Annotated in this window: 52 protein-coding genes and 1 pseudogene (2 of these 53 only partly in view); 22 read left to right on the top strand and 31 right to left on the bottom strand. The window is 67.3% G+C overall.

Going from position 1 to position 57,671, the window contains the following annotated elements; genetic code table 11:
• Window positions 1-439, top strand: the 3' end of a protein-coding gene (locus JVH1_RS37590; protein ID WP_009472499.1) for a wax ester/triacylglycerol synthase family O-acyltransferase. 1,064 nt of this gene lie to the left of the window's left edge; only the last 439 of its 1,503 coding nucleotides appear in the window; the start codon falls outside the window, past its left edge; it ends in the stop codon at window positions 437-439.
• A gap of 958 nt (window positions 440-1,397) precedes the next feature.
• Here the strand turns inward: JVH1_RS37590 and JVH1_RS37585 are convergent.
• A complete protein-coding gene (locus JVH1_RS37585) occupies window positions 1,398-1,817 on the bottom strand; it encodes a DUF1931 family protein (protein WP_009472502.1) in 420 nt (139 codons plus the stop codon).
• Window positions 1,818-2,157: 340 nt separating this feature from the next.
• Here JVH1_RS37585 and JVH1_RS37580 point away from each other — a divergent pair, with 340 nt between their 5' ends.
• Window positions 2,158-2,526, top strand: a complete 369-nt coding sequence (locus JVH1_RS37580) for a WhiB family transcriptional regulator (protein ID WP_009472503.1) — start codon at window positions 2,158-2,160, stop codon at window positions 2,524-2,526.
• A 670-nt stretch (window positions 2,527-3,196) separates the two neighbouring features.
• On the opposite strand, the gene JVH1_RS37575 is transcribed toward JVH1_RS37580, so the two are convergent.
• Complete coding sequence (locus JVH1_RS37575; protein WP_011593342.1) at window positions 3,197-3,424, bottom strand: hypothetical protein; 228 nt, start codon at window positions 3,422-3,424, stop codon at window positions 3,197-3,199.
• Between the two features lie 3,627 nt (window positions 3,425-7,051).
• On the opposite strand from JVH1_RS37575, the gene JVH1_RS37570 reads away from it, so the two are divergent.
• The 6 genes and pseudogenes from JVH1_RS37570 (at window position 7,052) to JVH1_RS37545 (ending at window position 11,157) form a co-directional block, all read left to right on the top strand.
• Window positions 7,052-7,267 carry a hypothetical protein gene (locus JVH1_RS37570; RefSeq protein ID WP_009472511.1) on the top strand — a complete coding sequence of 72 codons (216 nt, stop codon included), beginning with the start codon at window positions 7,052-7,054 and terminating at the stop codon, window positions 7,265-7,267.
• 4 nt (window positions 7,268-7,271) lie between these two features.
• Window positions 7,272-7,706 (top strand): annotated as a pseudogene (locus JVH1_RS37565) (TnsA-like heteromeric transposase endonuclease subunit); the annotation flags it as partial.
• 71 nt (window positions 7,707-7,777) lie between these two features.
• Window positions 7,778-8,044, top strand: a complete 267-nt coding sequence (locus tag JVH1_RS37560) for a hypothetical protein (protein WP_051033621.1) — start codon at window positions 7,778-7,780, stop codon at window positions 8,042-8,044.
• A 682-nt stretch (window positions 8,045-8,726) separates the two neighbouring features.
• Complete coding sequence (locus JVH1_RS37555; protein ID WP_371112925.1) at window positions 8,727-10,121, top strand: Mu transposase C-terminal domain-containing protein; 1,395 nt, start codon at window positions 8,727-8,729, stop codon at window positions 10,119-10,121.
• Window positions 10,115-11,020, top strand: a complete 906-nt coding sequence (locus tag JVH1_RS37550; protein ID WP_009472514.1) for an AAA family ATPase — start codon at window positions 10,115-10,117, stop codon at window positions 11,018-11,020. Before JVH1_RS37555 ends, JVH1_RS37550 begins: the two co-directional genes overlap by 7 nt.
• Window positions 11,017-11,157 carry a hypothetical protein gene (locus tag JVH1_RS37545; protein ID WP_009472515.1) on the top strand — a complete coding sequence of 47 codons (141 nt, stop codon included), beginning with the start codon at window positions 11,017-11,019 and terminating at the stop codon, window positions 11,155-11,157. The genes JVH1_RS37550 and JVH1_RS37545 overlap by 4 nt, the downstream gene beginning before the upstream one ends.
• 1,097 nt (window positions 11,158-12,254) lie before the next feature.
• Here JVH1_RS37545 and nrdH read toward each other — a convergent pair.
• The gene (gene nrdH, locus JVH1_RS37540) at window positions 12,255-12,482 is read right to left on the bottom strand and encodes a glutaredoxin-like protein NrdH (protein WP_009472518.1); all 228 of its coding nucleotides are present in this window, start codon (window positions 12,480-12,482) and stop codon (window positions 12,255-12,257) included.
• Window positions 12,483-13,594: 1,112 nt separating this feature from the next.
• Between nrdH and JVH1_RS37535 the strand changes: the two genes are divergently transcribed.
• A complete protein-coding gene (locus tag JVH1_RS37535; protein WP_371113080.1) occupies window positions 13,595-14,461 on the top strand; it encodes a magnesium transporter in 867 nt (288 codons plus the stop codon).
• A 47-nt stretch (window positions 14,462-14,508) separates the two neighbouring features.
• Here JVH1_RS37535 and JVH1_RS37530 read toward each other — a convergent pair whose 3' ends face one another.
• Window positions 14,509-14,691 carry a hypothetical protein gene (locus JVH1_RS37530; RefSeq protein WP_005257869.1) on the bottom strand — a complete coding sequence of 61 codons (183 nt, stop codon included), beginning with the start codon at window positions 14,689-14,691 and terminating at the stop codon, window positions 14,509-14,511.
• Between the two features lie 261 nt (window positions 14,692-14,952).
• Between JVH1_RS37530 and JVH1_RS37525 the strand changes: the two genes are divergently transcribed.
• Window positions 14,953-15,834 carry a universal stress protein gene (locus JVH1_RS37525; RefSeq protein WP_009472521.1) on the top strand — a complete coding sequence of 294 codons (882 nt, stop codon included), beginning with the start codon at window positions 14,953-14,955 and terminating at the stop codon, window positions 15,832-15,834.
• A gap of 23 nt (window positions 15,835-15,857) precedes the next feature.
• Window positions 15,858-16,454: a hypothetical protein gene (locus JVH1_RS37520; protein WP_009472522.1), complete on the top strand. Its 597-nt coding sequence runs from the start codon at window positions 15,858-15,860 to the stop codon at window positions 16,452-16,454.
• A 15-nt stretch (window positions 16,455-16,469) separates the two neighbouring features.
• Here the strand turns inward: JVH1_RS37520 and JVH1_RS37515 are convergent, their stop codons facing one another.
• The 8 genes from JVH1_RS37515 to JVH1_RS37480 all read right to left on the bottom strand — a co-directional run bounded on the left by JVH1_RS37515 (window position 16,470) and on the right by JVH1_RS37480 (window position 24,675).
• Window positions 16,470-17,780 (bottom strand): wax ester/triacylglycerol synthase domain-containing protein, encoded by a 1,311-nt coding sequence (locus JVH1_RS37515; RefSeq protein ID WP_043777295.1) that lies wholly within the window; start codon window positions 17,778-17,780, stop codon window positions 16,470-16,472.
• The gene (locus JVH1_RS37510; protein WP_009472524.1) at window positions 17,777-19,210 is read right to left on the bottom strand and encodes a wax ester/triacylglycerol synthase family O-acyltransferase; all 1,434 of its coding nucleotides are present in this window, start codon (window positions 19,208-19,210) and stop codon (window positions 17,777-17,779) included. Before JVH1_RS37510 ends, JVH1_RS37515 begins: the two co-directional genes overlap by 4 nt.
• Window positions 19,211-19,271: 61 nt before the next feature.
• Window positions 19,272-19,871 carry a hypothetical protein gene (locus JVH1_RS37505; protein WP_009472525.1) on the bottom strand — a complete coding sequence of 200 codons (600 nt, stop codon included), beginning with the start codon at window positions 19,869-19,871 and terminating at the stop codon, window positions 19,272-19,274.
• A gap of 65 nt (window positions 19,872-19,936) precedes the next feature.
• Window positions 19,937-20,791 carry a universal stress protein gene (locus tag JVH1_RS37500; protein WP_009472526.1) on the bottom strand — a complete coding sequence of 285 codons (855 nt, stop codon included), beginning with the start codon at window positions 20,789-20,791 and terminating at the stop codon, window positions 19,937-19,939.
• A gap of 49 nt (window positions 20,792-20,840) precedes the next feature.
• The gene (locus JVH1_RS37495; protein ID WP_043777297.1) at window positions 20,841-21,857 is read right to left on the bottom strand and encodes a nitroreductase family protein; all 1,017 of its coding nucleotides are present in this window, start codon (window positions 21,855-21,857) and stop codon (window positions 20,841-20,843) included.
• 175 nt (window positions 21,858-22,032) lie between these two features.
• Window positions 22,033-22,971 (bottom strand): universal stress protein, encoded by a 939-nt coding sequence (locus tag JVH1_RS37490; protein WP_009472529.1) that lies wholly within the window; start codon window positions 22,969-22,971, stop codon window positions 22,033-22,035.
• A gap of 2 nt (window positions 22,972-22,973) precedes the next feature.
• Entirely contained in the window at window positions 22,974-23,774 is an 801-nt protein-coding gene (locus tag JVH1_RS37485; RefSeq protein WP_009472530.1) for an ABC transporter permease subunit, read from the bottom strand.
• Window positions 23,764-24,675, bottom strand: coding sequence for an ABC transporter ATP-binding protein (locus JVH1_RS37480; RefSeq protein WP_009472531.1), 912 nt, complete (start codon window positions 24,673-24,675; stop codon window positions 23,764-23,766). Before JVH1_RS37480 ends, JVH1_RS37485 begins: the two co-directional genes overlap by 11 nt.
• A gap of 157 nt (window positions 24,676-24,832) precedes the next feature.
• On the opposite strand from JVH1_RS37480, the gene JVH1_RS37475 reads away from it, so the two are divergent.
• Window positions 24,833-25,846: a hypothetical protein gene (locus tag JVH1_RS37475; RefSeq protein ID WP_043777299.1), complete on the top strand. Its 1,014-nt coding sequence runs from the start codon at window positions 24,833-24,835 to the stop codon at window positions 25,844-25,846.
• Between the two features lie 24 nt (window positions 25,847-25,870).
• On the opposite strand, the gene JVH1_RS37470 is transcribed toward JVH1_RS37475, so the two are convergent.
• From JVH1_RS37470 to JVH1_RS37430, 9 genes are all read right to left on the bottom strand, one after another.
• Window positions 25,871-26,338 (bottom strand): hydrogenase maturation protease, encoded by a 468-nt coding sequence (locus JVH1_RS37470; RefSeq protein WP_009472533.1) that lies wholly within the window; start codon window positions 26,336-26,338, stop codon window positions 25,871-25,873.
• Window positions 26,335-27,627 (bottom strand): Ni/Fe hydrogenase subunit alpha, encoded by a 1,293-nt coding sequence (locus JVH1_RS37465; protein WP_009472534.1) that lies wholly within the window; start codon window positions 27,625-27,627, stop codon window positions 26,335-26,337. Before JVH1_RS37465 ends, JVH1_RS37470 begins: the two co-directional genes overlap by 4 nt.
• Window positions 27,611-28,396 carry an oxidoreductase gene (locus JVH1_RS37460; protein ID WP_009472535.1) on the bottom strand — a complete coding sequence of 262 codons (786 nt, stop codon included), beginning with the start codon at window positions 28,394-28,396 and terminating at the stop codon, window positions 27,611-27,613. The genes JVH1_RS37465 and JVH1_RS37460 overlap by 17 nt, the downstream gene beginning before the upstream one ends.
• Window positions 28,396-29,244 carry an FAD/NAD(P)-binding protein gene (locus JVH1_RS37455; protein WP_009472536.1) on the bottom strand — a complete coding sequence of 283 codons (849 nt, stop codon included), beginning with the start codon at window positions 29,242-29,244 and terminating at the stop codon, window positions 28,396-28,398. The genes JVH1_RS37460 and JVH1_RS37455 overlap by 1 nt, the downstream gene beginning before the upstream one ends.
• A complete protein-coding gene (locus JVH1_RS37450; RefSeq protein ID WP_009472537.1) occupies window positions 29,241-29,702 on the bottom strand; it encodes a cyclic nucleotide-binding domain-containing protein in 462 nt (153 codons plus the stop codon). The genes JVH1_RS37455 and JVH1_RS37450 overlap by 4 nt, the downstream gene beginning before the upstream one ends.
• Window positions 29,699-30,856: a 4Fe-4S dicluster domain-containing protein gene (locus tag JVH1_RS37445; RefSeq protein ID WP_009472538.1), complete on the bottom strand. Its 1,158-nt coding sequence runs from the start codon at window positions 30,854-30,856 to the stop codon at window positions 29,699-29,701. Before JVH1_RS37445 ends, JVH1_RS37450 begins: the two co-directional genes overlap by 4 nt.
• Window positions 30,857-30,888: 32 nt before the next feature.
• Complete coding sequence (locus JVH1_RS37440; RefSeq protein WP_016884286.1) at window positions 30,889-31,176, bottom strand: DUF1876 domain-containing protein; 288 nt, start codon at window positions 31,174-31,176, stop codon at window positions 30,889-30,891.
• A gap of 70 nt (window positions 31,177-31,246) precedes the next feature.
• Entirely contained in the window at window positions 31,247-32,668 is a 1,422-nt protein-coding gene (locus JVH1_RS37435; RefSeq protein ID WP_009472541.1) for a wax ester/triacylglycerol synthase domain-containing protein, read from the bottom strand.
• Between the two features lie 209 nt (window positions 32,669-32,877).
• The gene (locus JVH1_RS37430) at window positions 32,878-33,129 is read right to left on the bottom strand and encodes an SHOCT domain-containing protein (protein WP_011593374.1); all 252 of its coding nucleotides are present in this window, start codon (window positions 33,127-33,129) and stop codon (window positions 32,878-32,880) included.
• A gap of 206 nt (window positions 33,130-33,335) precedes the next feature.
• On the opposite strand from JVH1_RS37430, the gene JVH1_RS37425 reads away from it, so the two are divergent.
• Window positions 33,336-34,574, top strand: a complete 1,239-nt coding sequence (locus JVH1_RS37425; RefSeq protein WP_009472543.1) for a serine hydrolase domain-containing protein — start codon at window positions 33,336-33,338, stop codon at window positions 34,572-34,574.
• A 9-nt stretch (window positions 34,575-34,583) separates the two neighbouring features.
• Here the strand turns inward: JVH1_RS37425 and JVH1_RS37420 are convergent, their stop codons facing one another.
• The gene (locus JVH1_RS37420) at window positions 34,584-35,480 is read right to left on the bottom strand and encodes a universal stress protein (protein WP_009472544.1); all 897 of its coding nucleotides are present in this window, start codon (window positions 35,478-35,480) and stop codon (window positions 34,584-34,586) included.
• A 428-nt stretch (window positions 35,481-35,908) separates the two neighbouring features.
• On the opposite strand from JVH1_RS37420, the gene JVH1_RS37415 reads away from it, so the two are divergent.
• Both JVH1_RS37415 and otsB read left to right on the top strand, forming a co-directional pair.
• Window positions 35,909-36,442 carry a flavodoxin domain-containing protein gene (locus JVH1_RS37415; protein ID WP_009472546.1) on the top strand — a complete coding sequence of 178 codons (534 nt, stop codon included), beginning with the start codon at window positions 35,909-35,911 and terminating at the stop codon, window positions 36,440-36,442.
• A 156-nt stretch (window positions 36,443-36,598) separates the two neighbouring features.
• Window positions 36,599-40,177 carry a trehalose-phosphatase gene (gene otsB / locus JVH1_RS37410; RefSeq protein ID WP_371113106.1) on the top strand — a complete coding sequence of 1,193 codons (3,579 nt, stop codon included), beginning with the start codon at window positions 36,599-36,601 and terminating at the stop codon, window positions 40,175-40,177.
• A 42-nt stretch (window positions 40,178-40,219) separates the two neighbouring features.
• Here the strand turns inward: otsB and JVH1_RS37405 are convergent, their stop codons facing one another.
• Window positions 40,220-40,822, bottom strand: coding sequence for a hypothetical protein (locus JVH1_RS37405; RefSeq protein WP_009472548.1), 603 nt, complete (start codon window positions 40,820-40,822; stop codon window positions 40,220-40,222).
• A 270-nt stretch (window positions 40,823-41,092) separates the two neighbouring features.
• On the opposite strand from JVH1_RS37405, the gene JVH1_RS37400 reads away from it, so the two are divergent.
• The 4 genes from JVH1_RS37400 (at window position 41,093) to JVH1_RS37385 (ending at window position 44,931) form a co-directional block, all read left to right on the top strand.
• Window positions 41,093-41,380: a hypothetical protein gene (locus JVH1_RS37400; protein ID WP_009472549.1), complete on the top strand. Its 288-nt coding sequence runs from the start codon at window positions 41,093-41,095 to the stop codon at window positions 41,378-41,380.
• Window positions 41,381-41,478: 98 nt separating this feature from the next.
• Entirely contained in the window at window positions 41,479-42,126 is a 648-nt protein-coding gene (locus JVH1_RS37395; protein ID WP_009472550.1) for a response regulator transcription factor, read from the top strand.
• Between the two features lie 69 nt (window positions 42,127-42,195).
• Entirely contained in the window at window positions 42,196-43,926 is a 1,731-nt protein-coding gene (locus JVH1_RS37390) for a GAF domain-containing sensor histidine kinase (protein ID WP_009472551.1), read from the top strand.
• A gap of 120 nt (window positions 43,927-44,046) precedes the next feature.
• On the top strand, window positions 44,047-44,931 hold the full coding sequence (locus JVH1_RS37385; protein ID WP_043777301.1) for a universal stress protein: 885 nt from the start codon (window positions 44,047-44,049) through the stop codon (window positions 44,929-44,931).
• Window positions 44,932-44,943: 12 nt separating this feature from the next.
• Here JVH1_RS37385 and JVH1_RS37380 read toward each other — a convergent pair whose 3' ends face one another.
• Entirely contained in the window at window positions 44,944-47,274 is a 2,331-nt protein-coding gene (locus tag JVH1_RS37380; RefSeq protein WP_043777366.1) for a heavy metal translocating P-type ATPase, read from the bottom strand.
• Window positions 47,275-47,479: 205 nt separating this feature from the next.
• Between JVH1_RS37380 and JVH1_RS37375 the strand changes: the two genes are divergently transcribed.
• Window positions 47,480-50,230 (top strand): cation-transporting P-type ATPase, encoded by a 2,751-nt coding sequence (locus JVH1_RS37375; RefSeq protein WP_009472554.1) that lies wholly within the window; start codon window positions 47,480-47,482, stop codon window positions 50,228-50,230.
• 11 nt (window positions 50,231-50,241) lie between these two features.
• On the opposite strand, the gene JVH1_RS37370 is transcribed toward JVH1_RS37375, so the two are convergent.
• Genes JVH1_RS37370 through JVH1_RS37340 form a run of 7 tightly spaced genes read right to left on the bottom strand, consistent with a single transcriptional unit; the run spans window position 50,242 to window position 55,934 of the window.
• Entirely contained in the window at window positions 50,242-50,490 is a 249-nt protein-coding gene (locus JVH1_RS37370; protein ID WP_009472555.1) for an acyl carrier protein, read from the bottom strand.
• Between the two features lie 8 nt (window positions 50,491-50,498).
• Window positions 50,499-51,635 carry a dihydrolipoamide acetyltransferase family protein gene (locus JVH1_RS37365; protein ID WP_009472556.1) on the bottom strand — a complete coding sequence of 379 codons (1,137 nt, stop codon included), beginning with the start codon at window positions 51,633-51,635 and terminating at the stop codon, window positions 50,499-50,501.
• 15 nt (window positions 51,636-51,650) lie between these two features.
• Window positions 51,651-52,625 (bottom strand): alpha-ketoacid dehydrogenase subunit beta, encoded by a 975-nt coding sequence (locus JVH1_RS37360; protein ID WP_009472557.1) that lies wholly within the window; start codon window positions 52,623-52,625, stop codon window positions 51,651-51,653.
• Window positions 52,622-53,620, bottom strand: coding sequence for a pyruvate dehydrogenase (acetyl-transferring) E1 component subunit alpha (pdhA, locus tag JVH1_RS37355; protein WP_009472558.1), 999 nt, complete (start codon window positions 53,618-53,620; stop codon window positions 52,622-52,624). The genes JVH1_RS37360 and pdhA overlap by 4 nt, the downstream gene beginning before the upstream one ends.
• The gene (gene acsA / locus JVH1_RS37350; protein WP_009472559.1) at window positions 53,617-55,386 is read right to left on the bottom strand and encodes an acetate--CoA ligase; all 1,770 of its coding nucleotides are present in this window, start codon (window positions 55,384-55,386) and stop codon (window positions 53,617-53,619) included. Before acsA ends, pdhA begins: the two co-directional genes overlap by 4 nt.
• Before the next feature lie 9 nt (window positions 55,387-55,395).
• Complete coding sequence (locus JVH1_RS37345) at window positions 55,396-55,716, bottom strand: dsRBD fold-containing protein (protein WP_009472560.1); 321 nt, start codon at window positions 55,714-55,716, stop codon at window positions 55,396-55,398.
• Window positions 55,713-55,934, bottom strand: coding sequence for a hypothetical protein (locus JVH1_RS37340; RefSeq protein ID WP_009472561.1), 222 nt, complete (start codon window positions 55,932-55,934; stop codon window positions 55,713-55,715). The genes JVH1_RS37345 and JVH1_RS37340 overlap by 4 nt, the downstream gene beginning before the upstream one ends.
• 174 nt (window positions 55,935-56,108) lie before the next feature.
• Between JVH1_RS37340 and JVH1_RS37335 the strand changes: the two genes are divergently transcribed.
• Complete coding sequence (locus tag JVH1_RS37335; RefSeq protein WP_009472562.1) at window positions 56,109-56,666, top strand: GNAT family N-acetyltransferase; 558 nt, start codon at window positions 56,109-56,111, stop codon at window positions 56,664-56,666.
• Window positions 56,667-56,675: 9 nt separating this feature from the next.
• A protein-coding gene (locus JVH1_RS37330) for an AAA family ATPase (RefSeq protein ID WP_043777303.1) crosses the window boundary here: on the top strand, window positions 56,676-57,671 show its 5' portion. Its footprint extends 516 nt past the window's final position; 996 of the gene's 1,512 nt are visible here — the first part of the coding sequence; its start codon is at window positions 56,676-56,678; its stop codon lies off the right edge, out of view.

Below are 57,671 nucleotides of genomic sequence, written 5' to 3'. Positions count from 1 at the left end.
CTCGCTCACGGCGGCACCCCAACGTTTCCGCGCCGCCCCCGCCACCCTCGTCCGCGACGTCGGTGCCGCGCTGCCGCGAGCACTGCGCGGTCCGATCTCACGCACACCGCTGCGGGCACTGACCATGCCCACGCCACCGGTCAACCTGATCATCTCCCACGCCGCCGGCCCTGCTCGGCGGCTGTATGCCGCGGGCATCGAGGTAACCGGGAACTTCCCCGTCTCCGCCGTCAGCGACATGGCCGGCGGCATCACCATCGCCGCCATGTCCTACGGCCGGCACCTCGACGTCGGCATCATCACCTGCCGAAACCTCGTCCCCGATGTGTGGGACGTCACCGGCCAACTACACCAGGCCCTCTCCGAACTGACCGCGTGCACCCGCAACGTCCGATACCTGCGCCCCGCCCGTCCCCCGCACCGACCGATGTCGAGGTAACCGCGCTCTCGTCATCGGCACCACCATCTACCGACCCGAAAACGCAAATAGTCCCGGCTCTACCCGGAGGCGATTTTGCGTGGAGGCCGTCCTGTCGAGACGATCCTTGGGCAGGAAGGATTTTCGAGGTTGGCGCGGCGCTCCATTTCCGTCTACGAGGCCGACCGGCTTCAGCCGGGGCCGGCTACCGGAACGCCGCGTCGGCAGTTCCTCGAGGGGAACGGATCGTCGCCACTGAGCGAATCGGTGATCTCGCGATACGCCGGTGGTGGGGCGGCGGCGGCAAGTATGAGTTCGTCCGCGCAAAGGTGCCGGATGCGGCCGTTGGCGAAATGCACGGTCGAATCCGATACTGCCCCAAGGCTTCCATCAGCATGCGGATCAGGTCCAGATGGGAACCCTCCGACCGAAGGGGTCAGGCGGCCGGAGGATCCGGGCTCTCGCGCGGGTTTGCCGTCCGAGGCCACGCGGCAGCACGCGCATCGGATACCCCTATCCGACCGGTTCACTCCTCGAGCCGACAGGCGCATCGGTCCAGCGCACCGAGGGCGCCTGCCGATCGCATCGGTGACCAATGTCAGGGGCACGGGGATGGGTGCACGGCGACTCGCCGTGCACCTCACCTGTTCCCACGAGCAGCCTGCGGACGTTCGACGGTCACCGCAACGTCGACATGAACATCACGGGGCGCCTCCGGACGGAACTATCCCATCACTGAACATGGAATGCGCTGTGCCATAGCCAGATTGACCGGACAGGCGGTGAACGACACGATGCCGATGCTGTCGTCGACGCGTCGGACCATCCGGCGCATCCTGCCGCCGCACCCGATCGGGTATTCACCTCTGCCGGCCCGGGCACTGCGTTTCACCCGCAGCCTCGGTCGGCATCGGCACTTCGGCGACCCGGGACGGGACAACCCTTCGGTCTCAGAGGTAGAGGTCGAGAGGGACACCGATCATCGAGCGGTGTCCGACCGTGGGCGCGCACCGTCTTCACCTCGGGATACGGTGCGGAAGGTCCGCGCGAACCTCACGCGCAGCCCGCCGGTGGTGTCGCGGGCAGCCACGACCGGGGTTTCGGTCGCGAGCATCCGGTCGAGCGACGGATAGCCGGCCAGCCACCCGAGGATCGGCTCGACTGACAAACGGTGACCTGAGCCTCGCGGAACAATCGCTGTTCTCCTGTAAACCCATGTGATCGGTATGTCCGTACAATCGATGATGTTGTGGCGAAGGGCCGCGGCAACCGCCGCGGCGACGAAGAGCAGATCGCATATTCTCCTGGCGCCAACCTCGCCGAACCGGCGACAGTCGCCCCTGCCGACGCCGCGAGCGGCCACCACCCGAAAGCTGTCCTCGAACTGATCGAGCGTCATCTTCCATCCCACCCCGGGTGGCCGGCAGGGGAAAGTCGCATACGTACAGCACAAGAGCCACAAGCCTCCCGAGGCGGGAGCCATGACACGGCATCACCCCGATGGGGCCCACACCGCCACCGCCACCGCCACCGCCACCGCCACCGCCGAGGATTGGACACTGGACCGCCTAGCGCAGACACCAGGCCATCCGCACTACCCGTCAAACCAAGGTGCCCGGTTTGTTGTCCGGAACGAGCCGCAACCGAGACCCCACGACACATCGACAACACAGAAATTCAGTTTCCGGAGTCCGGATCTGCCCACAGATCCTCCCGTTCGGGAACGAAAGGAACCGCACTTGCTCCCCGCCCGAACCCCATCCACGCCGACCCACCAGGTCCTGAGCGGACCCGAAGGGTGGCGGGACAGCGCCGCGTGCCGCGGTATCGAACCGTCGATGTTCTTCTCCCCCGACAATGAACGCGGCATCGCCCGAAGTCACCGCGAATCACGGGCCCGGCAGATCTGCCAGGACTGCCCCGTACTCACCCAGTGCCGCGAGCACGCCCTGACGACGGGCGAACCGTACGGAATCTGGGGCGGCATGACCGAAAACGACCGCAAACGACACACCAACCGAGCTCGCCGCCGCGAGCACCGACCCCTCGCGCCCCGGCACGCGACACCGGCCACCGCCGACGCCCTGCACCTGAGCTCCGCCCGGTAACGAGCGCGTCCAACGCGGCATCCCGACGACCCCACCACCCCACGGAGAACCCCAGCTCCAGCACCAGAATACGAACCAGATCAACGGTTTTGGACCAACCAGAGTCCGATGGAGCATCGCCGATCGAGACGCCCGAACGCGTCAACGACGCGATGCTCCCGGCCCCGAAAGCGAGCACGGTGCTCTCCGAAGCGACGAAACACCGATTGTCACCGGTCGCGATGACGAACTGCCCTCCCGGCGCAGCGAAGGTCGCCGACCGCAGCGGGCCTCCGGTTCCTCGACCCTTTCAGGTTCGGGCAGGTTGAGCGTGGGCAGTCCGTTCTCGCCGGTCGCAGCGGCGGCCGTCATCGCAGCCTGAGCCGGATCGGGATTGCCCTCGCCCATCGGGTCGTTCGCCACCCCCACGGCGGCAACGCAGGCGGCGGTGATGCCCAACGCGGCTGCGGTCTTCACGTATGGGCGGCCACCCGAAGGGCCACGCATTCCCCGGGCTTTTAGTCGGTAGTCGCTTGGCCGGCCCCCGGCACCGCACCCGCGGTGCGGGCGCCCGGGGGTTGTCACGAGGGTTACCGCTGGCGCCGCCGAACAGAGAAGCGTCCGGAACGCCTGGACACCGAGCACGCGGCCCACGCCCCGAGCGGGTCGAGTTCCTCGAGTCGCTCTCGAGTCACTCTCGGGTCGCTCTCCGCTCTCGGGTCGAGTTCCTCGAGTCGCTCTCGGGTTGCTCTCGGGTCGCGTCGTCGCCCGTCTTCGCCAGCCGCTGCCACTTGCCGGAGAGAATGAAGAACTCGTCGAGGACCGCGATCATCAGCGGTAGCTGCGAACCCTCGATCTTCTTGTGGTGAATGTAGGCGTTGCGGGCCATCATCTCGGTGTGCAGCGCACGCACGAACATTGCCGCGCGGAGCGCGTCCTACACCATCGCGCCACAACCGGGGTAACCCTCGAGTGCCGTCGAGTTCGATCATCTTCGGATCGACACCGACGAACGGGATGCCACGGCGCACCGCCTCGGTCAGCACCGTGCGGATCACGAACCCCTTGCCACCGCCGGTCGGCCCCACGATCACGCAATGCGGCCGGTTCGAACTCGTCGACACATCCCAGAACATCGTCAGGTCCGCCGCGCCGGTCGCATACGGCAGGTGCCGCAGGTCCCCGCCGACCAGGGCGAACGGGTACTCCACCCCGGTCGGCACCGCAGCCACGAGCCGCATCACCAGGGGGCCCTGCGAAGGGGTCCACTCCGTGGTCCAGGTCCGGCCGGACTCGTGCACGCCCGCAAGAGATGCCAGGGCTTCGTCGACCTTCGCTTGGAAGCCGCGGGCACCGGAGTTCATCGACGGCTCGAACGTGCTCTCGACGCCGTTCTCGAGCCGTTCTCGACGCCGTACTCGTCGACCGAGTCGACGGTGACACTCGCGTCCTTGAGGATTGCGCCGGCATCGAGCGCCGCCTGCAGCGCCTTGTGCCGCGCGGAGCGAGTGTCGGGGATGACTTCGGCGCGGGTGATGAGGATTCGATTCCTGTGCCCCTCATGCTCGAGGCGGACCTCCCACTTGCCGCGGCCAGCGAATGCCTCCTCGATTGCCCGGGTCAGCTCGTGAAAACGCCTTCGGCCGGATCACGGTGCCGGGGTGCAGTGTGATCGCCGCCCGGCAGACGGTCCGTCGCCGGGGAGCCAGTGACACGATGACCTTCCGGGGACGGTGACCGGTGCTCTGCCGCACCACGGATTCGAGCATCCGAGTCGACTTGTGCGCGCGGTAGCGGGACACATCGAGCGCGCACAGTGCGGCAGCGCCAGCGAGCAACGGGCCACTGGTAGCCGTGCAGCTGGGTGAGGGACGTCGGTCGCGGTCTCGTTGCCGTCGACGGCCGGCAGCAGCCGTGGCGCGTACACCGCCGCGGCGGCGCCGGCCACAGCGATCGGTGAGGTGGGGGTGAAGCGGCCGATGCGCGCCCGGTCGGGCGGCCGAATCGACCTGCGTGCCTGCGCGTGCGGTGTCGCAGTCGCCGAAGATCTCGTGGTACTGCTGAACCACCCAGTCCTCGACCGGGTCACGACGTGCGTTCACCGCGGGCTCCTTTCGCTCGGCCCGACACCACTGCGGGAGTGATGCGGGAGCACTGTGGCAACAAACGCGCGCCGGGTTCAACGGGGTATGTGGATAACTTCCGAGCGGCGCGTTCGACGAATCGTCCCGAGCCTGTCGGTGCCCCACGTAGAGCATCCCGGCGACCCCCGGATCCCAGCGGTCCGCGCGCCGCTCACCGAGACCCGGTGTGTGCCGCATCGCACGCCGTGGCGAAGCAGGCATCCAGGGGACTCGTTCGCTGTGTCGGCGGTGTTCGCCGCACGGTGCCGGAACGGTGCGGGTGCGGCCGCGGACCCGCCCGCCGCAGCGCTCCGAACAGCAGTCGCGGACCCCCGTCGCAGAGCGCCCGAATCAGCGGTCACGGACCCCCGTCGCAGAGCGCTCGAATCAGCGGTCGAATGAGCGGTCGAGTTCCGGGCGTTTCGACGGTGATTCGACCGCTGCGGCGAGCACGTCCGAGCACGCGTGTGAGACGCCTCTCCGCGAGCGATACCGGCAGGGTCGGTGCGGCGGTCGACGCGGTCCCGATGCCGGCGCGGCGAGTCCACGAAGGGCGCGCCGAACCGGCGCCCCGCTGCGCGGTCGACACAGCACCGCCGCAGGCGTGTGACATGGGGCGTCCCGAAATAGGTTGGCGCGGCGCAATTTCTAGTAGTACACTCCCCCCTAGGCCCGAAGGGCCGGGGGGAGTGACCCCCGAAGGGGGTGGGGTTCCCCCGCTTTTCCGGACGCTCGATTCGGACGCCCGTTCTCATGCCACGGCAGAGCACCCTCCGATCGGTGCCGCAGCACCACCTGTTCGATCCCCATTTCGAGGGCAATAAGACGCGCACTCGTGTGCGCCTGAACACGGGCGGTCCGGCACCACATTGCAGCGCTGAATTTCGCGCTTCCACGGCCCTGCCGCCACCGTTGCTCCGCCGGGTTCTCCGGGCACCACCCCACCGGGCGGCCCGTTGCGGTGCTCGGCGGGCCCCGATCTCTGACCGAGAGGGGGTCAAGCGCACACCGAACCACCCACGACCCGTCAGAGGTCCACGCGCGACACCCTCACCGCCCACGCAACCGATGCCCGCGCCCAGCCCATGCGTGGGTCACCAGATGGCCGAAAAGCACGCACCCCCGCTGCGCCGACGACCACCGCTGCGCCTTCTCACAAGGAAGCTATCCACATACCCCGTTGACGTCGGCACGCGATCTTTCTTCACGTCGCCCGCACCACATTTCAAGTGCTCTCGCCAGATCCGACCCGAGAAGAACCCCATCTGTGTTGCGTCCACCGTCGTCGACGCCGCACTCGCTTCACCCACACACCCCCACATCGGTGATCACTTTCTTGCTCCGGAAACCGAGGTGAACACCAACAACCTCGAGACTGGATCGGCGACAACGTCTTCGCCGGGGATCTTCCCCGCTGGTTGCCTGCGCGATCACACTCGGAGCCCGCCACAAGCAACTTCTCGAAGGTGCCGACCGTCGGCGGACCGATCTGTCGGCGCGATCACCTTCTTCGTGCTCGCCGGTAGCCAGAACGCAATGAACGGGCTCGGAACCTTTTCCCTCAGCCTCTTCGGCGTCGACGTCTCACGCGTGCTCGTCCCTTGCGAACACATCCTCGAAGGGAGTGAGCACGTAAACGCCGACCGACCCGCTCTACCCGCGTAGACGCGCACTACCTCGGCCCCCGCGGGCAGAACCCTCCCCCGACTCGCATCCGGTACTCCGCCGTCGGGGTGAATGCAACGATCGCGGTCACGGCCTTCGTCGTCGCCCGCATGATCATCCACGTCCCTCCGGGCTTCACACCACTGGCCGTGATGCTCACGCTCACCGTCTCTCTCACCACCACGATCACCCGATACATCAACGCCGACCGACCCCCGCACTTTCCGTGTTCATCGCGGCATGGAACGACGTGGTGGCACCACGACCGCCTCAGACCCGGACAGAGCGCCCCGGCCCCGGCCCGCCGGTGCTCGACCTGTCCACTACCGAAGATCGACGGTGAAATCCGATCAGCCCCGAACAAGGACATCGCCGCCGGTGCTCGACCCGAACTTCGACGAGCCGCAGCCGCCGGTCCTGCCGCCGGAAGCCCCGCCTCCCTCCCGCGCCGCGGCGATGCGCAACGCCCCCCACGACCCCGCCGGCCGAACCGGCACCACAACACCCAGCCCGGCCCCCGGCCCCCGGCCCCCGAGCCCCGGGGCCCGGGGCCAGCCCGCCGCCCGTCGAACCGCCCAGGACACCCGCGGCACCCCCCTCCCACCGAACCACCCGTCGTCGACGAACCCGCCGGCCCGCAGCGACGAACCCGCCGGCCCGCAGCGACGCCGCAAACACCGCACGACCTCCGAAGCCGAGTTCGTTCCACCGACGAAGAGCTACCGCCGCTGCCCGCCGACAAAGGCAGCCAAGCGCACATGCAGATCGACTCGATCCGCATCATGCGCACAATCGCGGCGGCCTTCCCCGAGATCACCACCCTCGGCGGATGGCGCCCCACCGGCGACGTCACCCCGGATCACCCCGACGGGCGCGCGGTCGACATCATGATTCCCGACTCCGCGAGCGCCCCAGGGAAGGCACTCGGCGACACGATCGCCCGGGCTGCGGAGGAACGGCTGAGCGAGCGCTGATCAGGTGGGCGACGCTGTGCTGGCGCTGGATCGTGTTCCGGCCGACGATTTCGGGTTCACGCTGGGGCTGCGCGATGCAGTGGGCGGGGATCGATTCGTGCGGCTGGGGCAGTGCGGTCACTTGACGCTGGAGCAGGCCGCGCCGGTGCGGACGTTCCGCTGGTCGCGTGGGCTCGGTCATTTCCCCGGGTGGTGGTGGTCGGTGACAACCGGCCACCATGTGGGTTACGAGTCCTGGCTGGAGCGCGATCGTGTCCGCGCGCTCGATTTCGATCGGGACGTCGTCGGTATCGCGTCGCAGCCGTTCTGGCTGCACTGGAGCGATGGCAGAGGCCAGCGCCGCCATGCCCCGGACTATTTCGCTCGCGTGGTCGACGGGTCGGGTGTGGTGATCGATGTCCGCGCCGATGACGCGATCGAGCCGAGGGACGCCGAAGCGTTCACGGTCACGGCGCAGGCGTGTGAGCAGGTGGTCGGCTGGCGATATCGGCGAGTGGGGTGCTGGATCCGATGCTGGCGGGGAACGTGCGGTGGCTGGCACGCTACCGGCATCCGCGGTGCGCCGGCCGGGCCGAGATCGGGCAGCGGCTGCGGGGGGTGTTCGCGTCACCGGCGCCGCTGCTGGCGACCGCCGAGCGTGCCGGAGACCGGATCGCGGTGCTGCCAGCACTGTTGCACCTGATGTGGCAGCAGGAGCTGGTGGCCGAGCTGGCGGCCGCCAGGCTGTGCCCGACCACTCTGGTGGCGACTGTGGGTTCGGTCGGTGGTGCTCGGTGAGCGGGGGATCTGCGCCTCGGCGGCCTGCGCGGTTGTCGATCGGTGATCGCGTGCGGCTGGCGGGAACGTTGCACACGGTGATCGCGGTGTCGGGAACACGAATACAGCTGGCGGACACCGGCGGTCAAGTCGCCGAGGTTGGCCTGACCGACCTATTGGCGGCCGGAGACTTCGAGGCGGTGAGTGCGCCGGCGCAGGCTCCGGTTCCCCCGTCCACGCTGTTGGACGGTGTGCCGGAAGCTGTGGCGGCGGAGGCGTTGTGGTGGGAACAGCACATCGTCGAGGTGTTGCGCGGGGTGCCGCCGCAGGCCCCGGCGGGGACCAGGCCGAAACGGGAGTACGACCCGGAGCGGGTGTCGCTGACCCGCCGCGAGCAGGCCAAGGCCGCGGAGCTGACCGGGGCCGGTCGTCCGGTGACCGCGAGCGCGATCACCAAACGCCGACGCCGCTACGAAGCGCGCGGGCTGGCCGGGATGGTCGATCATCGGATCGACAAGCCCGTCACCGCGCACGGTCGGGCCGATCCGCTGGTGGTGGAGGCGCTGCAACAAGCGATCGCCGAGGCGACGCAGGAGTCCTCCCGCACGGCCACCTACCTGTTCTGGCGGACCGGCCAGATCCTGGAGGCCGCCCACGGTCCGGGGGGGCCGTTCGGTTGCCGTCACAGCGCAGCCTCTACCGGTTGCTGGAGAAGCTGGCGGCGGGCAAGCACACCACGGGATCTGCCCGCACCCGCCGGTCGCTGGCCGACCGCCCGGACGGGCCGTTCGGCGAGGCGGACGCGTGGGCGCCGGGTGAGGTGATGCAGATCGACTGCACCCCGCTGGACGTGCTGGTCCGCCTGGACGACGGCGTCGCGGGCCGGATCGATTTGACCGGCATGATCGATGTCGCGACCAGGACCGTGACCGCGGCGGTGTTGCCTCCGACGACCAAGTCGGTGGACGCGAGCGTGCTGCTGGCCCGCACCGTCACGCCTGAACCGATGCGGCCGGGCTGGTCGCAGGCACTGGCGATGTCGCGGTCGGCGCTGCCGTTCGAGCGGCTGCTGGACATCGATGCCCGTATGCAGCACGCCGCAGCCCGGCCGGTCGTCATTCCCGAGACGATCGTGGTCGACCAGGGAAAGGTGTTCATCTCCCGCAACTTCCGGGCCTCCTGCAACTTCCTGGGCATCAACTTCCAGCCCGTCCACGACGCATCCGGCTGGGAAAAGGGGCATATCGAGCGGATGCTCGGCTCGGTCGGCACGCTGTTCGCCCAGTTCGTCGCGGGCTACACCGGATTCAACGCCGAACGCCGGGGCCGCCACGTCGAGCAGCAAGCGGTGTGGTCGGTGACGGAGTTGCAGGAGCTGCTGGACGAGTGGCTCGTGGCAGCCTGGCAGAACCGGCCCCACGACGGGCTCGGCGACCCCGTCCATCCGGGACGGATGTTCAGCCCGAACGAGAAATACGCCGCGCTCATCGAAACCGCAGGCTATGTCCCGGTCGCACTGTCGGCGGACGACTACGTCGAACTGCTGCCCGCGACCTGGCGGGCGATCAACGTCTACGGCGTGAAGATCAGCCATCGCACCTACCACGACAAAGCCCTGAACCCGCTGCGGCACCAGCGATCCGGCGTGACCGACCATCGGGATCTCTGGGAGATCCATTACGACCCCTACGACGTCTCACGCGTCTGGGTCCGCAACCACTGGAAGGGCGGCTGGATCACCCTGTTCTGGAAGCACCTGCACCGCGTCGCAGCACCGTTCGGGGAACTGGCCTGGGACCACACCCACCGCGCCCTACCGGCCGCGACCGAAGAAGAAGTCGCCGACGCTGTCGCCGACCTGCTCAAACGGGCCCACCAAGGACCTTCCGACAGTGAGGGAAAGGCCTCGGCGAAACTCACCGCCGGGTCGCCGCGCGCACCAAGGCCAGCTCACCGGCTGCCCCGATCCCACCGCGGCCCGCACCGCGGGACAGCATCGACGAGGAACCGGACCCGGTCCGCAACAACTCGTCCGGGCGCCAAGGTGATAGCGCTGCCGATCTTCGACCCCTTCGCCGAGGCGGACAAGCGATGGTGACCCGCACAGCCCGTCACGGATCCGATGACGAATCCGGTGATGCCGACTACGGACACCTGCAGCTGACCACGCTGGACGGGTGGCGCGGCTTCGTCGCCGAGATGCACACCGCGCCGAACCTGCTGCCCGCAGCGGTGTGGACGGGCCTGGCCGAGGACAAACGCGACTACTACGACGACGATCGCATCGATCACCATTCCCGGTTGCTGGTGGTCCAGACACCCACGATCCGCCAGGTCATCGCCTCCGGTCGCCGCCTGGTCCAGCTGAACCGCAACGCCCACTACGGGCGATGCGGCTTGATGGTGTCCGGGCCCGCCAGAACCGGTAAGACCACCGCACTGACCCAGCTCGGCAAGACCGTCGAGGTGATCCACCGGCGACGTCACCCGCACGCGGCGGACGACATTCCCCTCGTCTACATCACCATCGCGCCCGCCGCCACCCCGAAGATGATCGCGATGGAGTTCGCGCGGTTCTTCGACCTGCCGATCTCGCGGCGCGCCAACATCACCGACATCGCCGACGCGGTCTGCGGCGTGAGCCGCGACGCCCGCGTCACCCTCGTCGCAGTCGACGAACTCCATAACCTCAACACCCGCACCCGCACCCGCGCGGGCGCCGACGCATCCGACACCTTGAAATACTTCAGCGAGAGGACCCCAGCCACCTGTACATATGCCGGAATCAGCCTGGAACGCACCGGGCTGCTGTCCGGCACCCGCGGCGAGCAGATCGCCGGCCGATTCGAACACGGTCCGCACCGGTCCGTTCAGCCAGGACCAACAATGGACCGCGCTCATCGCCGCCTTGGAAGACAGTCTGCGACTACACCGGCACCGGCCTGGATCACTGCCCGAGCTCGACCGCTACCTGCACAGGCGCACCCACGCAAATGATCGGAAGCCTGCTCTGGCTGATCCGCAGCGCGGCCATCAACACCGTCCTCGACGGCACCGAGAAAATCACCAAGAAGTCCCTGGACGCCGCCGACGCCGACATCACCTCCGAATCCTCGGCCCCTCCCGTCGGATAAGCGGCGAGGTCCCACATGCTGCCCCGCGATCGAGCCGAGCTGATACCGGCCCTGGGCAAGGCCGGATGGTCGGTGAACGCCATCGCCGGGGCAGCTCGGCTACAGCCCGACGACGAACCGCTCCTCCCTGACCGGACACAAGAGACCCGGAGTCCGAACCGCACGCACCCGCCTGCTCACCGATGCCTGGCCGACTACAGCCGCCAGCACCTCACCGACGACCCACAGCTACGACCCACAGCTACGACCCCACGCCCTGTTCAAAGAGTTGAAAGAACTCGGATTCCAAGCCAGCAAAGCGACCTTCAACCGCGAGATGCAACAATTCCGGCAACCCGCCGCACAGCCGGCTCCCCCGCGCCCGCTCGGGCAGTCCGGGCGAGCACACGGTCGTGCTGCCACGGCCGGTCGCACCGATCACAGGGCAAACGCTGAGCTCCTACCTACCTCGGCTCGCCCGAACCAACCACCTCACCCTCACCGAGGTCCTGGCCACACTGCCGTCCTGGTTCTCCACGAAGATCAACAACCCCGACGAACTCTCCCAGCACCACATGCTCGTCCCCGCGACCACCGACGCACTATCGCGTCACACAGGCCCCCGTACCGAGATCTTCCTTCCGAGGAGGAGACCAATCAGCGGCAAGCCTGTGCACCCGCTTACACAACAGAGGAGCGGCGTGGACATGCTCACCGATCAGCGAGCAGACAGCGCAGGCGTTGCCATGGCATACGCATCGGCGAAGCCGACCGTCCCACCCATCCCTGATTGACTTCGCCGGGTGCACGATGGCGGTGCGGTGATCTGCCATCTCCCCATTGCCGATCGCGCGAATACCATTGGCGCACCAAATCTTAGCAACTGATACCCGACATCGAGTCCGAAAACTCGTGCCGGCCACCGACCTCCTCCGACGCCGACAACACCCCGCCCGCCCCCCACAACAGGACGCGCGAACAGCGCCAGGACAACGACACGCCAACCACCGGCAAAGACAACATCCGACCGACGCACCTGATCACATCCATCGCCAAGCAGTTCCGCTCCCCCTCAACGGTCGACGCTGCCGTCATCCAGGGGCCGAGACCGGTACCCGTCAGGCTGCCGCGAGGGCCCTGATGCGATCGGGCCGGAAACCCGCCCAATGGTCGTCACCCACCACGATGACAGGGGCCTGCAGGTAGCCGAGACCCAGCACGTAGTCATGGGCGTCAGGGTCTCGGGTGATGTCGACGATCGTGTAGTCGAGCCCCTCGTTGTCCAGGGCGCGGTAGGTGGCGGTGCATTGCACGCAGGCCGGCTTGCTGTAGATCGTGATGGTCATGGTGCACTCCGCTCCGTGATGTGTGCCGGCGGGGGACCGGAAGTATATGCTCTCCGGCCCGGGTTCGCGCGCTGACAGCGCGGAGGCGCCGAGTCCCGCGAACTCATCGAACATACATTCGATTATCTGTTATGGTGACCTTTCGGCGCCAGTGACGGTGTAGGGAAGACTCCGTCACTGGCGCCGTCAACGCTGTGACCATCACAAAAGCCGTTGTCGCGCAATGCTTGTCGGCCAATTTCGGAGAATCGGCACGGGGAGAAGTGTCGGGATGCGACCCGAACGTCCGGCCCGGCGAGTCGGGCGCTGTGCCGTTCCGGGCCGCCGTGGCCAGGGCGGCTTCCACGCCTTCGTACCGGATTCCTCAGCGTTCAGGGACGGGCGCACCCGTTCTCGGTTCCCGCACCCGTTCTCGAGGCCGAGAACGGGTGCGTCTACCGAAAGGTGCGCGGCTGTCGCCCGGAGCTCGACGCGACGATGCTGCCGACCCGTCGTCCGGGCGTGGAGATCGCCGGTGGCGCGGCGGAGGGGGCAGGCCCTGCGGTCGATTAGTTGACATAATGTCGATTATCGGCAAAAAGTGGCATTCTATCGCCGCAGGTCAGAGGCCTGGATTTGGCCTGCCTGTATACCCGCAGCCAGTTCTGCGTCGACCTGGCCCTCGGGCCCGTCCGGCGCTCATTCGCCACGTATTCGACTCGGCGCGTCGACGTCGAACCGTCGCGGCTGATGCACCCGTCGGCGCGCTGAATAATATTCACGCCGCCGGATGTGCGGCCCCGGACCGCTAAGGCCAATTCGGCGGTGTCGTCGAGTGGCCCGCTTTTCCGAATGAATGTTCGGTTTCGGGTCTCCCCTCCCTCCGACCCATGCACCCTCATTACGTCACTGTGACGTAATGAGGGTGCGCCCGGTCCACTCGGAACGTGGCCGGCTTCGGTATCACCCGTGCCAGGATCGAAGCACTCCACAACACGTTCGGAAAGGGTGTGCCGGTGTCTGAATCGCTGGTCTTCGACGATGAGCCTGAACCCCGGACTGCGCTCTGGCATGCCTGCACGCGGTTTCCGACCGGCGCCCCGGGCGACTCCGTGACGGCCGTACTGAGCGACATGGCCACAAAACGGTACGACTGCGCTTCGGTCGTCGCCGTATTGGACGGAGGCCGGCTCGTGGGCGTCGCGACGATAGAACGTATGTTCGGCGCCGCGGACCGTGAGGTTCTGCGCGATGTCATGGATCCGAATCCGCCGACGGTCCGACCCGATACTCACCAGGAACGGGCCGCGTGGCAGGCGGTCCAGCACGGGGAGCCGGGGCTGGCGGTGGTCGATGACGACGGTCGGTTCCGTGGTCTCGTCGCACCACAACAACTTCTCGCGGTACTGCTCCAGGAACACGAGGAGGACCTCTCGCGCCTCGGAGGCTTCCTCCATTCGGTCGAGACCACGCGCGAAACGAGCGTGGAGAACGTACGGCGCAGGCTGTGGCACCGTGTTCCCTGGCTCCTCGTCGGATTGCTGGGTGCCATGGTCTCGGCCGTGTTCATGGCGGCATTCGAAGTCACTCTCGAAGCGAATGTGGCCGTTGCCTACTTCATCCCCGGAATCGTGTATCTCGCAGACGCAGTCGGAACGCAGACCGAGACCCTGGCGATCCGTGGATTGTCAGTCGGGGTGGGAATTCGACGTATCGTGGGGCGCGAGGCGCTCACCGGTCTGTCGGTGGGTGCTCTCCTCGGAGCCGTGATGCTCCCTGTCGTCAGTCTCATGACCGATGACACGATGCTTGCGCTCGCGGTGGCCGTGGCGGTTCTCGCCGCGAGTGCGATCGCCACCATCGTCGCCATGGTGCTGCCGTGGCTCCTGCAGCGGCTCGGCAAGGATCCGGCATTCGGCTCCGGTCCACTTGCGACTGTCGTTCAGGACCTGCTGTCGATCATGATCTATTTCGCGGCCGTCACGGCGCTCGTCAGTTAAATCCCCCTGCCCGAACCTGCAGCGAGGAGGCGGGGCACCGAAAGCGCCTACCCTGCAAGGACCTTGAAAACGTCGTAGACCATCCACGCCGGCCAGAACAACCCTTGGATGATCGCGAGAACATACTCCCAGAATGCGTCCGCCTGCTGCCAGAACCACACCCAGGCTCCGAAGATGCCCAGCGCGTAGATCGCTCCGCCGCCCGCGGCGCCGGTGTTGCCGTCGCTCATGGTCACATACCTTCCCCAGGCCGAAGTGCGTGACACCGGATCGCGAGAAACACGATCGGGCGCCTCGTCTCAGTGTCGTCACTGCAGGTCCGCGGCGACAGAGCCGTTGGTCACCCGGGCGGGATGCCGCGGTCACGGAGTCAATCGGGCCGGGTGCCGACCTCGGGTTGGTGACCTTCTCCCCTACGGGTGTCATTCGGGGGCGGCAACGATGAAGGTCGAGGCAGAAATTCGGCACCAGCAACCCGGCAGGAGTGCACCATGTCCGACCATCGCCCGATCGTTGTGGGGATCGACGGCTCACCATCGTCGTTGCAGGCGGTTTCGTGGGCGGCCCGAGAAGCCGCGCTCCGCAGCTCGCCCCTCTCGCTGATCACGACGATGTTCGTTCCCGGGAGATACGGCGTCCCGATTGGTGTGCCCGCCAGCTTCTTCCAGGACGAGGAGCGCGACGGTAAGGAGAGGTTGGAACGGGCGGCGCAGACCGCCCGTGCCGCAGTGCCCGGACACGACATCGAGATCGACACCACCGTCTGCACCGGCACGCCGGCAGGTGAACTTCTCGACCGCTCGGCGGATGCCTCGATGCTCGTCGTCGGTGCGAATAGACGGGGAATCGTCGACCGTGCCGTCCTGGGATCGGTCAGTTCGGCGGTTGCCACCCACGCCTCATGCCCGGTCGCCGTGATTCGCGGTGAACCTGATCGCGATATCAACGACATCCCCGGACCGATTGTCGTCGGTGTCGACGGATCACAGCACAGTGAACCGGCCATCTCGACGGCCTTCGAGGAAGCAGGTCTGCGGCAATCGGAGCTCGTTGCCGTTCACGCATGGTCCGACATCGTTCTGCAGCTCTCCCCGGACGGAGGCAGCGAAGCAGAGTGGCTGCGGGATGCGGCCAACGAAACGGCCCTGTTGTCCGAGAATCTCGCCGGTCGTGCGGAGAACTATCCGGATGTGAAGGTACGCACCCTCGTTGTCAGGGATCGCCCCACCCGGCACCTGCGTGAGCAGGCCGAGAACGCGCAGCTTCTCGTGGTGGGGAGCCGGGGACGGGGCGGGTTTTCCAGCATGCTTCTGGGGTCGACCAGCAGGGCGTTGATGCATTCGGTCGTCTGCCCACTCCTGATCGTTCGCTAGACGGTGCTCAGGAGAGATGTGTCGTGCACAGCCCCGGCCCCGGATCGACCCTGATCGAAGCGCAGCTGCCGAGGTACGAACAACGCATCCTGCGTACGCAGGCCGTACGTGCGTCGGCGCCCGCAACCTTCGCCGCCATTCGCCGCGTCGACTTCTTCCGGTCGCCGGTGGTCGCGTTGCCGAACCGGGCCCGAATTGCGATCGACACCGTCCGCCCGCGTCGGGGCGGCGCACCTATCCAGCGGAGTCGGTCCGAATTCCGATTCGACCGGTTGCTCGAACCCGACGGCGGGTTCCACCTCCTCGCGGAGAAGCCCGGTCACGCAATGGTTCTCGGGTTCATCGGGCGCTGGTGGGAGCGGGGCTACGGCCGCGTCGAGTGGTCCCCGGCCGAGTTCGGCCGCTTCGCCCTTCCCGGATATGGCGTCGGCGCGTGGGGTTTCACAGTTCTCCCGTACGACGCTCACACGTCTGTCCTGCTCACCGAGGTCCGCGTACACGGCACCGACGACACGGCGCGGCGGATGTTCCGCAGGTATTGGACGGTTGTGGGTCCGTTCGTCACGGCGATGGGCGGGCCGATCCTGCGCCTGATCCGTGACGAGGCAGAGTCTCGCTGAGTTGCGGCCCTGCTGTCACTCGATCGCGGCCCGGAATTGTTCGCGCAGATACGCCGCGAGCTCGCGGATCTCGGGGACCACATCGGGATCGACGACGATCGTCACGGTCAGGGTGCCCGCATAGGACAGTGCCGCGAACGCGACGCCGACGTTCCCCGCGGTGACGGTAATCGGGGTGATGTCCGTGATCGGTGCACCGGCGATGACGAGTCGTCCAGCGGGGCCCGGGAGGTTGGTCAGGAACGAGTTGACGAGTCGCTGACGATCGACGAACCGGCGAAACAACCGCACCGCGGCCAGAATCCGGAAGAGTGGTCCGATCAGTGCCGAGGATGTGCCTCGGGTCCGCATCTTCCGGGCGCGGGTGATGCGCGAAACAGCGGCGAGCCTTTCCTCGACGCTTCCTTCCAGCGGTACGCGGACGGGCATCACGCCGACCTGGTTCCCCAGATACCCGCTGGTTGTCGTACTCCGGGCCGAGACGGGGACCGACACCACCAATTCCTGGGGAAACTCCTTCCGCTCATGCAGGAGTGTGGCCAAAGCGCCGGTGACGGCGACCAACAGAACATCGTTGACGGTGGCCCCCGACCTCCGCCCCGCTGCCCGGACACGGTCGAGGCCGACGTCGACCGTCGTTACCGTGCGACGGGAACCGGTGGGAACGTTGAGGGAACACCGCGGCGCCCATCCGAGGCGACCACGACCGAGTTCGGCCCAACCATCTCGTATACGAGACACCGTGCGCGGAAGTCGGCGCAGCGTCCGGGTACGGTCGGCAACGCAGTCGACGAACCGGCCCCGAGGCGGTGCCGCGGTATTGTCGGCCGGCCCAGCCGCGTCCGCGCCGTCCACGACACGCGCGAGCACTGCGAGGCCACCGATCCCGTCGGCCACGACGTGATGCAGCACCAGCACCAGACCGATGTGACCGCCCGTGAGACCGGTGACGACAACCGCCCGCCACAATGGTCGTGACCGGGGCAGCGGCCGGGTCACCGCGTCCACCGCGATTGCCAGCGCAGCGTCACGCTCGCCCGGGCACGGGCACCGTACTCGGGACACATGGGCGTGGACGTCGAAATCGGAGTCGTCGACCCAGTACGGCCGCCCCAGGCCCCGCCGTGGCGTGGCCAGGCGCTGTTGCAGGCGCCGAATGCTGGTGAGCCGTCGTGTGAACGTGGCCTCGACGGTCGCCGCATCCACGTCACCTTCACCGGCAACGAAAAGTATCGCGCCGACGTTCATGGGTACCGGTCCGACGTCCGAGACGAGCGTGATCAGGTCGCCCGAGCCGAGTTGCTCGTGACGGTCGTCGGACATCATTCGGAGGCTGCGGCAGCCGCGCGCGAGGCGGCGAGGAGTGTCAGGACACCGCGTTCGATCGCGTCGGTGAGGTCGGTGAGGTCGGGTGTGGTGTCGTAGTCCCCGGTGAGACCGAAGGCGAGATGGTCGCTGTAGCTGAGGATCGCGATCCCGATCCGTAGTCGCAGCGCGATCGGCACGTACGGGAAGATCTCCAGGATCGTGCGGCCCATCACGTGTCGTGTGGCCTTCGGTCCGGGGACGTTGGTTGCGACGGCGACAACACTGTGCTGAGGGAACCGGGTGGCGAGCCGAACTGCCCAGGCCATCGGCATGAACGGCCCGTACTGGGCGACCGCGGTGAACGCCTTGCCGCCTTCTGCTTCCTTGCTCGCCTTGTGCGTCGTGAGCCGGTCGTGGACGGCGACCAACTGCGCGACCGGGTCGTCGATGTCGACCGGCAGGAAAGGCAGCATGAGCGAGACCTGATTGTGGATCGAATGTTCCTCGGTTGCGGAGCGGACGGACACGGGAACGAGTGTGCGGACCGTGTGCGGGTCGGGGTGCTCGCCCCGTTTCAGGAGCAGCTGCCGCAGTCCTGTGGTGATCGCGGCGAGTGCGACGTCGTTGACGGTGACCCGGTACGTGGCGCAGATTTCGCGGACGTCATGCATCCGGACTCGTGCGGCGCAGTAGCGGCGCTGGCGCCCGATCGGTCCGATCAGTGATGTGTCCGTAGAGGAGGTCAGCATCTCGGACAGCAGGTGGGTGAGGCCGGTTGCGACGCCGATACCGGCGGCTGTCAGCCTGCGCGGAACAGCCAGAGCCGCCGAGACGAGCCGCAGTTGCCGCATCGGGGACAGGAACTCGATCGTCGAGCGGATCAGGCCCTCGACGCTCGCGAGGCGTGTGCCGGCGGTTCGTGCCGGCACGGCGTCGGTGTCGGTGTCGGCCTCTGTGGTTCCCGACGCTTCGGCCACGACTTCGTCGCACATTGCCTCGAACAGTTTCGTTCCGGTGATCCCGTCCGCCATGCAGTGGTGAATCTTGGTCAGTATGGCCCAGCGGTCGCCGGTGAGGCTTTCGACGACCCAGCATTCCCACAAGGGGCGGTCTCGGTCGAGTCGGTGCGCCATGACCCGGGCGACGAAACCGAACAGGGCCTCCTCCTCCCCCGGTTCCGGGAGGGCGACCCTCCGCAGGTGATGACCGAGGTCGAAATGCGGATCCGGTGACCACGAGGGTGCGCTGAAGTCGAGTGGGACCGTGTGAACCCTGTCTCGGGTGTGCGGGAGTGTCGCGAAACGTGCGGCGACCGTGTCCCGAAATTCGTCTTGCCCGGGAACCGGACCCTCCATGATGGCGAGAGCGCCGATCGTCAGGCTGGCGTGTGGGTCGGAGTCCTCCGTCTCGAGGAAACCCGCGTCGAGGAAGCTCAAGTTGTCGTCCACTGGCTCCGGCCTCACCATTCGGAAATCGTCGTCGTTTGCCTGTGTTCACCGTGAGCGGGCGTCAGCTGACCGGCCACCCTGGTGCCTTTCCGAGGTTTCGCCACTCGCGGTCCCACTGTGACATCCGGTATCTCGTTCCTGCCCAGCGAATTCCGATCATCATCGTGAGGCAGATCGTCGTACCCATGGTCCACAACGCGAGTGCGGCGCCCACGGCCTCGAACGCGTTCTCGGTGCCTGTCTTCGGCGCGGACACGATCTTTCCGGCCGGGTCGATCCAGATGCTGATCGTTTGTCCCGTTTTCGCTTCCGGCGCGGTCTGTACCAGACCGGTGTGTGTGGTACCGGCAACCGCCCACCGGGCCAGCGCCTGGCCGGTGGCACCCGTCGCCGGGGTGGTATCCGCCAGGTTGACATTTGCGTCCTCGAGGAGCACTGCCGCGATCTGCTGCCGAGTTGCGCGGTCGGCGCGGGATTGGTCGTCGAGGCGGGTGCGGGTCGCGGTTCCGAAGGCGGCGGCGAGGGGGACCAAGCTCAGCACCACTGCGACGACGAGGAGGAAGACCGAGGATTCGAGGCGACAACTTCCCCGCATCAGTCGGTTCCCGCTCCACGGCCCCAATCGCCACATCCGCGCTACCAGTGTCTGTTCCCCGATCATGACGACCTCCTGCGATTGCTCCTTCGAGTGTCGCGCCGGAGCAGGTGCCGATGTAGGGCCCAAGGTCATCGCCCTGGTCGGATCGGTCCGGCTATCAGGAGGGGACACGGAGTGATGTGTACCAGCGCTGCGCTGGTCGAGCCGAGAGTCATCCCGGGGAAGCCGCCCCGCCCGCGGCTGCCGACGACGATCATCTGGGCCTCGTCGGCCATCTCGAGGAGATGGCGGACGGGACGGTCGCGAACGAGAGTTCGGCGCACCGAGACGTCGGGGAACCGTTCACACCATTCGGCGACCGCGGCGTCCAGCACCGACCGCTCCGCGGTTTGCTCCACACCGACCGGAAGTATCGACAGGTCCTGGTCGGACCACGCGTGCAGCGCGATCAGTTCCGCGTTGTGGAGGGAACACTCCTCGAACGCCAGTCCGACGGCCCGTGCACTGCTCGGAGATCCGTCGATGCCGACGACGACGGGTCCCGTGCCGTCCGCGACTCTCGACCAACCGTCGATCACTGCGACCGGGCACTGGGCATGACGCACCACGGCCGAAGTCACGGAGCCGATCAGCCCGTCGGTGAACTCCCCGAGTCCGCGCCTGCCGAGGACGACCATTTCTGCGCCGGCGGATCGGTCGACGAGTGATCCCGGGGCGTTCTGATGTGACACCTCCGCCCGAATGTCGAGGTCCGCGTCTGCGGACCCGGCTCGGGCGGTCTCGCGTGCCTTGGCAACGTTCCGCTCGGCTCGGGCGTGGAGCGTTTCGGCGAGTCGAGGCCCATCTTCCGTACCGCGGTAGGTGATGCAGGACAACAACAGTAGCGGCGCCCTGCGCTCTGTCGCCTCACGTGCGGCCCACCGCACCGCATCCAGCGCCGGCCCGGATCCGTCCACTCCCACAACGATCGCCGGATCGACCATGGTGACCTCCTCATCACTTCCCGTTGACGAGCGGGTGAGTCGGCATGCCCTACTCCCCCGGCAGGTGGCCCGGAGCCGGCCGCTCTCGCACCAGAACTTCCGACAACGGGCGTCTGGGTGTGGTCGAGGGTTCCCCCACGCCGGTGCCCGCTCCCACCCTGATCAGAACCTGCGGCATTCCCTCCCCGGAAGACAGCTCTCGAAGCAGTGTCCGCGTCACGGCGCGTTCGGTCAGATGGGTGACGGGGCAGGTATCGAGTCCGCGGTCGGTGCATGCGAGCAGGACGGCGGAGAGCACTTCGCCGCTCCGTAACCAATCGAGTCGCGAATCCGCGGACGTGGAGAGCAGGAGGATCGCGGCTCGATCTTCCGATGGGCCGCCGTCGGGTGTGCTCGCGCGGCCGGGTGGAAACTCGCGGGAGAGGTGCACCGAGTGCTGTTGCCGGTCGGACGGGCGAGCCTGCTCCGGCACACCGTCGGGGAACAGCCCGCGCCCCGACCACCACCGGAGTTCGGCTTGGTAGGTGGGGTCGTCGTGCCGTAGACCGGTCATTCGGCGTGATGCTTCCTCGAGTGCGGGGCGGCTTCGCTCGCCCAGGTCTTCGAGTTCGACGCCTGTACCTGCGGTGATTCGCACCAACTGCTCGAGTGTGTCCGCCCACGCGGGCGGCGGGTCCATGGGCAGTCGTTCGGTTCGCCTCCGTCCGATCGCCACCGCCATTCGGGCGACGAAATCTGTCGGTGCCGGAGCCGGGATGAAGTTTATCGTCGACAGAAGTTGCCGGTCGGAAGAATGCGGCAGCCGTTCGATCACAAGACGCCAATGATTGGCCGTGAAGGCGTACTCGAGGTGATTCAAGGCCGCACCACAGGAGATCACCATTTGGCGTCCGAAGCCATCGGTGGCGGGCAGCAGCCGGTCGGGGTCGCTGTACAGCCGCAGGGCAGTGCCCATCACCCAACGCCACGGTTGGCTGTTGTGCAGTGACGGCGCGCGGCACGCCAGCGCGACAGCTGATTCGACGGTACGTCGGTCGGGGACCGTGGGGACCGCGCGCGTGTTCACGGCGTGTCCATGGGTGTGGTGGGTGCTCCGCCGGTCATCGGGTCTCCTGCGTTGTCCTGGATTCGAGTGTTGTGCTCACGGCTCGACGACTCTAGGGCCGTAGGTCATCGACACCGCCCGGAGCAGGGTTGCACCATCTGGCCGGCACATCTGGGTGTAGCCGTGGGCGTGGAAGTCAGCGATGTCCACGGTCGCCGAACTCCACGGCCTGATCAGGGACTGTGCCGGTGTCACGCTGAACTTTGCTGATCATGACCGGGCACCGAGCCCGGTGCAGCACGTCCTGACTCGTCGACCCGAGGACCGCACGGCCGAGTGCGCCGTGCCCATGGTTTCCGACGACGAGAAGCTGAGCGTCCACACACCAGCGGAGCAAGACTTCGCCAGCTCCACCGGACTCGACGATCTCTCGCACGGCGAGGTCGGGGTATCGATCGGCCAGTCCCGCGAGGCTCTCCGCCAGAACTGCCCGCTCCCGTGGGCGGGCCGCGGCCCCATCCGGTGCGTTCTCGGCGTCGGGCGGCACACGCGACTTCCACGAGTGGACGGCCACCAGCGGCGCGGCGAATCGCCCGGCGAAGTCGGCGGCGTCGGCCACCGCGGCGACACTGCACCGGCTGCCGTCCACACCGACGACAACCGCGCGACGGTCGGGGGTCGTGTGCTCTTCGGCTCCCCGCCACACCACGACCGGGCACCGGGAGCGATGGGCGAGGCGCAGCGCTGTGGCGTTCAGATACCCCTCCACGGGTCCCCGTGCCGTCGACCCGATCACCACCATCGACGCCGAATCCGCCAACGGCAACAGGACGTCCGCCGCCGTCGACCCGGTAGGTAGCGAACACTCCACGGCGACGGTGTGCCGGTCGCTCCTGATGTTGCGTACCGCATCGGCCAGGAACCGTTCCCCGGCGATGCGGTCCTCGTCTTCCGACGGAAGTGGCCGGGGTTCCGTGTAGAAGACCGGGGGTGGGGGCAGCACGTGAATCAGGTGCACGGTTGCTCCCTGCTTGTCCGCGACCGCGGCGGCCCAGCGCGCCGCGCCTCTCGCTGCCACCGAGCCGTCGACTCCGACGACGACCGGGGCGAGAGACCGTGTCCTGGCATCGGTCACGGCTATCTCACCACGTCGCGATGAGCGAAACCGACGAGCGCGACTCCGAGCAACACTGCAATCGTGAGTGCGGATACGGATGCTGCTGCGAGCGAGAACCCGTGGCGCAACGGATCATGGCCGGCGTACTGATAGAACGGTGAATATCGTTGCCAGGGAGCCAACCACGACACCACCGGTCCGAGACCGTTGAGCACATACGCCAGTATCGCGATCACGGCCGGAACCGAACGACTGGGTGCGGGGTGGCCGGTGGCGGCTCCGATCGCGAAGGCGAGTGCACCGAAGACCAGCGCCAGAAGTGCCAGATGCACCATTGCCGCGGCAACGTTTCCCACCGGCAGATCCATGTCGGCGAGTATCCCCTCCCCGAGCAGAGCGAGACCCATGACCGCCGACAGCGCCACAGTGCCCGCGGTGAGCGCACCGAACTTCTCCGCAAAGATCCGTCCGCGGCTCAGGGGCGTGGCGAGCAGCTGATCGAGCGTTCCCCGATCCTCCTCTCCGGCGACCGCCGCCGCACCCGTTCCGACGGCATAGATCAGAAGCAGCAGTGGTCCCATGAACGACAGCAGTTCGATCTGGATGTATCCGACCGGGGTGGACATGTCGGCACCGGACATTGCGAACAGGGCACGGAATGCCTCCGGCATCTGGTCGAGGAATTGATTCATCGCCGGCTGGTCGCGAACACTCGGCCAGATCACCACGTACATAGCCACCAGCAGCGCGATCCCGACGACCCATGCGGGGAACGCCCGGCGTTGGTCGTACAACGTCTTGGTCAGAACGCTACGCAGCATGTCGGTCTCGAATCTCGTAGAACGCCATGAAGGTCTCCTCGAGGTCGGCCTCGGCGCACTCGAAGTCGACGATGCCGTAGTGCGAGATCCGGCGGATCAAGGCGTCCAGCGCGGACTGAGGCGCACTGCACGTCAGCGATGTGCCCGCAACGGTGAGGCCGCGGATACCGGCCACGTCGCGGAAGTCCGATTCCTGGATCGGGGTCGAACATTCGGCGGTGATATGGTGCAGCGACTTCTGGCGTAGTTCGTGAAGACTCTCGACGGCGATGAGGCGACCCTCCCGCAGCACACCGACGCGGTCGGCTACCTGCTGCACTTCGCCGAGTACGTGGGACGACAACAGGACCGTTCCGCCGGATGCGGTGTGCTCCCGGATGATCGCGTGAAACTCGTGTTGCACGAGCGGATCCAGTCCGCCGGTCGGTTCGTCGAGAATCAGCAGTTGCGGGCCGGACATCAGGGCGAGAACCAGCGCGAGCTTCTGGCGGTTTCCCTTCGACATCGTCCGGGCGGTGCGATCGAGATCGAGATCGAGTCGATCGGCGAACACGGTCGCGGCTTTGTCGACAGGGTCGCCACGCAGGTGTCCGAAGAACGTGATGTGCTGCCGTCCGGTCAGGCGGTCGTAGAGAGCCAATTCGCCGGGGACGTAGCCGATCCGACGATGAACCGCGGGTGCCGCCGACCATGCATCGAGGCCGAGCACACGGGCCGACCCCGCAGTGGGACGCAGCAAGCCCGTGAGTAAGCGGAGCGTGGTCGACTTTCCGGCACCGTTGGGGCCGAGGTAGCCGAAGACTTCGCCTTCGACGACATTCAAGTCCACCGCGTCCAGAGCGAGTACCGAACCGAACCGCTTGCTCAGTCCCACCGTGCAAATGGCGATAGTGTCGGACATCTTTTCAGGTTTGCATCGGGGTGAGTGCCGTCAGTAGGGTCTTCCGGCCCGAATCGTCGCCGAGTGTCGCGCCAGTGACCATTGGCCCTAACCTCGGGCCACGGAAAGGCGAACACTGAGGTGGACGCACCGACTGCCCGACCTGGGTGAGGGCGGAGTGCGATCTACCGAGGAGGCGATCGTGGACAGCACCATTCCCGACGAGAACGTCGTGCGCATTGCCGTGGACCTCGCCTGCCGGGCACCGTCGGTGCACAACAGTCAGCCGTGGCAGTGGACGTACGCCGACGGTCAGCTCGACCTTTACACCGAACGCGGTCGGCTTCTGGCCTCGACAGACCCGTCGGGCCGGCAGCTGGTCGTCAGTTGTGGTGCGGCGCTGAATCATCTCGAAACGGCATTGACCGGGCTCAAATGGTCGGTGGACATCCGGCGCGTCCCGGAGGGGCCTCACTCGGGGCATCTGGCGACGATTCGGTTCCGCCACGACGCCCGGCCTCAGTCGCACGACTTCGACTTGCTTGCCGCGATCCGGCACCGGTATTCCGACCGCAGGCCCTTCGGTCCGGTCAGCATGAAGACCCCGCTGCCCCCGGCATTGACCGACGTGACGCGTCGCGTGGACGTCCACCTGACCCTGCTGGCACAGGACGCTCGTCCGACCCTGGCGAAGGCGACGGAGTTGACCGCGGCCGCACGAAAATACGATTCTGCGTACCAGGCCGAGCTTCACTGGTGGGCGGGTCATTCTATTCCGCAGGGTGGGATACCGGCGGATTCCCTCGCGACCGCGGAGAATCGTGACCGCGTCGACATCGGACGCCATTTCCCCGCCGGCCGCGACAACGACGCGAGCCCGGGGATCGACCGCTCGACGGTTCTCGTGTTGAGCACCGATACCGACGGTCGTGAAGCGTGGCTCCGGGCCGGTGAGGCCTTGTCCGCGGTGCTGTTGGAGGCCACCGTCGGCGGTCTCGCGACGTGCCCGCTGACGCACATGACCGAACTACGGCAGAGCCGGGAGATGATCCGCGAACTGGTTCCCGACCGCGGCTTCCCGCAGGCCCTGATCCGGGTGGGCACGACTGAGAAGAAGTCTCCGCCACGTCAGACTCCCCGGCGCCCCGTCGAGTCGGTGTTCTCGATCGGCCGCCGCCACTCCACTCGTTGACGCTTCGGTAACCCGCAGACACGGTCACGACATTTCCGCGAGCGGCTCACCGAGCACCGACAGTACCGCCGCCACCGCCGTCTCGACGGCGCGGCCGACCGCGGGTGACAGCCCGCCGCCGGCAGCCAGGTCGGCGACCTCGACGGCGAGGACGACCATTCGGTGCGGCAGCCGATCGAGCACGGTGCCGAGTTGAATGATGTCGCCGAGGGAGATCCCGTGGGTGCTGAACGTGCCCGCCCGAACCCCGGCGAGTTCGTCCGGTGTGAACCGGTGCACGGTGCCGGGTCGCGACGGTTCGCAGACGACGGCGTCGACCAGGACGGCCAGCTGCGCACCGGCCCACGCGTCGAGCAGAGCGGCCGGGTCCCCGTCGGACACGGACACGCGCACGTCCGGGGCGACGCGGTCCGCGACCTGTCGCGCGACCGCCGGACCGATCCCGTCGTCGCGGCGGAGTTCGTTTCCCAGCCCGATCACCACGACCGTCATCGGCGGTCGACCGTGAGCGTCAGAAAGTGGGTGGCGCACGAGATGCACGGATCGTAGTTGCGGATGGTTCGTTCGCACAGCGTCGTCAGTTCGTCGTCGGCCAGCATGAGGTTTCCGTCCACCGCGCGCCGTAGGTCGTGTTCGATGGCGGCCTGGTTCTGCGACGTCGGCGGAACGATGGTGGCGGCGCGGATCAGCCCGGCGGGATCGACTTCGTAACGGTGATACAGCAGTCCGCGGGGTGCCTCGCTGACTCCGTGTCCGACCATACGTATCGGTGACCCGGCGGTGAACGGCTGCGGAGGCCGCTCGTATCGGTCGATGATGCGCAATGCTTCCTCGACGGCGTAGACCACCTCGACGGCGCGGACGACGATGCTGCGGTACGGGTTCCGGCACTGCGCGCCCAGCCCGGCGTCGGCGGCGGTCCGGGCGGCCACTCCGCCGAGCCGGGACGAATTGAGCGAGTACCGAGCCAGCGGTCCGGTGAGGTATCGGCGGCCGTCGAGCTCGGCGTGCAGTGCGGTCGAGTGCGGCACCTGGTGCTCTACCACATGCTTCGGGAATTCGTCGGCGGTGCAACGTAATCCGGTCGACGACCGGATCTCGCCGTCCTCGATGGCGTAGCGGGAGTCGTCGTGCAGTGCGAGGAGGTCGTGGTCGAGTTCGATGTCGGGGAAGTCGAACGACGACACCCATCGGACGGTTGCCACCGCGTGATCGAGTGCCGTGCGCAGTTGGTCGGACAGGGGTATCAGTTCGGCTGCGGTCGGCGCCCGGTGGAATCCGCCGATACGGACGTTGACCGGGTGGATCGGCCTGCCACCGATCGCGTCGAGGATCGCGTTTCCGGCCTTCTTCAACGACAGGCCCCGCTCGACGGCCTCCCGATCGTGCCGGGCGAGGGCAATCGAATCCGGGAGCCCCAGAAAGTCGGGTGCGTGCAGGAAGTAGATGTGCAGCACGTGACTGGCAATCCACTCGCCGCAGTACAGCAGTCGCCGCAGATCCCTCACGTTGTCGTCGAGCTCGAGTCCGCATGCCTGCTCGATGGCGTTGCACGCGCTCACCTGATAGGCCACCGGGCAGATACCGCAGATTCGCGAGGTGATGTCCGGGGGTTCGAGAAAGTGGCGGTCACGGAGGAAGGATTCGAAGAAGCGGGGCGGCTCGTAGATGTCGAGTGTGACGTGTTCTGCTCTCCCCTCCCGCACGGTCACGTCGACGCGGCCCTCACCCTCGACCCTGGCGAGGGCGCGCACCATCAGTTCTCTATTGCGGGGTGCCATGGACCTTCCCTTCCGATCCGTATGCCGCCACGTTGAATGTGGCGAAGACGCGGCCCATGGCGTCCTCGCTCATTCCGCATGTGCGCAGCCAACCCCGCATCGCGGCGAGATTCGGGTCGGTGGTGGGGCCGAAGCAGCCGTAGCATCCGCGGGAGACCGACGGGCACAGCGCGCCGCAACCGGAGTGGGTCACCGGGCCGAGGCAGGGTGTTCCGTCGGCGACCATCACACACGTCAGACCGCGCCGCTTGCATTCGGTGCACACGCTGGTGTCGGGGATGTTGGGCCGCCGGCCGGCGAGGTATGCGGTGATGACCTCGAGGAGTTGACGCCGGTCGATCGGGCAACCGCGCAGCTCGAAGTCGACGGGGACGTGCGCCGAGATCGCGGTCGAGGTGGCGAGGGTGTCGATGTACTCGGGCCTCGCGTAGACCACCGACAGGAACTCGTCGATGTCGGCGAAGTTGCGTAACGCTTGGATGCCGCCGGCCGTCGCGCAGGCCCCGATCGTGACGAGGAACCGGGACTGCTCCCGCACCGCGCGGATGCGGTCCCGGTCGGCGGCCGTGGTGATCGACCCTTCGACCAGCGACAGATCGTATGGGCCAGCGGTGATCGTGTCCGACAGCTCGAGGAAATGGGAGATTTCCACGGCCTCCGACAGGGCGAGCAGCTCGTCCTCGCAGTCGAGGAGGGTGAGCTGACAGCCGTCGCAGGAGGCGAACTTCCACACGGCGAGTTTGGGTTTGGTGGTCGGTGGTGCGCTCATCACAGCTCCGGTACCCGTAGAAGTGGTTCGGCGGTGGCGTAGTCGACGACGGGACCGTCTCGGCACAGCAGCAGTTCGCCGAGCTGGCAGTGTCCGCAGGCCCCGATGCCGCATTGCATGTTCCGTTCCACGGACACCTGAATGTCGTCCGGACGCACCCGGCGGTCGGTCAGTGCCCGGGCGCAGAACCGCATCATCGGCTCCGGTCCGCACAGCAGCGCGGTGGTGCGTCCGGGGTCGAGGTCCACCCGGTGCAGGGATTCGGTGACGAAGCCGACGCCTCCCGTCCATCCCGCGATCGGCTGGTCGATCGTCACTTCCACGGTGAGGTCCGTGCGGGCCTGCCAGGCCCCGAGTTCGGCACGGTAGAGGATGTCCGCTGGGGTGCGGGCGCCGACGACGAGAACGAGCCGGCGGAACTTGTCCCGCGCGGCCAGCGCGGCGAGCACCACCGGCCGCAGCGGCGCCAATCCCACTCCCCCGGCAACGATCACGAGGTCTCGGTCCGGGCCGGTGGGCATGGTCCAGCCCCGCCCGAAGGGGCCGCGCACACCGATGATCGTGCCGAGCGGGGCGTCGTGGAGTGCCCGGCTCACCGCTCCGACGTTGCGGATCGTGTGGACGAGGGTTCCGTCCGTGGCGGACGGGTCGCCCGAGACCGAGATCGCGACCTCGCCGACCCCGTGGGCGTACAACATCATGAATTGGCCGGGGGTGAACTGCGCGAGCGGCATCGCGGGTGGGGCGGCCGGGGCGAGGGTCACGGTGACCGAGTCGCGGGTCTCCACCGAACGGGACACGACCCGGTATCCGGTCGGAAGCATGCGGTCGTCCGGCAGTGCAGTCACCGGTCGCCGCGATTCGCGTAGAGATCGAGGAGTCGCGCGCGGGTGGACTGCAGCCGGGCGATCAGCACCCCGGACAACGCGCGGGTGACGGCATATCCGAAGTCGGGGCGGCTGAGCGCCATCTGCTCGAGCGCGGCGACGTCCACCTCCGCGGCATCGGTGGTCGTCGTGGCCTGGGCATCGAACTGCCACACCTGCCGGGCGCCGAGCCACGACCAGCCGAGAACGTCACCGCCGTGCAGGGTTTCGAGTGCGACGGTGCCGCGGCCGGGTACCAGCGTGGTGAGGACGACACTTCCGGTACCGAGCAGCCAGCACCGGGTCGCCGGTTCGTTCTCGCGGAAGACGAACTCCCCCGCGGCGAATCGAACCGGGGTGCTGAGTTCCGCGAGCCGAAGCCGGTGTTGATGGTCGAGTCGGCCGAGGACTGGTGGCAGCGTCGATTCGTCGGCGTTCACCGTTGCTCCCGGTCGTCCTCCGGCCGGTAGGCAGGCATGACCTGCACCAGCCGCGCGGCCTCTGCGCTGATGTCGATCCCGACGGGGCACCAGTCGATGCACCGTCCGCATCCCACGCACCCGGAGCTGCCGAACTGGTCGAACCACGTTCCGAGCTTGTGGGACATCCACTGCCGGTATCGGCTCTCCCCCGACGTCCGGACGTTCCCGCCGTGCACGTAGCTGAAGTCGGGTTCGAAGCACGACGACCAATGCTGCCACCGCTCGGCGTGCTCCCCCGTCAGATCGGTGACGTCCTCACTGGTGGTACAGAAACAGGTAGGGCACACCATTGTGCAGTTTCCGCAGGTCAAACACCGGCTTGCAACGTCCTCCCAAACGTCGGCTCCGCGCGCGTCGCGGAGCAGTGCGCGAAGATCCACGTCGGGCATCGCCCGTCCCATGCGGCCGGTTGCGGTGCTCACGGCCTGCCGGGCGTCGTCGGCCTCCGCGGTCGCGGCGGCACGGTGGGCGACGTCGGCGAGGACGTCGGCACCGGATTCGGTGCCGACCTCGACGACGAAACGGTGGCCGTGCTCGTCGATGCGCTCGGTCAGCGCCAGATCGTACCCTGGTCCGGCCGCGGGTCCGGTGCCCATCGAGGCGCAGAAACAGACACCTCCCGGTTCGGTGCAGTGGGCGGCCACGATGAACAGTTTCCGGAACCTGAGGGCAGTGGTGCTGTCGGAGTCGGGGTCCGGGCACAGTACCCGGCGCAGGACGGATATGGCCGCGAGATCGCAGCCGCGGATCCCCACGAAGGCGTAGGGGCGCTCGTCGTGGGCCGGTGCGACGAAGGTACCCTCCCGGTCGACGGACCACTGCTGCTGCCGGGGCGGATGGAGGAATCGTTTCCACGACTGCGGGCCCGCCGAGTGACCGAAGACTGCGGCGTCGTCTCGCCGACGCAGCCGATACGTCCCGGGCCCGGTCGTCACACCCCAGCCGGACGGCAGCTGCGCACCGGAATCGAGTTCGGCGAGAACGATGGCCGAATCCTCGACGGTGGGACCGACGACGCGATATCCGCGGGCGCGGAGCGCCTCGATCAGTTGGTCGAGGCCGCGGCGATCCAGGACACTCGCGCCGGCGTGCGCGGTTGGTTGCCCCTCCATGTGCTCACTCCCTTGCCTATGTGGCGGGTCCATCACTCGGTGAGGTGGACCCGGCTGTGCGTGGCCGCTTCCACGTCGGCCGCGGTGAGCTCGATCAACTGGTGGGCGAGGTCGGCCAACGCACGTGCCGTGGCCAGTTCGTCGCCGATCTCGGGGATCTCGGTGTCCGCGGGATTCCGGCGGGCGAGCCCGACCCCGACCAGGGTGTGGGTGTCGCGGGTTCGGAGCCGGGCTTGGGCCCGGGTCCTGGACCCGCCTTCGTCGGCGTCGTGCTCGTCGATGACGATCTCCACGGACCACGTCTTCTCGTTCATGTTCATCGGCCTCCGTTCGGTGTGGGCGCGGCGTCGCGTCCTCGATGTGCTTGTCGGTTACATGGGGGTTCCGCGATCATGAGGCCACGACCACCCTCGTGTCGGTTGTCTTCGCGCACAGTCCGAGGACGGCGCGAAACCCGTCGGCGAGAGACTCCGTCAAGGTCGCCAGATCCGGCACGGCATCGGTGTCGGCGTTGATCCCGACGCAGCATTGCGTGGTGTAGGACATCAGGGTGACGTTGAACGCCGATCCGAGTGTGGGGCTGAATGCGTAGTAGTGCAGGATCTCCGAGCCGGCAATGAACAGTGGGACCGGGGATCCGGCGACGTTCGAGGCGACGAAGTCGACGTGTTTGAGCATGTTTCCGAGTGTCGAGGCGGGAAGCAGGTTCACGGCGCCGGCGATCATCGGGGACAACGGAATCGCGGGCTCACGGCGCCACGCATCGACGGTGGCGTGTACCCGGCGCATCAGCTCGGCGGGGTCGTCGATATCGGTGGGTAGCGCAAATCGTGCCAGACTGATGCGGTTGCCGCCCAGCGGGTCCGTTTCGGTGCGCAGGCTGATCGGCAGCGTCATCCGCAGTTCGCGGATCTCGGCTCCGTGCAGTCGGTGATACTTCGCCATTCCCAGCAGGACAGCAGCCAGAAACGCGTCGTTGATCGAACCGGCGGCCGCCGCGGCCGCCTGAACGAGCGCTTCCACCGGCACGTCGAGCACCGCGCAGTGACGCCGCGTGCTGCGTTTCGTCATCACCGGGGACAGCGTGGAAACCACGGGACGCGTGAGGCGCAGTGTGGAGCCGGCGAGAGCGGTTGCTTCGCGCCAGGTGGCCCTCGGCGCACGAACCAGCCGAACACTGTTGCGGCCCAAAATGTTCGCCGCCCGATGGGTCACGTCCGCGGCCGTATCCCGGTACCAGGAGAGGCGGCTCGGCGGACGAGACGATCCACCGTGCGGCACGGCCGTCGCCCGGTCGGTCCGGCCGGGTCGTGGTGTGCCTTCGCGGGTGAAATCCACGATCTCCCGGGCTATCTGCATTCCACTGACACCGTCGGTGAGAGAGTGATGCACTTTCATCACGAGGGCGGATCTGCCGTCGTTCAGTCCGTCGAGAATCGTGAACTCCCAGAGCGGGCGGCGCTTGTCGAACGCCGTCATCTCGGCGGTCCGCGCGAAGTCGAGAACCCCGTCCCATGTTCGTGGTTCGGCGAGGGTGTAGCGGCGCAGGTGCCAGCTGAGGTCGAAGTCTCGATCGTCCGCCCACCGCGGCGGCGCCAGGCCCAGCGGATCCTCGATCGCCGTCCGCCGGAACAGGGGAACGAGGTCGACCGCTCTGCGCATCATGTCTACGAATCGGCTCTGATCCGGCCTGCGGTCGAGCAGCGCGACAGCCACGATGGTCGATCGGAGGATCGGATCCTCCTCCATCCGCCACGACATGAAGTCCGTCTGGGTCATGTATCGCTGATTCGTGGTGATCACGTCGGTCAACTCGCTCGTGGATCGGGTCTGCGGTCGGTCTGTGTCGCTGAGCTTCGGTGTGGGCGCCGGGGACCCGTCCCTGCGGGACCCCGCGCCGCGGCGTCACATCGGCATCATGTGCATGGGCGGCAGGACACCCATGCTGTGCAGCCACATCATGAACATGTGGAACATCTGCATCGCATCCATCACGATCACCTCCTTCGTGTGCGCGGGTGTCAGGGCGTCGTCCCGGCGCGCAGGATGCTCAGGCGATTCCTGTATTCCTGCTCGTCGATCTCTCCGCGTGCGAATCGCTCGGCCAGGACCGCTTCGGCACTGCGATGCGGTGGCTCGCCGGGCGGTGCCGGGAACGGGTGACTCACGTAGCGGATCAACAGGATGATTCCCACGATCAGCAGGCCCCAGATCAGCGCCATACCGGTGAACATCAGTGCATACCCCCAACCGCCGACATCGTCGTCGTACATCACGGGGCGGCCTCCTCCGGGCTGTTCGGCGGTGTGGTCCGAATTGGTCCGCCGTGCTACCAGTGTCACACCGTGCCGGGGGTCGTTTACAGGGTCTTTCGGCCGTTTCCGGTGGTGTCCCCGGAGGAATCAGCGCGCCGTATCCAGTGTTGTATACAAGCGATGGTGGTGGCATCGGGCGACCGCCGACAGTGAGACTGCACGCCATGACGAATCCCCGCGAACTTGCCGCAGACAACCTGCCGACCCGCAAGCGTACGGTGGCGCGTCCGGAGCTTCCCACGCCCAGCATGATGCTCGTCGATCCTCGTTTCGGTGAGCTGGCCGGTCAGTTCTTCCGGTTGTTCGGGCAGCCTAGCGACGGGGGCGGCGCCCTCGCGCTCTACCTGCACGGTGAGCCCGTGGTCGACATCTGGTCGGGATGGGCCGCGCGCGACACGCGCTGGCAGTCCGACACCGTCTCGGTGTCCTTCTCCACCGGCAAGGGCGTTGCGAGCACGGTGCTACACCGGCTGGTGGACCGCGAACTGATCGACTACGACGCACCCGTTGCCACGTATTGGCCCGAGTTCGCGAGTGCCGGCAAGGAGTTGGTGACGGTGCGGGATTTGTTGACGCACCGGGCTGGTCTGCATCGTGTGCGCGGACTGGTACCGGGGCGGGCGGCGCTGTTCGATCACGACAGCGTCGTCGGCGCTCTCGCATCCGCGGCACCGGATCGTCGCCGAGCCGTCATGCCGGGTTATCACGCCGTCACGTTCGGATCGCTGGTCGCGGAACTCACCACTCGGGCGACCGGTTCGTCGTTCACCGACCTCGTCCGCACCGAGATCGCCGAACCCCTCGGAATCCGCGAATTCTGGTTCCAGGTTCCCGCGGAGGAACGTCACCGCATCGCCAAGTCCTTCCCCCGCATCACTCCGTTCGGGGTGCCGTGGGAGACCGCGTCCTTCGCCCTGTCGTGCCTGCCTGTGTTGCGGAACATCGCACACGCAGGCATGCCGGAGGGGTTCGACGAACTGGTCCGCAATCCGGCCATTCACGACTATGTGATGCCCGGCTGGAACGGTGTCTTCAGTGCCCGTGCCCTCGCCCGAATGTATGCGGCGCTCGCGAACAAGGGCATGGTGGGCGGAAGGAGGTTCCTGACGGAGGACACGCTCGCGCAGATCGGTGAGGTGCAGACGACGGCACGCGACTATGTGCTCGGTATCCGGATGCACTGGCGCCTGGGTTATCATGCGGCGTTCGTCGCCAGCCGCAATCAGTATCCACACGCATTCGGCCACTACGGACTCGGTGGTTCCGGCGCGTTCGCGGACCCGGAGACGGGGCTGTCGGTGGCGTTCGTGACGAACAGGATGGGCGGTGCACTGACCCCGCTCGCCGACCTGCGGCTGGCAAAACTGGGCGCGCAAGCGGAATCGATCGCCCGGCGACTGTGACCCGTGAGGTCAGCTCGCTCGGCGGCAGATCGTGATCGGGCAGGCGACGTGATGGAGCAAATTCTGACTGGTCGATCCCAGAAACGCTCCGGCCAGGCGGTTGTGGCCGTGGCTGCCGACGAGGACGAGTTGTGCGTCGCGAGCGTACTCGAGGATCAGCTCGGCCGGACCAGCTTGTTCGATGACGGTCGTCAGTTGTAGATCCGGGCATTTCTCGCGCCAGCCGGCGAGATTCTCCGCCATCAGAACGGATTGCTCTTCTTCGACGACGGCCCAGTTCACCATCGGCAGGGCGGCAGGGCGCTCCGAGAGGTCGCCGGCGCCCCAGCCGTGCACCGCGAGGAGCGGTACCTCGAAGAACGTGGCGAATTCGACGGCCGTAGTGATGGCGAGTGAGCTCAGGTCACTGCCGTCGACGCCGACGACGACAGGACGGTGGTCGGGTACCGGGGACGGTGCCTCCGATCGGAACACGGTAACCGGACAGTGCGCACGGTTGACCACCTGCAGGACGGTGGAGCCGGTGAGGATCGATTGCAGTGCACCCGCACCGGTGGATCCCACCACCACCATCTCGGCGTGCGCGCTCAATCCTGCGAGTGCCGGTCCCGCGGGGCCGGGATGGGTGCTGCACGACACGGTGACGTCGGGGACGGCGCTCTTGACGTGTTGTTCGGCGCGATCCAGGATCTCGTGGGCAGACTTCTCGACTTCCTCGGCGAACTCGTTCTGGAAGAGAAGCGCGGCTTCGCTGTAGTGATATCCCGGACTGGGCAGGACGTGAGCCAGACGCAGTGGCACAGACTTGCGCCGAGCGACCGCCGCCGCCCAGACCGCGGCTCGCATCGCTCGTTCCGAACCGTCGACACCGACGACGATGGCCTGACGTTGCGCGAGAATACTCATGGTCCTCAACTCCTCCGGTCATCGTCACGGTCTCAGATGCGACAACGGCGTCGGTAGGGGCATAGGTCATCCCGCTCACCACGGCGCGACCCGATGCCTATGCAGGGGGCACAGTTCCGGAAAGTGACGGTAGACCCTACTCGGTGGTCGCCATCGTTGGTTGAATCCGAAGTGACACGACCCCTCGGAGTTCGCCATGAATCCCCCACCTCAACGTCGTCGACAGGGAAGTCGGTCGACGACGAGACACACACAGCCGCCAGTGCCGGAGACGGATGACGACCGAATCGACTGGCCCGATCCGAGCCCGCTGGCCGACTGGTGGGCGCGCGTGATGTTCGGCGCGCACCCGTCGACGTGAACCGTCGGCCAGAACACGCTCTGGCCCAGATCGCGGCGCCGAGCCCCCAACCTCAGAAGGAGTCGACATGCGAACACTCGTGGTCTACGAATCGATGTTCGGAAACACCCGGCACGTGGCAGAGGCGATCGCCCGGGGCCTCGAGTCCGCGGGACCCGTCACAGCGGTCCCGGTCACCCGGGCCGGTGACGAAGACCTGTCCGGCTACGATCTCGTGATGGTCGGCGGTCCGACGCATGTCCACGGGATGAGCCGGGAGTCGACCCGTCGCGGAGCGGCCGTGACGGCCCAGAAACCGGACAGCACGGTGACACTGGAACCTGACGCGGAGAGCGAGGGCCTCCGTGAGTGGCTCGACGGGCTCCCCCCGACTCACGGGAAGGCGGTGGCGTTCGACACTCGTGCGAACGGCCCCGCCCTACTGACCGGCCGGGCATCGAAGGGCATCTGCCGAAAGCTGCGCCTGCACGGGTTCGATCTCGTCGCCGACTCCGAGAGTTTCCTCGTCGACAAGGAATCGCGGCTCGAGGATGGCGAGGAGACACGCGCCGAGCAGTGGGGCCGGACACTCGCTCGGCAGGTCACCTCCAGTCACGCCTGATCATCGCGCGCTTCCGACGTAATCTGGGCATACCGGCGTCGCGGCAGTTCGGAGAGCAGTTGTCATGCGTCCACCACCCGGGAGCTGAGCCCCGTGTCACACGCTGGGATCGATCTGCGACGGCACGATGCGGTGATCTTCGACCTCGACGTCGCGATGACCGAGTCCGCGCGGACCGACACCACGAGAGCACTCGTCCGTCAGCTGCAGAGTCTCGGGGTGGCGACCGCGGTCTTCTCGGCCGATCGCGACGTTCGACCGGTGCTCGACATCGCAAGGATCGCCGACCTGTTTCCGGTTCGGGTCGACGGCGCGTCGCCGGTCGACGCCGCCGACCGACTGGGCGCACATCCGGGCGGTGCGGTGGTCGTCACGGCCTCCGCGGAGGCGGCAGCCGCGGCCAGGCGGGGCGGCTTCGCACTTGTCATCGGGGTCGGGCACGACCGCCGCGCCGACGACTTGGCACGGTGCGGAGCAGATTTCGTTGTCGCCGACCCCTCCGAGATCCAGTTCCGTGCGAGCGATCTCCGGCTGTCCGAGATTCCGGACGCTCTTACGTCGCGGCATGAACTGACCGCCCTCCTCCGGATCCGCAGGCCCGCAGTGTTTCTCGACTTCGACGGCACACTCGCGAACATCGTGTCCGACCCGTCGAAGGCCGTCCTGGTCGACGGTGTGGGCGACGAGCTGGTTCGGCTGACACACGAGTGCCCGGTGGCGGTGATCAGCGGACGCGACCTCGCGGACGTGCAGACACGGGTCGGTCTGGCGGACATCTGGTATGCGGGCAGCCACGGATTCGAACTGGCCGGACCGCAGGGGCAGTACTACCAGAATCCCGACGCTCTCGCCGCGGTACCGTTGCTGCATCACGCCACCCGCGCCCTCACCGACCGCCTCCGAGACGTGCCGGGCGTGTTGATCGAACCGAAGAAATACACCGTCGCCGTCCACTACCGCAACGTTGCCCCCGACCGGATCGACGAGGTCGTCGCCACGGTCCATGACGTCGCCACCACCGGGGAGGTCCGCCTGCGGGTCACCGGGGGTCGCAAGGTCGTCGAACTCCGTCCCGACGTCGACTGGGACAAGGGACGCGCATTGAACTGGGTCCTCGAGCACATCCACGACGCGAAGTCCCTACTTCCGATCTACATCGGCGACGACCTCACCGACGAGGACGCCTTCGACGCCGTGACGACGAACGGGGTGGGGATCGTCGTCCGCAGCACGGAGGTCGGGGATCGACGGTCGGCGGCACGATTCGCCGTGAACGACCCGGCCCAGGTCCGCGAACTGCTGCAGCGGCTCGCGGATCTCCTCGGTCGCGACCCCGAGACCGCAGCCACGGCCGATGCGTGGATGCTGTTCTACGACGGCTACGACCCCGCGACCGAGAAGTTACGGGAGGCCATCTGCACTCTGGGGAACGGCTACTTCGCGACTCGCGGGTGCGCACCCGAGGCAACGGCCGGCTCCGTCCACTACCCGGGCACCTATATCGCGGGTCTGTACAACCGCTTACGCGACGAACGTGCCGGGACGGAGATCGTGAACGAAAGCATGGTGAATGCCCCGAACTGGCTGACGACGACCTTTCGCATCGAGGGCGGGCCGTGGTTCGACGTCGACGCCACCGACCTGCTCGAGTACCGCCAGTACCTCAATCTGCGTCGCGCCGTACTCACCCGCCGGTTCCGGTACCGCGACGGCGCCGGGCGAACGACGTCGGTCATCCAGCGGAGATTCGTCGCCATGCATCTCCCCCACGTGTGTGCACTGCAGACGACGATCGTCGCCGAGAACTGGTCCGGCTCGTTCGAGTTGCGTTCGGCTCTCGACGGTGCGGTCCGCAACACCCTCGTCGAGCGGTACCGGGATCTCGCCGCCGAGCATCTCGCGCCGCTCCAGTCCGGCGCGCTGTCGGCGGATACCGTCCTGCTGGCGATGCAGACCACCCAGTCGCGGATACCGGTGGCCATGGCGGCACGGACCACGCTGTCGCCCCGCGATCGACACCGCGAATGCACCTACCGTCTGCACGATGACGACGGGCGCATCGGCCACGACCTCACGGTCGATCTCACCGAGGGTGAGTCCGTCACGTTCGAGAAGATGGTGACCGTGTTCACCGGGCGCGATCACGCACTGTCCGAACCGGCCGACGAAGCGGCACGCTGGGTGCCGTCGATCGGTGGGTTCGAGGAAGTGCTGGACGGTCACGTCCTGGCCTGGGAGCACCTGTGGGACCGCATCGGAATCTCCCTCGGCCACTACCAGGACGGGCTGCGCATCGCCCGGCTCCACCAGATGCAACTCCTGCAGACGGTGTCGCCGAACACCGCGGACCTCGATGTCGGTGTGCCCGCCCGGGGACTGCACGGTGAGGCGTACCGCGGCCACGTCTTCTGGGACGAGTTGTTCGTCTTCCCGGTCCTGAACCTGCGGGTGCCTACCTTGACCCGGTCGTTGCTGCGCTACCGGTACCGTCGTCTGCCGGAGGCCCGCCGGGCCGCGCGGGCGGCCGGTCATCGCGGCGCCATGTTCCCGTGGCAGTCGGGCAGCGACGGCCGGGAGGAAAGCCAGCAAGTGCATCTCAACCCGCGGTCCGGTCGTTGGCTCCCGGACCCGAGTTGGCGCCAGCACCACATCGGCATCGCGATCGCCTACAACGTCTGGAACTACTACCAGGTCACCGGGGATCTCGAGTTTCTCAGTGATTTCGGCGCCGAGATGCTGGTGGAGATCGCCCGATTCTTCGCCGGCCTCGCCTCCTACGAGTCGGCGCGGCGTCGCTACACCATCCGCGGGGTGATGGGGCCGGACGAGTTTCATTCCGGCTACCCCGACGCACCGCACGAGGGAGTCGACAACAACGCGTACACCAACGTCATGGCCGTGTGGGTGATCCTCCGGGCGCGAGAGGCCCTCGATATGATTCCGGCCCCGGACCGGGCCGATCTGGTGGACACCCTGAGCCTGGATGCCCACGAGATGGCCCGGTGGGCGGACGTGAGCCGCCGCATGTTCGTTCCCTTCCACGATCGGGTCATCAGTCAGTTCGAGGGGTACGAGGCGCTGGCGGAACTGGACTGGGCCGGCTACCGGCAGCGGTACACCGACATTCAGCGGCTCGACCGCATCCTCGAGGCGGAGGGCGACGACGTCAACCGGTACCGGGCGTCGAAGCAGGCCGACGTGTTGATGCTGTTCTATCTGCTGTCCGCCGACGAACTGCGAGATCTGTTCGGGCACCTCGGATATCAGCTCGAACCGGAGGCGATCCCGCGCACCATCGACTACTACATCGCGCGGACCTCACACGGTTCCACGCTCAGTGCGGTGGTGCATTCCTGGGTGCTGGCCCGCGCCAACCGTAGCAAGGCCATGGAATTCTTCGACAGGGTTCTCGCGTCCGACATCACCGACATCCAGGGCGGCACGACCTCCGAGGGGATCCACCTGGCGGCGATGGCGGGAAGCATCGACCTGCTGCAGCGCTGCTTCACGGGGCTGGAAACGCGCGGTGACCGCCTCGTGTTCAGCCCGGAATGGCCGCATACGCTCGGTGCGCTCGAATTTCCGATCGTCTATCGCGGGCACCAGCTGTGGCTGACGATCAGCGGTCGGCGCGTTCAGGTCAGTGCGGGCGCCGGAAATCAACGCGCGATCGAGATCTCGTGTCGCGATCAGGTCGTTCGGCTGGAACCGGGGTGCACGGTCAGTCTGGGTTAGGCACCGTCAAGGCGGGACGTTCACGACCGGCGCGTCGGTCGGTCAACTGACCGGCCATCCCGGTGTGCGGCCGAGATCGTTCCATTCCCGATCCCACTGCCGCATCCGGCTTCGGCCGCTGATCCACCGCACGCCGGAGTACAGCAGGAGGGCGCCGACCGCCGCGCCCGCCCACACCGACAGGGCCGCGCTCACGGCGATCGCCGCGTTCTGCATTCCCGACCGGGGCTCGGCAACGACGTTGCCGTTCGTGTCCACCCACACCGTGACCGTGTCGCCGCGGTGCGTCCCGGGCGCGGTCTCCACGTCGGTCGAGCGGAGGGTGCCGTCCGGTGCCGTCCACTGCGCTGTCGCACGGTCCTGCGTGTCCGGTGAGCGGCTGTGCGCGTCGGCGACCACCACCGGCCGTGGGTCCTCGACGAGAACGGCGGACTGTGCGTGCCTGGTCTGCAGTTCGGCGTGAGACCGTTCGGCCAAGCCGGTGTAGGTCACGGTTCCGAACGCCGCCGCGAACGGGACCACGATCAGGACGACGGTGATCAGGACGGCCGCGACGACGGAGTCGACACGATCCGTGCCCCGCATCAGGGGGTTTCGGCTCCACGGCGCCAGACGCCACCAGCGCAGTGCCTGATCGATGGTCATCACGCCCTCCTCGGAACGGTCCTCCTGTGTTCGAGTCTTGCGCGCACCAGGTGAACGGCCTAGGGCACAAGGTCATGGGCAGGGACGACCGAGCCGGACCGGCATCGGAGGCCCGGCCGGGCGTCACATTTCGTCGCCCGCCCGCGAAAACCCGACAACTCTGACCTGGTGACTTTCGGCCCTGGAAACGCGAGCGCCGTTATCGCACCGTTGTGGAAGAGGCCGACACACCACATCGGAACCACCCGTCGGCGAAGGAGTGAGGACCGCATGTTCGAACGTCACCCCACCGCGCGGCCGCGCGAGGACCGTCGCCCGCGCGACGGCGAACCCGGCGAGTTCCTGTACCTCCACCCGATCGGGCTGGTGCTGGCGTTGCTGTCGGGAGCGGTGACCGCAGGCCTGGTCGTCCTGCTCGGCGCCTGGCTGGCGACTCCCCTCGTCGGAGTCGGCGCGGCCGCGACACTGGTCGCCACCGTCGGCCTGGCGGTGGCGATGTTGATGCCCCACCGACCACGCCGGCACGGGATGCGCCCGGTTCGTCCCGCCACTCGATGACCATCGGAGGGCCTCGAGTCGGAGGCTTCGGATGCCTGCTGATCTCGGCGTAGTCTGATTCCCGGAGCGATCACACAGCAAAGACTGGAGGTTGCGGCATGATCAACGTCTTTCTCGTGGATGATCACGAGGTCGTCCGGCGCGGAATCGCCGACCTCCTCACCGCTGACCCCGATCTGACGGTCGTCGGTGAAGCCGCCTCCTACTCTCAGGCGATGGCACGCGTGCCGGCCCTGAAACCCGACGTCGCGGTCCTCGACGTGCGGCTCCCCGACGGCAACGGAATCGAACTGTGCCGCGAACTGCACTCACTGATGCCGGAATTGCACTGCCTCATCCTCACCTCGTTCTCGGACGACCAGGCGATGCTCGACGCGATTCTCGCCGGGGCCAGTGGATACGTCGTGAAGGACATCCGGGGTATGGAATTGACCCGGGCGGTCCACGACGTCGGGGCCGGCAGGTCACTCCTCGACAGTCGCGCCGCCGCTGCTCTGATGGTGAAGGTCCGCGCGAACGCTGGTGAGAAGGATGGAATCTTCGGGCATCTGACGAATCAGGAACGGACACTCCTCGCCCTGCTCGGTGAGGGGCTGACGAACCGTCAGATCGCGGCGCGGATGTTTCTGGCCGAGAAGACCGTCAAGAACTACGTGTCCCGGCTGCTGACCAAGCTGGGTGTGGAGCGCAGGACTCAGGCCGCGGTGCTCGCGACGAAGATGCAGTCGAGACAGTCCGGCATCTGACGGATCAGACCGGGTCGGTTGTGCGTCCAGTGGTTGTTCCGGCTCCCCGCCATGGCGCTACGTGGGACAATGCGTCGTGTGACCCGTCAACCGGATGCGGGCGACCGAGGTCCGTTACTCGGTAGTCTGTCCGAGCTTCGGCTCCGTGAGCTCCTGGCCGAGGTGCAGGAGCGCATCGAGCAGATCGTCGATGCCCGAGATCACGTCGACGGGCTGCTCGAGGCGATGCTCGCGGTCACGTCGGGACTCGACCTCGACAACACGCTCCACACCATCGTCCATGCTGCGATCAATCTGGTGGATGCCCGCTACGGCGCGCTGGGGGTGCTCGGCCCGGGTGGGGGCCTGAGTGAGTTCGTCTTCGAGGGCATCGACGAGGAGACCCGCGAGCGTATCGGCGACCTGCCCCGTGGTCGCGGGGTCCTCGGTTTTCTCATCACCAATCCGAAGCCGGTCCGGCTGGATGACCTGTCTCATCACTCCGCGTCGGTGGGATTCCCGGCCGAGCACCCGCCGATGAAAACCTTTCTGGGAGTTCCCATTCAGATCCGGGACGAGGTGTTCGGGAATCTGTATCTGACGGAGAAGGCTAACGGGTCACAGTTCACCGAGGACGACGAGGTCCTTCTCCGCGCGCTCGCGGCCGCGGCCGGGATCGCGATCGAGAACGCCCGCCTGTACGAGGAGTCCCGGACGAGGCAGGCGTGGCTCGAAGCGACGCGGGAGATCGCGACCGAACTACTCGCGGGCAGCGAGACGGCCGAGGTGCTGCAGGTGATCGCCGACGACGCCCTTGCCCTCACCGGCGCCGACAGTGCCTTTCTCGCGGTACCGGACGATCCCGACATCCCGTCGGACGAGGTCACCGAGCTCGTGGTGACGGCATCGGCGGGGACGGTGTCGGATCGGATCATCGGCCGGACGATCCCGGTCGACAAATCCACGTCCGGCGAGGCTTTCCGCGAACGGACACCGCTTCGCGTCACGGCGCTGGCGTTCGACCCCGGGTTCGAGACGGGAACCCGGTTCGGTCCGGCGCTGGCGCTGCCGCTGCGTGCCGCGCAATCGGTGACGGGGGTGCTGGTGACGCTCCGCCACGTCGACGCTCTGCCGTTCACCGACGACCAGCTGGCGCTGATGTCGGGGTTCGCAGACCAGGCGGCCGTCGCGTTGCAGCTGGCCAACAGTCAACGCCGAATGCGTGAGCTCGACGTCCTGTCCGATCGGGATCGCATCGCGCGGGATCTCCACGACCACGTCATTCAGCGCCTCTTCGCGGTCGGCCTGTCGCTGCAGAGCACCTTGCAGAGGGCGAAGGCTCCGATCGTCAAGCAGCGGCTCGAACAGTCGATCGACGACCTTCACGACATCGTGCGTGATATCCGTACCGCCATCTTCGACCTTCACGGCGGTTCGGGGGGGATGACCCAGTTCCGGCGGCGGCTGCACGAGATCGTCGCCGAGACCACCGCGGATTCCGGACTCCGCACGACCGTGCACATGTCCGGGCCGCTGTCCGTCATCGACGCCGCGCTCGCCGAGCACGCCGAGGCCGTCCTACGTGAGGCGTTGAGCAACGCGGTACGGCATGCAGGAGCCGAAACGGTCACGGTCAGCATCTCCGTCTATGACGATCTCGCCATCGAGGTCGCGGACGACGGCAAAGGTTTCGTGGAGAACGCCGTCACCAGTGGATTGGAAAACCTGGCTATCCGGGCGCGGGAAGTGAACGGGCACTTCACCATCGACACCACCCCCGGTGGCGGCACCACTCTCCGGTGGTCGGCGCCGCTCCCGTGAGCAGGGAGCGGCACGCCCGTCCGCCGAGGTGGGGACCTTCTCCCCTACGCCGACCACGGACACACAGTCACGATGAGAGTAGCGGCAACATCTGCCGCGAGCTTCCTCGAGGAGAACATCATGGCGCCCCATCGCGCGATCGTCGTCGGAACAGACGGGTCACCGTCCTCGCTCCAGGCGGTGGCGTGGGCCGCGCAGGAGGCGGCGTTGCGGAACTGCGCGCTGTCGATCGTCACGACCACGTTCGTGGCGGGCGCCTACGGTGTGCCGATCGGCATGCCGGAGAGCTTTTTCGACGACGAGGAACGCAACGGGAAGAACCGGCTGGCCGTCGCGGCGGAGATCGCCGGCCGGACGGTGCCCGGGCAGTCCCTCGACCTGCACACCACCCTCTGCACCGGAACGCCGGCCGGGGAACTCCTGGAGAGAGCGCAATCCGCCGCGATGGTCGTCGTCGGCTCGAACCGGCAGGGAATCATCGAGCGCGGCTTCCTGGGATCGGTCAGCGCCGCGGTCGCCACCCACGCACCGTGCCCGGTGGCGATCATCCACGATCTTCCCGATTCCGAGGTCACCCGCCTCGAGGGGCCTGTCGTCGTGGGGGTGGACGGTTCGGCGCACAGCGAGCCCGCCGTCTCGATGGCCTTCGTCGAGGCCGGCCTGCGCCAGTGCGAACTGGTCGCCGTGCACGCCTGGTCCGACGTCGACCTCCCGGTGCCGCACGGGGAGGTCGACGGCGTTTCCGGGTGGAAGCAGATCGTCACCCAGGAGACGGCCCTGCTGTCGGAGAGTCTCGCCGGCCGTGCCGAGGATTTTCCCGACGTCAAGGTGCGGACGATGGTCGTCATGGACCGGCCGGTACGCAACTTGCGCGAACAAGCCGACAACGCCCGACTTCTCGTTGTCGGTAGTCGCGGACGCGGCGGATTCACCAGCATGCTGTTGGGATCGACGAGCCGGGCTCTGATGCACTCCGTCCGGTGCCCGCTCCTCGTCGTTCGGTAGCGCCGACGCCGGTCAGCGCTCGTCCTCGATTCCCGGGGCCAGCGCGAAGTAGTCCTCTTCCTCCTGGGCGAAATGTAGACGCAGCACCGCATACAGTCCATACAGGCACGCGAGAAGGTCGTCACGCTGATCCGGGCGGACTCCGCCGTGCGCCTCGACGGCGCCGAGGTGAGTTTTCAGGCGTCGGCTGAGCCGATCGATCTCCGCGTGCGCTCGGCTCATCGGGGCGGTGGCTTCGGCCGTCCCGAACGCCTCCGCCAGCGCGGGATACAGCTGGGTCTCTTCGGCGCGCTCATGGGGCAGGACCTGCTCCACCAGCACGGTGTGTGCTTTCCGCGCCGCCGCTACCGTCTCGGGTCCGGGTTGGCTACTCACCTGCTCTGCCGCGTCACGGATCAGGGTCAGGGCTCCCCGCAGGTCGTCGTGTTCACGGTTGAAACGCTGCAGCAGCAGACCGGTTTCCCGGGTGACCGCGAGCTCGCGGGATCGGCCGCCCCGAAGGGCGCGCAGGGCATTGAGGATGACCGCCACATCGATCCCCTCCTGCAGTAGGGCGCCCGGCGCGGGAGCGATCCAGCCGAACGCCGCGGCAATCATTGCCAGCAGCGACAGCGTCATACCGATGCCGGCACTCTGGATCGCGATCCGCCTCGACCGCCGTGCGATCTCCATGGCGTCCGCCAACCGGGCGAGGTGGTCGGTCGTCAGCACGATGTCGGCGGCCTGGGAACTGGCGGTGGCGCCGCGCGCGCCCATCGCCACTCCGACCGACGCCGCCGCCAATGCCGGTGCGTCGTTGATCCCGTCCCCCACCATCATCGTGACGGCCCGGCGCTTCTCCTCCCGCACTGCTGCCACCTTGCCCACAGGCGTCTGCTCCGCGAGCACGGCGTCCAGTCCGACGATCGACCCGATCTCGAGGGCCGGTGCGCGGCGGTCACCGGTCAGCATGATCAGTCGGTTCAGCCCGGCCGCCCGCAGTCGGCGCAATGTGCGAGGCGCGTCTCGACGAAGCGGATCCCGCAGCAGGATCGCCCCGGCCAGAGTGCTGTCGATCTGAACCCAGGCCACCGCCGCGCCGTCCAGGGCCGATCGTGTCGAGACGGCCTCCGCCCAGTCCGGCAACACGCCGTGGTCCGCACCGACCTTGACGGCACGACCGTTCACGACGCCGCTGACCCCGCCTCCGGCCTGCTCGCTGACATCGGTTGGCAGTGGCAGCGCGCAGCCCCTCGCCCTCGCGAAGTGGACGATCGACTCGGCGAGAACGTGGGGCGACAACTGGTCGACAGCGGCGGCGAGTCGGAGTACCTCGTCGGGATCGTGGCCGGGGGCGGCCGCGACGTCGAGCCCGGACGGCCTGCCGGTCGTCAGCGTTCCCGTCTTGTCCATCACCAGGGTCCGCGCTCGACCGAGTGTTTCCAGTGCTCCGCCACCGCGGACGACGACACCGATCCGTGAGGCGCGGGACAGCCCGGAGACGATGGCGACAGGGGCGGCGAGCAGCAACGGGCACGGGGTCGCGACGACGAGAACGGCGACCGCGCGCACGGCCGAACCGCTCAGCCACCATGCGAGGGACGACACCAGCAGGGTCAGGGGAAGGAACCAGACGGCGAAGCGGTCCGCGATCCGCACGATCGGCGCCTTGTCGTCGGCTGCTTCCTGGGCCAGCCGGATGATGCCGGAATAGGTACTGTTCGCGGCGTTCGCGGTGGCGCGCAGTTCGATCGCCGACCCGACGTTCACCACCCCGCTGCGCACCGACTCCCCGACTCGCCGTTCGACCTGGAGAGACTCCCCGGTCAGCGCGGACTCGTCGAGGACGGCCGGTCGGTCGGCGACGACACCGTCGACGGGAATCACCTCGCCGGACGCGACGACCAGCAGATCTGTGGGTTCCACTTCGTCGAGGGAGACGAGGACGACGTCCTCGCCGACCCGTTTGTGTGCTCGCCGTGGTGCGCGCTCGAGGAGTGCACGCAGGTCGCGTGACGCGCGCCGCTCGGCCGCGGTTTCGAGCGTCCGCCCCGTCGCGAGCATGAACCCGATGAGTGCACCTGCCAGGTACTCGCCGACCGCGAGTGTTCCCAGCAGGGAGAGTACGGCGATGAGATCGACACCGGCCGTGCGCCGCAGGAGGGACACGACCACCCAGCCCACAGCGGGCACCAGGGACACCACCGTGCCGATCGCCCAACACGCGTCCGCCACGTTCGGGCGACCCAGCGAACCGGCCACCAGGCCGGACACGAGCGCCACCGAGGTGACTGCCAGCAGAGTGGGGGCCGACAGCCTCGTGAGGCGCGCATTCCACGTGGTGCGGGTTCGTGTGTCGTGAATGGGCCTTCCCTCGTCGAGGGCCGACGCGTGAGGACGCGTGTCTCCATCGTTGCAGCACGAGCCGGGTTCGTGCAGCGGGCGACGGGTAAGAGAGGACCAAGGTCCCTTTCCCTGCGACCCGCGGCGGCGCACCGTCGGGAGAAGAACCCCGCCGTCCCCGTCCCGCCGTCATCCGTGCCGGGACGGCCCGACGACCAGGAGCGCGATGGTGACAGCGGCCGAAACAGCTCACGTGGACCCTCAGGAGTCGACCGACCGGCTTCTGCGTGACCTCCGCACCAGACGGGACGGTCTGTCACGGAGAGAAGCGGAGCGGCGCACACTCGTCTACGGGACCAATGAACTGAAACGGCATCGCGGGCGCACCTGGCCCCGGCAGCTGCTGCGGCAGTTCACGCATCCGCTGGCGCTGCTGCTGTGGACGGCGGCCCTACTCGCCGGTGTCAGCGGTTCGGCGCCGCTGGGTGTCGCGATTGTCGTCGTGATCCTGCTCAACGCCGCCTTTGCGTTCGTGCAGGAACGGCACGCCGAGCAGGCGGTCGAGGCGTTGGCGGCGTTTCTGCCGACCAGGGCGCGCGTCGCCCGGCAGGGAACGACGGAGACGGTCGACGTGCAGTCACTGGTGCCGGGTGATGTGATCTTCCTGTCCGAAGGCGACCGGGTGTCTGCCGACGCGCGACTTCTGTCGGGATCGGTCGAGGTCGACCTGTCGACACTCACCGGCGAGTCCGTGCCGGTTCTGATCCGATTCGACGCCGGGTCGACCACGGGACCGTTGATCGAGGCCGCGGACATCGTCTTCTGCGGCACCAATGTGGTGGGCGGCGATGCCACCGCGGTCGTGTTCGCGACAGGAATGCACACCGAACTCGGACGCATCGCGGCTCTGTCACAACGCGTGGGCCATGAGGAAAGCCCCCTCGAAAAGCAGGTGAAACGCGTGGCCTGGCTGATCGCGGCGGTTGCCGTGGCGATGGGTCTGGCGTTCATCCCGCTGGGGACGCTCATGGCGGGGTTGTCGCTCGACGATTCGGTCAATTTCGCAATCGGGCTTTTGGTCGCCAACGTGCCGGAGGGCCTACTGCCGACGATCACGTTGGCTCTCGCGGTGGGCGTGCGGACACTCGCCCGGCAGGGCGCCCTGGTCAAACGTCTCTCCGCTGTGGAAACACTCGGCTCCACCAGCGTCATCTGTACCGACAAGACCGGCACCCTGACCATGAATCGGATGCGTACCACCAGGTTGTGGACCCCTGACGGGGTCGTGACGTTCGACGGTGCCGTCCCCGTTCCGGCACCGGAGACTTCGGCAGGCCGGGCGGCCCGGGCTGTCGTCGCGTGCTGTAGCGCGGAGATCCGCATCCCGAGTAACGGTGCCGAATCCGGTGATCCGACGGAGGTGGCATTGCTGCACGCAGCGCTGTCCTTGGGAGCCGCGACAGAAGACGCTGCCGCAATCCGGGTGTCCCAGTTCCATTTCGACCCGGAGCTGCGCCGGATGTCCACCGTCGATCGTATCGGCGACACGCTGCACATCCATGCCAAGGGAGCACCCGAAGAGATCTTCGACCGGTGTACCCGAATCGCCGGTCCGGCGGGTGTGGATACGGCCTTCACCGGTTCCGATCGGGAGTTCACCGCGAATCTCGTACGCGACTGGGCTCGCGAAGGGTTGCGTGTGCTTGCCGTCGCCGAGCGTCACCTCGACGCGGGCACTCACCCGGGACTGACGCGGGAAGAGGCGGAGAGCGCTCTCACCCTCCTCGGAATCGCGGCAATGCTAGATCCTCCGCGTCCGGAAGTGGCGGCGGCCGTCGCCAGGTGTCATTCTGCGGGAATTCGGATCATCGTCGTCACCGGTGATCACGGCCTCACCGCGCGAGGGATCGCACGGAGCGTAGGGATCGGGCACGCAGGTCTACGGGTCGTCACCGGCTCGGAACTCGAGCAGATGCCGGAACCCGATCTCGACAGATTGCTCGCCACCGACGTCGAACTCATCTTCGCGCGCAGTTCACCGGAGGCGAAGTTGCGGATCACCGATGCCTTGCGCGACAGCGGGCAGGTCGTCGCGATGACCGGTGACGGGGTCAACGACGCTCCGGCGTTGCGCCGTTCCGATATCGGTGTGGCGATGGGTAAGTCGGGCACCGATGTCGCGCGGGAGGCCGCGACGATGGTCCTCACCGATGACAATTTCGCGACCATCGTGAGCGCCGTCGAGGCGGGACGGAGGGTCTACGACAACGTCCGCAAGTTCATCGTCTACATCTTCGCGCACGCCACCCCCGAGGTGGTGCCGTTCCTCGTCTACGCACTGTCCGGCGGACAGGTACCCCTCCCCCTCACGGTGATGCAGATCCTCGCCATCGACCTGGGCACCGAAACCCTCCCGGCACTGGCGTTGGGCCGGGAGAAAGCCGAACCGGGCCTGATGGATCGGCGTCCGCGCAAGCGCACCCAGAACGTCGTCGACCGGGGAATCCTCGTCCGCTCGTGGGGTCTGCTGGGAGGCGTGTCGGCGGTATTGGTGATGGCACTCTTCTTCACGACCCTCCTCGACGGCGGCTGGTATCTGGGTGCGGACGTGGGCGCCGGAAGCCTGCACCACACCTGGCAATCGGCGACGACAATGAGCTTCCTGGGCATCGTCGCCTGTCAGATCGGGACCGCGTTCGCCTCGCGCACCGAACACGCGGCACTCACCGAGGTGGGGATTGCCTCCAACCCGCTGTTGCTGTGGGGAACCGCCTTCGAGGTATGTTTCGCCGCGCTGGTCGTCACCGTGCCGCCGCTTCGACTCGTCTTCGGAACCGTGACTCCGTCATGGCATCGAGTGCTATGGCTCCTTCCCCTGCCGTTCGTCGTCTGGGGATGCGACGAACTGTGGCGGTGGCACCGGCGACGGACACCCCGCAGTACCGCGACCCGATCGCCCGCCGGGATCGCGCCGTAGTCACTCGCCCGTCAGGCGTGGGTGCGCGAGGCAATGTATTCGACGATGTCCTCCACGGTCACCAGCGTCGCGTAGTCGGATTCCGGGATATCGACGCCGAACACGGCGTGCAGGCGCACCAGGAAGTTCAGCCAGTCCATCGAGTCCAGATCGACCTGGTCGCGCAACGGCACGTCTGGGGACACCTCCTCGTCCTCGATCTCCGGGGCGATATCCCGCAATGCGCGCAGAACTCTCGAGTCGATCGTCTCGCTGTTCATCGTCGTCCTCACCACCTGTCCGGCTGTTGGAGCAATTCGTTGATTCGGCTCAGGAACTGTGCGCCCCGCGTTCCGTCGCTGGCACGGTGATCGGCGGCGAGGGTAGCTGTCACGACCGTCGCGACCTGGAAATCCCCGTCGCCGACCCAGGGGCGTTCGGTGGGTTTCCCGAAACCCACCAGCGCCACCTGAGGCGGATAGATCACACCGAAAACCGAGGTGACCCCGCGTTCGCCGAGATTCGTCACGGTCAACGTCGGGTCCGACATCTCGGAACTGCGCAGCGAACCGGCACGGGCGCGGGTCACCAAATCGCCGAGTTCCACCATCAGCTGGGAGAGGGGTTTGTCGGCGGTGTCGTGGATCGCGGGAGCGACCAGACCTCCGTCTCTCAGCGAGATCGCCACCCCGAGGTGGATGTGGGGTGCCGGCCGGAACTCGCCGTCCACCCAGTACCCGTTGAGGTCCGGGAACTGCTGGGCAGCGAGCGCGACAGCCTTGAGTTGCACAGCGGCGAGGAGGACTCGTTCGGTGATCGGGCGGGCGGCATTTTCGGTGCGCAACCACTCCGTCGCCGTCCGCAGTGGAATCTCGTCCATCAGGTAGTAGTGCGGGATCTCCCGCTTGGAGCGGCTCATGGACGCGGCGATGGCGCTGCGCATGTCGCGGGTCTTGGCCTCGGCCGGTCTGTGCTCGATGCCGTGGGCCGCCGCCCGCTGGACGTCGTCGAGTGTGACCGCAGCGTCCGCGCCTGTCCCGGTGACACCGGCGAGATCGATTCCCGCTCTTTCCGCTTCCCTGCGCGCCCTAGGCGAGACCTTGCGTCGCGGTGCCGGTTCCCCCGCGGGGGTGGCCGCGGTGGTGCCGGGCACCGCATCGGCCGTGGGCCGCTCCGGTGGCGGTGATTCTCCGGGACTCAGCAGGGTCGCCAACGGGGTTCCGACCGACACGGTCGTTCCGGGCGCGACGAGCAGCCGGTGAACGGTGCCGCTCTGCCAGACCTCCACGTCCACGGCCGCTTTCACGGTGTCGACCGTCGCTATCGCCTGACCGCGCTCGACCTCGTCACCGGGTTTGACCAACCAGTCCGTCAACGTTCCTTCGTCCATGTCGGCGCCCAGGGACGGCAGCGTGAAATCGAACATGGTTATGCCTCGTTCCTACCGATCGCCGATCACATTCCACGCCGTGGACACAATGGTTTCGACCTGAGGAAGGGTCGCGTATTCGAGATGCTTGGCGTAAGGCACCGGGACCTCGGCGCTGCACACGCGGCGAGGTGGCGCGTCGAGTTCGTAGAATTCGCGTTCGACGATCTGTGCCATGACTTCCGCCGCGAGGCTGCCGGTGCGCCAGCCCTCGTCGACCACCACGGCACGGTGCGTCTTCCGGATCGACGCGGCGATGGTGGCCGTGTCGAGGGGTCGCAGCACCCGAAGGTCGATGACCTCGGCGGCGATTCCCTTCTCTGCCAGGACGTCGGCGGCGGCGAGGGCCTTGGGCAGCGAACCGCCGTACGTGATCAGGCTGATGTGGTTTCCCTCCCGCCGTACCGCTGCCGAGTCGATGTCGACCAGGGCGGGCCCCTCGAGGTCCTCCGAAGAGTTGTACAGCTGGGTGTGTTCGAAGATGATCACCGGATCGGGGTCCGCGAGGGCCGGTCGGAGCATGCCGCGCGCGTCCGCCACCGTCGCGGGCGCCAGGACCCGTAGTCCGGGGATGTGGGCATACCAGTTCTCGAGGCTGTGCGAATGTTGTGCGGCCAGTTGCCTGCCGGCTCCGGTCGCCATGCGGACCACCACGGGGACGGAGAATTGTCCGCCCGACATGTGCCGGAGGGATGCCGCGGTGTTCACGATCTGGTCTAGCGCGAGCAGGCTGAAGTTGACGGTCATCACCTCGATGATCGGGCGCATCCCGCCCACGGCCGCCCCGATTCCCACTCCCACGAAACCCAACTCCGAGAGCGGGGTGTCGCGGATCCGGTCGTCCCCGAATTCGGCTAGCAGGCCTTTGGACACCGCGTACGTGCCGCCGTAGCGTCCGACGTCCTCCCCCATGAGGAACACCCGCGGATCGGAGTGCATTGCCTCTCGGATCGCTTCCCGCATCGCGTCCCGGTAGGTGATCTTCACGATGCCTCCTCTGTTCGCGCCGGTGTGAGTACGTCGCGCAGGAGGTCCCCGGGTGCCTCCCAGGTGCCTGCCTCGGCGAAGTCGACCGCGGCATCGACTTCCGACATGACGCGGTCGTCGATGCGGAGAAACTCTTCCTCCGAGAACATCTCGAGCGCCTTGAGCCGTGCCGAGAAGGTGTGAATCGGGCCTCTTTCCTTCCAGGACTCCACTTCCGCCTTGTCGCGATACAGTTCCGGGTCGAACATCGAATGGGCGCGAAATCGGTAGGTCTGGAATTCGATGAAGAAGGGGCCTCCGGTCGTGCGGACGTGCGCGGCGCCGGAGCGGGCCGCGTGCAGGGTGGCAATCACGTCCATGCCGTCCGCTTTGAGCGTCGGCACGTCGAACGACGCGGCTTTGACACACAGATCCGTTTGCGATTCCGAGCGGGACAGGGCCGTTCCCATGGCGTACAGGTTGTTCTCGCAGCAGAACAGCACCGGCAATTGCCACAGCGATGCGAGATTCATAGTTTCGTGAAAGGCGCCCTCCGCCATCGCGCCCTCGCCGAAGAAGCAGGCCGTCACCCGGCGCTTGCCCTGCATCTTGTCGGCCATCGCCAGACCGGCCGCGAGTGGCAGACCGCCGGCGACGATCGCATTGCCCCCGTAGAAACGGGTGGCGGCATCGAACAGATGCATCGATCCGCCTCTGCCCCGCGAACAACCTTCGCGTTTCCCGAACATCTCGGCCATGATCGAGTTCATGGGGACACCGTGCACCAGCGCGTGGCCGTGTTCGCGGTAGGTCGCGACCACCGCATCGCCCGGAGACAGGGCGTGTAACGCCCCGACCGCGACCGCCTCCTCCCCCACATACAGATGCAGGAAGCCGCGGATCTTCTGGGCGCCGTACAGTTCTGCCGCCTTCTCCTCGAAGCGTCGGATGCGCAGCATGTCCGTCAGCAACTCGACCGCGAACGCCTTGTCGTAGGGAAAGTCCGGGGCAGTCATCCGCCCACCTCCAAAGTCGATGTGTCGCCCTCCGGCAGACCGAGTTCGCGTGCTTTCAGCAGCCTGCGCATGATCTTGCCGCTGCGTGTGTGCGGGAGAACGTCCACGAACTCGATCTCCTTGGGAGCGACCGAGGCGCCGAGCTTCTTGCGGGAGTACCCGAGAAGTTCCCGGCGCAGGGTGTCGTCGGCGTTCCAGCCCGTCTTCACCGACACGAATGCCTTCACCACGGCCCCCACGATCGGGTCCGGCTTACCGATGACTCCCGCTTCGGCGACCGCGGGATGCTCCATGAGGACGTTCTCCACCTCGAACGGGCCGATGAGGTGGCCCGCCGATTTGATGACGTCGTCCGCCCGGCCCACGAACCAGTAGTAGCCGTCCGCGTCGCGCTTGGCCAGGTCGCCGGTCAGGTACCAGTCGCCGGCGAAAGCCCGCCGGTACCGGTCGTCGTTGTGCAGGTAACCGCGGAACATCGACGGCCAGCCTCGCCGTATCGCGAGTTCCCCCTCCACGTTCGGTGTTTCGACGGGTGCGATCCCGCCGTCCTCCGTGCGCCGGACGATGGCGGCGTCGATACCCGGAAGGGGTCGTCCCATCGAGCCGGGTTTGATGGCGAAACCGGGTGTGTTGGCGATCATGATGCCGCCGGTCTCGGTCTGCCACCAGTTGTCGTGGATGGGCCGCCCGAGCACGTCCCGTCCCCACAGAACGGTGTCGGGGTTGAGTGGTTCGCCAACGCTGGCGATGAACCGCAGGTGCGGGTAGGAGTACTTGTGCGCCAGTTCCGGACCGGACTTCATCAGCATGCGGATCGCGGTCGGGGCGGTGTACCACACCGTGACGGCCTGCTCTTCGAGGATGCGGTACCACCGTTCGGCATCGAATTCGTTGCTGTCGACGATCGACGTCACGCCGTGCAGCAACGGTGTGATCACCCCGTACGACGTGCCGGTGACCCAGCCGGGATCCGCCGTGCACCAGAATACGTCCGACGGATGCAGGTCCAGGGCATACAGTCCGGTTGCATAATGGGTGGTGACGGCGCCGTGGACGTGGATCGCACCCTTCGGGGTACCGGTCGTTCCACTCGTGAAATGCAGCAGGGCAACATCGTCGGCACAGGTCGGGGTGATGTCGCAGTCCCCGTCGGCTGCCGCCATCATGCTGTGGAAGTCGAGCGTGTCCGGAACGTCGGTGATCGAACCGGAATCCCCCACCAGCAGAACGTGGCGCAGGGAGGGCAACGAGCCGCGGATCTTCTCCACCCGCCGCCGATACAGCTGCTCGGTGGTCACCAGGACCTGGGCGCCGCCGAGCCGAATTCTCGTGGCCAACGGCTCGGGGCCGAAGGCGGAGAACAACGGCGACACGACGCTTCCGTTGCGCAACGCGCCCAGGATGCTGACGTACAACTCCGGGATGCGACCGGTGAACACGAAGACGGAGTCTCCCTTCCCGACGCCGAGTCCGCGCAGCACCTCGGTGAACTTGCGGACTCGATGCGCGAATTCTCCGAAGGTCACCTCGGTGCTGGGTAGCTCGCCGACACCCTTGTTCGGACCCACGAACCGGAAAGCGACCTTGTCCCGCTGCGGCCCGCAGTCGTGGCGGTCGACCGCGTAGTACGCGATGTTGCAGCCGCCGGGGGCCGACCCGAGTCGACGCTCGAGGTCAGACCACGTGAACCCTGTGCGTTCACCGTCGTAGTCGGTGAAGTTCGGTGACACCCCACTGGTGGACGGTGAACTGGGAATGATACTCATGGCCGCTGATCACAGTCCGCGTCCGCGCGCAGCCGCGTCCTGTGCGGCTGCCAGCTCGAACAACTGGTGGGCCAGGTCGGTCAATGCACGGGCGGTGGCCAGCTGGCGGCTGACCTGCACCGTGCCGGCGTGCCGGGAGCGGCATGGGGCCTCTCCCTGCCCCTCGAGCGTTGCATCGCGAGTGTGCAGGCGCGCCGTGGCAAGGGAACGGGTCTGTTCCGCGTCGTGTTCATGTATCTCGACGTCCACGGGCCACACAGTCGAAGGCACCGGTCTGTTCACCGACGCTCCGGACCCCGGCACATCGCGCCCGTGCAACTGTTCCGTCATCGCCTCTCCTGTTCGTGTGCGGTGTGGTGGCACTCGGTCACCGATCCCGGCATGTCGGCGATCGGCACCTCCGCGAGGTCCGCAATGCTTCCGGCAACGGTCCGGGCAATCGCGTCCCGCGTGAAGCTCGCCCCGAACTCGAGAATCAACCGCTCCACCACCGGGGCCTGCACATGCACCACCGACGTGGTGTCTGTATCACTGTTCGTGCCGGTCATTGCGTTTCAAGGTTCCTTCGATGCCGTTGGGCGTCCGTCGTTTCTTCAGCATCGCGAACCCGCCGACGACGGCAATAGAGGCGAAGGACCGTAGTCGAGGACCAAAGGCTCTGACGCCGCGTCCGCCTCCACGCTTGAATGAATTCCGACGGCCGACGACGGAGGTGACGGTGCATGAAAACCCGAACGCCGCACGCGGTCACCACGGGCGTCGTCGTGCGCTCCCTTCGACCCACCGACCGAGACGACGTGCAGTCTCTACACGAGCGGATGGACCAGCGCGACGCCTACCTGAGGTTCTTCGGCGCCCGTCCGAAGCATCTCGAGGATCTGGCCGAGTCGCTGTGCCGGCAAGACCGCACCCATTGCGCACTGGGCGCCTTCGTCGGCGGCACCCTGGTGGGAGTCGCGAACTACGTGAGCCCGGTCGGCCAGTCGGACGACGGCTCGCCGTCGGTCGAATTCGCGCTGGTGGTCGATCATGAGTACCAATCGCACGGAATCGGAACGATGCTGCTGTCACGGCTCGTCGAGGCAGCCCGGGCACATGGCATCGAGCGGATGACGGCGGAGGTGCTGGCGCAGAACACCGTGATGCTCGAGGTTATCCGGGACCGGGGATGGGCCCACGCGTTGCGCCGCGAGGGGACCACACTTCATCTCGACCTCGATCTCGACGACGACGCGCAGGCAGGCGGTCCCTCCGTCCGGCGCCGATCCGCAGCGATGTGACGCATTCTCATGTCGGCGACCGAGAGAACCCGGGAGTGTCCGCCACCGCAGGCGGTGGGGGAACGCGAGGTGAGCGGAGTCGAGACGCACACGGCCTACGTCGTCATGGTGGGTGATGTCGTCTTCAAGGCGAAGAAGCCGATCCGGACGGCGTTCGCCGACTTCGGCACCGCCGAGAGGCGTCGCACGGCGTGTGAGCGTGAAGTGGCGTTGAACCGCAGACTGTGTCCCGATGTGTATCTCGGCGTCGCCGAATTGACCGACCCGGCAGGAGGGCCGGCCGAAGCGCTCGTCAAGATGCGCCGGATGCCGTCGGACCGACGCCTCGCCCGGCTGGTCGGTGGGGACGGTGACGCCACCGCACAGGTCGATGCGATCGCCGCCGCCGTCGCCCGATTCCATGCCGGAGCGGAGAAGTCTGCGGAGATCGATCGTGACGCCGCGCCCGGAGCGGTGGCCGCGCGGTGGCGAGCGAACGTGTCCGAGGTGACGAGTTACCGGTGCGACGTCCTCCCGGCGGCGGACGTCCACGAGGTGCAGGCGCGGGCCCTCAGGTATCTGAAGGGACGGAAACGGCTGTTCGAGAACCGCGTTCGGGACGGGCGGATCGTCGATGGTCACGGCGATCTTCTGGCGGACGACATCTTCTGCCTCGCAGACGGGCCGCGCATTCTCGACTGCCTCGACTTCGACGACCACCTGCGCCACGTCGACTGTATCGACGACGCCGCATGCCTCGCCATGGATCTCGAGTACCTGGGACGCGAGGACCTGGGATCGCGGTTTCTCGATCGGTATTGCGCCGCGGCACGCGATGAGCCGCCGGCATCATTGCAGCATCACTACATCGCCTATCGGGCGTTCGTCCGCGCGAAGGTGGCCTGCCTGCGGTACACGCAGGGTTCCCGCGCGGCCGGCGAGGATGCCCGGGCGCACTGCAACCTCGCGTTGCGGCAGCTGCGCGCGGGAACCGTGCGAATGGCACTGGTCGGTGGGCTGCCCGGC

The organism is Rhodococcus sp. JVH1 (genome assembly GCF_000280725.2).
Classification (GTDB): domain Bacteria; phylum Actinomycetota; class Actinomycetes; order Mycobacteriales; family Mycobacteriaceae; genus Rhodococcus_F; species Rhodococcus_F jostii_A.
Note: the sequence above shows the minus strand (reverse complement) of the source record. Positions and strands in the feature narration are given on the sequence as shown.

Coding starts and splice junctions, on each gene's coding strand:
- JVH1_RS37500 (WP_009472526.1), bottom strand. CDS start 20,791: ATGGTCGATCCGGCGATCGTTGTGGGAGTGGACGGATCCGGGCCGGCG.
- JVH1_RS37385 (WP_043777301.1), top strand. CDS start 44,047: ATGGCGCCCCATCGCGCGATCGTCGTCGGAACAGACGGGTCACCGTCC.
- JVH1_RS37480 (WP_009472531.1), bottom strand. CDS start 24,675: ATGTCCGACACTATCGCCATTTGCACGGTGGGACTGAGCAAGCGGTTC.
- JVH1_RS37530 (WP_005257869.1), bottom strand. CDS start 14,691: ATGAGCGACGGCAACACCGGCGCCGCGGGCGGCGGAGCGATCTACGCG.
- JVH1_RS37405 (WP_009472548.1), bottom strand. CDS start 40,822: ATGACCATCGATCAGGCACTGCGCTGGTGGCGTCTGGCGCCGTGGAGC.
- JVH1_RS37335 (WP_009472562.1), top strand. CDS start 56,109: ATGAAAACCCGAACGCCGCACGCGGTCACCACGGGCGTCGTCGTGCGC.
- JVH1_RS37415 (WP_009472546.1), top strand. CDS start 35,909: ATGCGAACACTCGTGGTCTACGAATCGATGTTCGGAAACACCCGGCAC.
- JVH1_RS37375 (WP_009472554.1), top strand. CDS start 47,480: ATGGTGACAGCGGCCGAAACAGCTCACGTGGACCCTCAGGAGTCGACC.
- JVH1_RS37390 (WP_009472551.1), top strand. CDS start 42,196: ATGCGTCGTGTGACCCGTCAACCGGATGCGGGCGACCGAGGTCCGTTA.
- JVH1_RS37445 (WP_009472538.1), bottom strand. CDS start 30,856: ATGGAGGGGCAACCAACCGCGCACGCCGGCGCGAGTGTCCTGGATCGC.
- JVH1_RS37525 (WP_009472521.1), top strand. CDS start 14,953: ATGTCCGACCATCGCCCGATCGTTGTGGGGATCGACGGCTCACCATCG.
- JVH1_RS37400 (WP_009472549.1), top strand. CDS start 41,093: ATGTTCGAACGTCACCCCACCGCGCGGCCGCGCGAGGACCGTCGCCCG.
- JVH1_RS37425 (WP_009472543.1), top strand. CDS start 33,336: ATGACGAATCCCCGCGAACTTGCCGCAGACAACCTGCCGACCCGCAAG.
- pdhA (WP_009472558.1), bottom strand. CDS start 53,620: ATGACTGCCCCGGACTTTCCCTACGACAAGGCGTTCGCGGTCGAGTTG.
- JVH1_RS37365 (WP_009472556.1), bottom strand. CDS start 51,635: ATGTTCGATTTCACGCTGCCGTCCCTGGGCGCCGACATGGACGAAGGA.
- JVH1_RS37430 (WP_011593374.1), bottom strand. CDS start 33,129: ATGTACGACGACGATGTCGGCGGTTGGGGGTATGCACTGATGTTCACC.
- nrdH (WP_009472518.1), bottom strand. CDS start 12,482: ATGACCATCACGATCTACAGCAAGCCGGCCTGCGTGCAATGCACCGCC.
- JVH1_RS37395 (WP_009472550.1), top strand. CDS start 41,479: ATGATCAACGTCTTTCTCGTGGATGATCACGAGGTCGTCCGGCGCGGA.
- JVH1_RS37545 (WP_009472515.1), top strand. CDS start 11,017: ATGATCGGAAGCCTGCTCTGGCTGATCCGCAGCGCGGCCATCAACACC.
- JVH1_RS37505 (WP_009472525.1), bottom strand. CDS start 19,871: ATGATCGGGGAACAGACACTGGTAGCGCGGATGTGGCGATTGGGGCCG.
- JVH1_RS37420 (WP_009472544.1), bottom strand. CDS start 35,480: ATGAGTATTCTCGCGCAACGTCAGGCCATCGTCGTCGGTGTCGACGGT.
- JVH1_RS37535 (WP_371113080.1), top strand. CDS start 13,595: ATGGCCACAAAACGGTACGACTGCGCTTCGGTCGTCGCCGTATTGGAC.
- JVH1_RS37560 (WP_051033621.1), top strand. CDS start 7,778: ATGCTGGCGGGGAACGTGCGGTGGCTGGCACGCTACCGGCATCCGCGG.
- JVH1_RS37485 (WP_009472530.1), bottom strand. CDS start 23,774: ATGCTGCGTAGCGTTCTGACCAAGACGTTGTACGACCAACGCCGGGCG.
- JVH1_RS37515 (WP_043777295.1), bottom strand. CDS start 17,780: ATGATGTCCGACGACCGTCACGAGCAACTCGGCTCGGGCGACCTGATC.
- JVH1_RS37470 (WP_009472533.1), bottom strand. CDS start 26,338: ATGACGGTCGTGGTGATCGGGCTGGGAAACGAACTCCGCCGCGACGAC.
- JVH1_RS37465 (WP_009472534.1), bottom strand. CDS start 27,627: ATGGCACCCCGCAATAGAGAACTGATGGTGCGCGCCCTCGCCAGGGTC.
- JVH1_RS37575 (WP_011593342.1), bottom strand. CDS start 3,424: ATGTTCGTGCGTGCGCTGCACACCGAGATGATGGCCCGCAACGCCTAC.
- JVH1_RS37345 (WP_009472560.1), bottom strand. CDS start 55,716: ATGACGGAACAGTTGCACGGGCGCGATGTGCCGGGGTCCGGAGCGTCG.
- JVH1_RS37340 (WP_009472561.1), bottom strand. CDS start 55,934: ATGACCGGCACGAACAGTGATACAGACACCACGTCGGTGGTGCATGTG.
- JVH1_RS37370 (WP_009472555.1), bottom strand. CDS start 50,490: ATGAACAGCGAGACGATCGACTCGAGAGTTCTGCGCGCATTGCGGGAT.
- JVH1_RS37570 (WP_009472511.1), top strand. CDS start 7,052: ATGCAGATCGACTCGATCCGCATCATGCGCACAATCGCGGCGGCCTTC.
- acsA (WP_009472559.1), bottom strand. CDS start 55,386: ATGAGTATCATTCCCAGTTCACCGTCCACCAGTGGGGTGTCACCGAAC.
- JVH1_RS37585 (WP_009472502.1), bottom strand. CDS start 1,817: ATGACGCTCGATCAGTTCGAGGACAGCTTTCGGGTGGTGGCCGCTCGC.
- otsB (WP_371113106.1), top strand. CDS start 36,599: ATGACCGAGTCCGCGCGGACCGACACCACGAGAGCACTCGTCCGTCAG.
- JVH1_RS37440 (WP_016884286.1), bottom strand. CDS start 31,176: ATGAACATGAACGAGAAGACGTGGTCCGTGGAGATCGTCATCGACGAG.
- JVH1_RS37550 (WP_009472514.1), top strand. CDS start 10,115: ATGGTGACCCGCACAGCCCGTCACGGATCCGATGACGAATCCGGTGAT.
- JVH1_RS37460 (WP_009472535.1), bottom strand. CDS start 28,396: ATGAGCGCACCACCGACCACCAAACCCAAACTCGCCGTGTGGAAGTTC.